Origin of the sequence: Photobacterium jeanii (assembly GCF_001650345.1) — a bacterium.
GTDB lineage: Bacteria > Pseudomonadota > Gammaproteobacteria > Enterobacterales > Vibrionaceae > Photobacterium > Photobacterium jeanii.
The window spans coordinates 1,268,773-1,326,443 of the sequence record NZ_LVHF01000012.1 but is presented as its reverse complement, the minus strand read 5'-3'; the positions used below and the strand labels follow the sequence as shown (position 1 = coordinate 1,326,443).

47 protein-coding genes (2 of these 47 only partly in view) are annotated in these 57,671 nt (G+C 46.0%); 18 read left to right on the top strand and 29 right to left on the bottom strand.

Going from position 1 to position 57,671, the window contains the following annotated elements; all coding sequences use genetic code 11:
- On the top strand, positions 1-1,444 hold the 3' portion of the coding sequence (locus tag A3K86_RS07285) for an ABC transporter permease (protein WP_068329891.1). It extends 1,019 nt beyond the left edge of the window; only the last 1,444 of its 2,463 coding nucleotides appear in the window; its start codon lies beyond the left edge, outside the window; its stop codon occupies positions 1,442-1,444.
- A 170-nt stretch (positions 1,445-1,614) separates the two neighbouring features.
- Here the strand turns inward: A3K86_RS07285 and A3K86_RS07280 are convergent, their stop codons facing one another.
- Positions 1,615-2,514 (bottom strand): TIGR01777 family oxidoreductase, encoded by a 900-nt coding sequence (locus tag A3K86_RS07280; protein ID WP_068329888.1) that lies wholly within the window; start codon positions 2,512-2,514, stop codon positions 1,615-1,617.
- Between the two features lie 349 nt (positions 2,515-2,863).
- On the opposite strand from A3K86_RS07280, the gene A3K86_RS07275 reads away from it, so the two are divergent.
- The 6 genes from A3K86_RS07275 to A3K86_RS07250 all read left to right on the top strand — a co-directional run bounded on the left by A3K86_RS07275 (position 2,864) and on the right by A3K86_RS07250 (position 6,754).
- Positions 2,864-3,598 carry a DUF1538 domain-containing protein gene (locus tag A3K86_RS07275; RefSeq protein ID WP_068329884.1) on the top strand — a complete coding sequence of 245 codons (735 nt, stop codon included), beginning with the start codon at positions 2,864-2,866 and terminating at the stop codon, positions 3,596-3,598.
- A gap of 13 nt (positions 3,599-3,611) precedes the next feature.
- On the top strand, positions 3,612-4,418 hold the full coding sequence (locus tag A3K86_RS07270; RefSeq protein WP_068329881.1) for a DUF1538 domain-containing protein: 807 nt from the start codon (positions 3,612-3,614) through the stop codon (positions 4,416-4,418).
- Entirely contained in the window at positions 4,408-4,758 is a 351-nt protein-coding gene (locus A3K86_RS07265) for a P-II family nitrogen regulator (protein WP_068329878.1), read from the top strand. Before A3K86_RS07270 ends, A3K86_RS07265 begins: the two co-directional genes overlap by 11 nt.
- Entirely contained in the window at positions 4,755-5,159 is a 405-nt protein-coding gene (locus tag A3K86_RS07260) for a CBS domain-containing protein (protein ID WP_068329875.1), read from the top strand. The genes A3K86_RS07265 and A3K86_RS07260 overlap by 4 nt, the downstream gene beginning before the upstream one ends.
- 70 nt (positions 5,160-5,229) lie before the next feature.
- Positions 5,230-5,796: a phosphodiesterase gene (yfcE, locus tag A3K86_RS07255; RefSeq protein ID WP_068329872.1), complete on the top strand. Its 567-nt coding sequence runs from the start codon at positions 5,230-5,232 to the stop codon at positions 5,794-5,796.
- Positions 5,797-6,031: 235 nt separating this feature from the next.
- The gene (locus A3K86_RS07250) at positions 6,032-6,754 is read left to right on the top strand and encodes an SIMPL domain-containing protein (protein ID WP_068329869.1); all 723 of its coding nucleotides are present in this window, start codon (positions 6,032-6,034) and stop codon (positions 6,752-6,754) included.
- Positions 6,755-6,810: 56 nt separating this feature from the next.
- Here A3K86_RS07250 and A3K86_RS07245 read toward each other — a convergent pair whose 3' ends face one another.
- The 4 genes from A3K86_RS07245 to A3K86_RS07230 all read right to left on the bottom strand — a co-directional run bounded on the left by A3K86_RS07245 (position 6,811) and on the right by A3K86_RS07230 (position 11,553).
- Positions 6,811-7,089 (bottom strand): Rdx family protein, encoded by a 279-nt coding sequence (locus A3K86_RS07245; protein WP_068329866.1) that lies wholly within the window; start codon positions 7,087-7,089, stop codon positions 6,811-6,813.
- Positions 7,090-7,103: 14 nt separating this feature from the next.
- Positions 7,104-7,865 carry a sulfite exporter TauE/SafE family protein gene (locus A3K86_RS07240; protein WP_068329863.1) on the bottom strand — a complete coding sequence of 254 codons (762 nt, stop codon included), beginning with the start codon at positions 7,863-7,865 and terminating at the stop codon, positions 7,104-7,106.
- Between the two features lie 153 nt (positions 7,866-8,018).
- Entirely contained in the window at positions 8,019-10,172 is a 2,154-nt protein-coding gene (gene pta / locus A3K86_RS07235) for a phosphate acetyltransferase (RefSeq protein WP_107270169.1), read from the bottom strand.
- 184 nt (positions 10,173-10,356) lie between these two features.
- A complete protein-coding gene (locus A3K86_RS07230; protein ID WP_068329856.1) occupies positions 10,357-11,553 on the bottom strand; it encodes an acetate kinase in 1,197 nt (398 codons plus the stop codon).
- Positions 11,554-11,888: 335 nt separating this feature from the next.
- Here A3K86_RS07230 and yfbV point away from each other — a divergent pair, with 335 nt between their 5' ends.
- Complete coding sequence (yfbV, locus tag A3K86_RS07225) at positions 11,889-12,338, top strand: terminus macrodomain insulation protein YfbV (RefSeq protein WP_068329851.1); 450 nt, start codon at positions 11,889-11,891, stop codon at positions 12,336-12,338.
- Between the two features lie 128 nt (positions 12,339-12,466).
- On the opposite strand, the gene A3K86_RS07220 is transcribed toward yfbV, so the two are convergent.
- The 6 genes from A3K86_RS07220 to rlmA form a co-directional block, all read right to left on the bottom strand.
- A complete protein-coding gene (locus A3K86_RS07220; RefSeq protein WP_068329848.1) occupies positions 12,467-12,775 on the bottom strand; it encodes a DUF6172 family protein in 309 nt (102 codons plus the stop codon).
- Positions 12,776-12,932: 157 nt separating this feature from the next.
- Complete coding sequence (locus A3K86_RS07215; RefSeq protein WP_068329843.1) at positions 12,933-13,727, bottom strand: ABC transporter ATP-binding protein; 795 nt, start codon at positions 13,725-13,727, stop codon at positions 12,933-12,935.
- 12 nt (positions 13,728-13,739) lie between these two features.
- A complete protein-coding gene (locus tag A3K86_RS07210; RefSeq protein ID WP_068329841.1) occupies positions 13,740-14,720 on the bottom strand; it encodes an ABC transporter permease in 981 nt (326 codons plus the stop codon).
- A 108-nt stretch (positions 14,721-14,828) separates the two neighbouring features.
- The gene (locus A3K86_RS07205; protein ID WP_068329839.1) at positions 14,829-15,797 is read right to left on the bottom strand and encodes an ABC transporter substrate-binding protein; all 969 of its coding nucleotides are present in this window, start codon (positions 15,795-15,797) and stop codon (positions 14,829-14,831) included.
- A 572-nt stretch (positions 15,798-16,369) separates the two neighbouring features.
- Positions 16,370-17,323, bottom strand: a complete 954-nt coding sequence (locus tag A3K86_RS07200) for a ChaN family lipoprotein (RefSeq protein WP_068329837.1) — start codon at positions 17,321-17,323, stop codon at positions 16,370-16,372.
- A gap of 118 nt (positions 17,324-17,441) precedes the next feature.
- Positions 17,442-18,260 carry a 23S rRNA (guanine(745)-N(1))-methyltransferase gene (gene rlmA, locus A3K86_RS07195; protein ID WP_068329829.1) on the bottom strand — a complete coding sequence of 273 codons (819 nt, stop codon included), beginning with the start codon at positions 18,258-18,260 and terminating at the stop codon, positions 17,442-17,444.
- 428 nt (positions 18,261-18,688) lie between these two features.
- On the opposite strand from rlmA, the gene A3K86_RS07190 reads away from it, so the two are divergent.
- A complete protein-coding gene (locus A3K86_RS07190) occupies positions 18,689-19,756 on the top strand; it encodes a porin (RefSeq protein ID WP_068329826.1) in 1,068 nt (355 codons plus the stop codon).
- A 125-nt stretch (positions 19,757-19,881) separates the two neighbouring features.
- Positions 19,882-20,532 (top strand): DUF2057 domain-containing protein, encoded by a 651-nt coding sequence (locus A3K86_RS07185; RefSeq protein WP_068329824.1) that lies wholly within the window; start codon positions 19,882-19,884, stop codon positions 20,530-20,532.
- Between the two features lie 73 nt (positions 20,533-20,605).
- Here the strand turns inward: A3K86_RS07185 and A3K86_RS07180 are convergent, their stop codons facing one another.
- The 4 genes from A3K86_RS07180 to A3K86_RS07165 all read right to left on the bottom strand — a co-directional run bounded on the left by A3K86_RS07180 (position 20,606) and on the right by A3K86_RS07165 (position 26,266).
- Complete coding sequence (locus A3K86_RS07180; RefSeq protein WP_068329821.1) at positions 20,606-21,883, bottom strand: sigma-54-dependent transcriptional regulator; 1,278 nt, start codon at positions 21,881-21,883, stop codon at positions 20,606-20,608.
- Positions 21,867-24,233 (bottom strand): ATP-binding protein, encoded by a 2,367-nt coding sequence (locus A3K86_RS07175; protein ID WP_068329818.1) that lies wholly within the window; start codon positions 24,231-24,233, stop codon positions 21,867-21,869. The genes A3K86_RS07180 and A3K86_RS07175 overlap by 17 nt, the downstream gene beginning before the upstream one ends.
- Positions 24,226-25,482 (bottom strand): ABC transporter substrate-binding protein, encoded by a 1,257-nt coding sequence (locus tag A3K86_RS07170; protein WP_068329815.1) that lies wholly within the window; start codon positions 25,480-25,482, stop codon positions 24,226-24,228. Before A3K86_RS07170 ends, A3K86_RS07175 begins: the two co-directional genes overlap by 8 nt.
- A gap of 283 nt (positions 25,483-25,765) precedes the next feature.
- Positions 25,766-26,266 carry a YfbU family protein gene (locus A3K86_RS07165; protein WP_068329812.1) on the bottom strand — a complete coding sequence of 167 codons (501 nt, stop codon included), beginning with the start codon at positions 26,264-26,266 and terminating at the stop codon, positions 25,766-25,768.
- Positions 26,267-26,477: 211 nt separating this feature from the next.
- Here A3K86_RS07165 and A3K86_RS07160 point away from each other — a divergent pair, with 211 nt between their 5' ends.
- Entirely contained in the window at positions 26,478-27,131 is a 654-nt protein-coding gene (locus tag A3K86_RS07160; protein WP_068329809.1) for a hypothetical protein, read from the top strand.
- Positions 27,132-27,461: 330 nt separating this feature from the next.
- A complete protein-coding gene (locus A3K86_RS07155) occupies positions 27,462-28,715 on the top strand; it encodes a NupC/NupG family nucleoside CNT transporter (protein ID WP_068329806.1) in 1,254 nt (417 codons plus the stop codon).
- 115 nt (positions 28,716-28,830) lie between these two features.
- Here A3K86_RS07155 and A3K86_RS07150 read toward each other — a convergent pair whose 3' ends face one another.
- Positions 28,831-30,585 (bottom strand): formate--tetrahydrofolate ligase, encoded by a 1,755-nt coding sequence (locus A3K86_RS07150; protein ID WP_068329803.1) that lies wholly within the window; start codon positions 30,583-30,585, stop codon positions 28,831-28,833.
- 414 nt (positions 30,586-30,999) lie between these two features.
- Here A3K86_RS07150 and A3K86_RS07145 point away from each other — a divergent pair, with 414 nt between their 5' ends.
- On the top strand, positions 31,000-32,151 hold the full coding sequence (locus A3K86_RS07145) for an iron-containing alcohol dehydrogenase (RefSeq protein WP_068329800.1): 1,152 nt from the start codon (positions 31,000-31,002) through the stop codon (positions 32,149-32,151).
- 102 nt (positions 32,152-32,253) lie between these two features.
- Here the strand turns inward: A3K86_RS07145 and A3K86_RS07140 are convergent, their stop codons facing one another.
- From A3K86_RS07140 to ycaO, 8 genes are all read right to left on the bottom strand, one after another.
- Entirely contained in the window at positions 32,254-33,498 is a 1,245-nt protein-coding gene (locus A3K86_RS07140) for a leucine-rich repeat-containing protein kinase family protein (RefSeq protein ID WP_068329796.1), read from the bottom strand.
- Positions 33,499-33,585: 87 nt separating this feature from the next.
- The gene (pflA, locus tag A3K86_RS07135; RefSeq protein ID WP_068329793.1) at positions 33,586-34,326 is read right to left on the bottom strand and encodes a pyruvate formate lyase 1-activating protein; all 741 of its coding nucleotides are present in this window, start codon (positions 34,324-34,326) and stop codon (positions 33,586-33,588) included.
- Between the two features lie 134 nt (positions 34,327-34,460).
- A complete protein-coding gene (locus A3K86_RS07130) occupies positions 34,461-35,660 on the bottom strand; it encodes an EAL domain-containing response regulator (RefSeq protein WP_068329790.1) in 1,200 nt (399 codons plus the stop codon).
- Entirely contained in the window at positions 35,641-39,963 is a 4,323-nt protein-coding gene (locus A3K86_RS07125; RefSeq protein ID WP_068329787.1) for a transporter substrate-binding domain-containing protein, read from the bottom strand. Before A3K86_RS07125 ends, A3K86_RS07130 begins: the two co-directional genes overlap by 20 nt.
- On the bottom strand, positions 39,960-41,576 hold the full coding sequence (locus A3K86_RS07120; protein ID WP_068329784.1) for a response regulator: 1,617 nt from the start codon (positions 41,574-41,576) through the stop codon (positions 39,960-39,962). Before A3K86_RS07120 ends, A3K86_RS07125 begins: the two co-directional genes overlap by 4 nt.
- 421 nt (positions 41,577-41,997) lie before the next feature.
- Positions 41,998-44,274: a formate C-acetyltransferase gene (gene pflB / locus A3K86_RS07115; RefSeq protein WP_068329781.1), complete on the bottom strand. Its 2,277-nt coding sequence runs from the start codon at positions 44,272-44,274 to the stop codon at positions 41,998-42,000.
- A gap of 60 nt (positions 44,275-44,334) precedes the next feature.
- Positions 44,335-45,195 (bottom strand): formate transporter FocA, encoded by an 861-nt coding sequence (gene focA / locus A3K86_RS07110; RefSeq protein ID WP_068329777.1) that lies wholly within the window; start codon positions 45,193-45,195, stop codon positions 44,335-44,337.
- 479 nt (positions 45,196-45,674) lie between these two features.
- On the bottom strand, positions 45,675-47,432 hold the full coding sequence (gene ycaO, locus A3K86_RS07105) for a 30S ribosomal protein S12 methylthiotransferase accessory factor YcaO (RefSeq protein WP_068329775.1): 1,758 nt from the start codon (positions 47,430-47,432) through the stop codon (positions 45,675-45,677).
- Between the two features lie 371 nt (positions 47,433-47,803).
- Here ycaO and A3K86_RS07100 point away from each other — a divergent pair, with 371 nt between their 5' ends.
- The gene (locus tag A3K86_RS07100) at positions 47,804-49,159 is read left to right on the top strand and encodes a M20 family metallopeptidase (RefSeq protein ID WP_068329772.1); all 1,356 of its coding nucleotides are present in this window, start codon (positions 47,804-47,806) and stop codon (positions 49,157-49,159) included.
- Positions 49,156-50,646 (top strand): YfcC family protein, encoded by a 1,491-nt coding sequence (locus tag A3K86_RS07095; protein WP_068329769.1) that lies wholly within the window; start codon positions 49,156-49,158, stop codon positions 50,644-50,646. The genes A3K86_RS07100 and A3K86_RS07095 overlap by 4 nt, the downstream gene beginning before the upstream one ends.
- An 85-nt stretch (positions 50,647-50,731) precedes the next feature.
- Here A3K86_RS07095 and A3K86_RS07090 read toward each other — a convergent pair whose 3' ends face one another.
- Together A3K86_RS07090 and A3K86_RS07085 are read right to left on the bottom strand one after the other, a co-directional pair.
- On the bottom strand, positions 50,732-52,675 hold the full coding sequence (locus A3K86_RS07090) for a methyl-accepting chemotaxis protein (protein WP_068329766.1): 1,944 nt from the start codon (positions 52,673-52,675) through the stop codon (positions 50,732-50,734).
- A gap of 434 nt (positions 52,676-53,109) precedes the next feature.
- Positions 53,110-54,030, bottom strand: coding sequence for a permease (locus A3K86_RS07085; RefSeq protein WP_068329763.1), 921 nt, complete (start codon positions 54,028-54,030; stop codon positions 53,110-53,112).
- Positions 54,031-54,191: 161 nt separating this feature from the next.
- Here A3K86_RS07085 and A3K86_RS07080 point away from each other — a divergent pair, with 161 nt between their 5' ends.
- Positions 54,192-54,482 (top strand): ArsR/SmtB family transcription factor, encoded by a 291-nt coding sequence (locus A3K86_RS07080; protein WP_068329760.1) that lies wholly within the window; start codon positions 54,192-54,194, stop codon positions 54,480-54,482.
- A gap of 9 nt (positions 54,483-54,491) precedes the next feature.
- Here A3K86_RS07080 and A3K86_RS07075 read toward each other — a convergent pair whose 3' ends face one another.
- The 3 genes from A3K86_RS07075 to flgA form a co-directional block, all read right to left on the bottom strand.
- Positions 54,492-54,920: a flagella synthesis protein FlgN gene (locus A3K86_RS07075; RefSeq protein WP_068329757.1), complete on the bottom strand. Its 429-nt coding sequence runs from the start codon at positions 54,918-54,920 to the stop codon at positions 54,492-54,494.
- Between the two features lie 38 nt (positions 54,921-54,958).
- A complete protein-coding gene (flgM, locus tag A3K86_RS07070; RefSeq protein ID WP_068329754.1) occupies positions 54,959-55,279 on the bottom strand; it encodes a flagellar biosynthesis anti-sigma factor FlgM in 321 nt (106 codons plus the stop codon).
- 79 nt (positions 55,280-55,358) lie between these two features.
- Positions 55,359-56,066 carry a flagellar basal body P-ring formation chaperone FlgA gene (flgA, locus tag A3K86_RS07065; protein ID WP_068329751.1) on the bottom strand — a complete coding sequence of 236 codons (708 nt, stop codon included), beginning with the start codon at positions 56,064-56,066 and terminating at the stop codon, positions 55,359-55,361.
- Positions 56,067-56,196: 130 nt separating this feature from the next.
- On the opposite strand from flgA, the gene A3K86_RS07060 reads away from it, so the two are divergent.
- Entirely contained in the window at positions 56,197-57,117 is a 921-nt protein-coding gene (locus A3K86_RS07060) for a chemotaxis protein CheV (RefSeq protein WP_068329748.1), read from the top strand.
- 93 nt (positions 57,118-57,210) lie between these two features.
- Positions 57,211-57,671, top strand: partial view of a protein-glutamate O-methyltransferase gene (locus tag A3K86_RS07055; protein ID WP_068329744.1) — the 5' portion only. It continues 367 nt past the right edge of the window; the window shows 461 of its 828 coding nt (coding positions 1-461); its start codon is at positions 57,211-57,213; its stop codon lies beyond the right edge, outside the window.

Below are 57,671 nucleotides of genomic sequence, written 5' to 3'. Positions count from 1 at the left end.
TATGTTACCGGCTCAGCTACCTTCTATTGGTGTTACGCCTTATATCACCAGCTTACTGGTCGCGTTGTTAGTGGCGATCCCCGGTGTTGGTATTTCCTTGGTACGTTTGGTGAATACGTCAGCAGTGGCAGTGATGCAATCTCAAGCTGATCATCAAGTTAGCTCATGGCGCTTTGCCTTATTGCTATTACCTGTTTCAGCTTTATTGCTGTGGGTCGGTGGTAATAGCTTAATGTGGATCACCTTAGCTGGGCTTATCACTTTACTGGCAGTATTAGCTGCACTTGGTGTTTTGCTGGTGAGTTTATTGCGCCGTAAATCTTGGGGAGCAGCATTACAACTTGCTCTGAGCCGTATTGGTCGCAGCCCGTTAGTCACGGGGGCACAATTAGCGGCACTCACTGCTTCATTAATGTTGCTTGCCATTATCTGGCTGTTGCGAACTGATTTACTGCAAGATTGGCAGCAAACTTTGCCATCGGATGCGCCGAATGTATTTGCGCTTAATATCAGCGATGCTGAGCGCGATGCTTATACCCAAGCATTAGATGCTAAAGACATTGATCACTCATCGTTGTATCCCGTTATCCGTGGTCGTTTGGTGGCCTCGAATGGCACGTCATATTTAGAGCAAGCCCAAGAGCAAGGCAGTGAACCAGATGAAGCCTTACGTCGTGAGCTGAACTTTACTTGGCGTGAACAATTACCCCTGCACAACACCTTGTCACAAGGAGAGTGGGGTGGCGTGGGCTCGGTATCGGTCGAGCAAGGGATTGCGAAACGATTAGGGATCGCTATGGGCGATATGCTGACCTTTAACGTGAACAGTTTGCCGTTTGAAGCCAAAGTCACCAGCATTCGTGAAGTGGAATGGCGTAATATGCGGCCAAATTTTTACTTCATATTCTCACCCGATGTGATGGTCGATTTACCCGCAACCTATTTGGTGAGTTTCCGAATAGGGGCAGAGCAAAGTGAATTGCTGAATGGACTGGGGCGGGATTACCCGACCGTAAGCTTGTTAGATCTCCGTACTATGGCTTCGCGTATTCAAGTCTTGTTGCAGCAAATATCTCTGTCGTTATCAGTTCTGGCGGCACTTGGTGTAGTGAGTGGACTCTTGCTGGTATTCACCTTACTCAGACTTGGCTTATCGCAGCGCCAACAAGAAATCACCTTGTATCGAACGCTGGGGGCGAGTCGTCAACGGATCAGCGCTACAGTGTGGTGGGAATACGGATTGATGGCAATGATTGCGGGTGTGATGGCAACCTTTGGCGCAGAAGGTGTGGTGGCATTGCTGGTGAGCTTTGGGTTTGAACTGACGCCACAATGGCATCCTTTGCTGTGGCTAGGTCTACCTGCGGTTGCCATGTTACTGGTTTTGGCGTTGGTACAAACCATGATGCCGAAGCTACTTAAGCCACTACAAAATATGGCCTGATTGACCGCCAGCAGTTGGTTACGGTTTCGTTTCACAGATAAAAATCATCCTCGTCAATCGCTATGATTTAGTGTGTTGATGAGGGTGATTTTTTAGTTAGTGCACTAGTACTTTTGGCACTTGGCAGTGAGTGCGATGAGGTCAGTTGTAACAAGCTTAAATAAAAGAGACTAAAGATTATGTAGGGTTTCTTTTAAGGCGTGCTCCAGTTCGGGAAAGCAGAAATTAAACCCTTCGGCTTCAAGTTTGTTGGGTAAGGCGCGTTGGCTATCTAATAGCAAGCACGATGACTCACCCAATGCAATCTTTATCGCCCATTCAGGGGTGCTAAGAAGGTGGGGGCGACGAAGTACTTTCGCCAGTGTTTGGCTGAATTCTTTATTGGTTACTGGGGTCGGTGCCGTGAAGTTGAACGCGCCTTGTGCAGAAGGGTGCTTGATTAAAAATAAGATCCCTTTGACCATGTCTTGCAGGTGGATCCACGGAAAATACTGTTGCCCTTTACCAATTGGCCCGCCTAGCCCGAGCTGATAAGCCGGCAACATTTTTGCCAGTGCACCGCCATGTTTCGCAAGCACGATCCCTGTACGTAATAAGCAAACGCGGGTGTGATCAGATTGGGCTTTTAACGCAATATCTTCCCACTTTTTACAAACATGGTGAGCAAAATCGCTGGAGCTTACGGCTAACGATTCATCGAACGCATCTTGTTGTTGATCGCCATAAATTCCGACGGCCGAACCACTGATAAAAGTGTGCGGAGGATTGCTACCAGCGTTAATTTTATTCACCAATTCTTGGGTGATTTGCCAACGGCTATCGCAGATGATCTTCTTTTGCTTGGTACTCCAACGCTTATTGACAATGGGTTCGCCCGCGAGGTTGATCACTACATCAAAATGGTCAAGGTTATCTAAATCGCTTAGCTGATTAATCACTTTGATGTGATGACCGAGGGTGCGGTAGGCGCGAGTGGTATCTCGGCTCAAGACAGTAACTTGATCGTGGTTGAAATGGGGTAGGAGCGCTTTACCGATAAATCCTGTTCCACCTGTCACTAATATGTTCATTCGGTAACTCCTTATACGCCTGTCACGAAAATTATACCGACTACCTCATGATATCGATCACTGACCGATAGAATGAAACACGGTGAATACAAAATACCAGCATAGCCTTAAGTTGCTATAAGTATAACGGAATTTGTAGTGATGAGCGTTTTCAAGGTGAACGTTTTGAGGAGGGGGAGAGAGTGAAGCATTAGCTCTTACAGCGTCGCGGAAAAAGAGGCTGCTCGCAAGGGCTAATCCTATTGCGGTGCTATATCTGTGCCCTACTTCTCGCTGTGAGGGACAGGATTTGTTACCGCTTATACGCAGGACTATCACTAGAGTAAGAAGTACCTAGTTGAGAGTGTTGATGAAAGGATTCACCGCATTTTTACAAGCCATGTTGGCTAGCTTGCGCGATTTATTACCCATTATTGTGGTGATCGGTTTTTTTCAGCTGGTAGTACTGCAACAGCCTTTGCCACAACTCGGAAGTATCGGCTTTGGTTTGTTGCTGGTGGTGTTAGGGCTAACCTTGTTTGTCATTGGTTTAGACATGGGGTTGTTTCCCATAGGAGAGTCGATGGCGCAGGCATTTGCCCGAAAAGGGAGTGTCGCTTGGCTGCTTACTTTTGCTTTTTGTTTAGGGTTTGGCACCACAATCGCAGAGCCGGCTTTAACCGCAGTGGCTGCGGAAGCAGCAGAAGTGGCGGCAGAGGGAGGCATGATAGTCGCCAATCAAGATGCGATGGCGGATTATGCCCAAGGGCTACGGATCACGGTTGCACTTTCAGTGGGCGTTGCGATTGTACTTGGGGTGTTACGGATCATTAAAGGCTGGCCGATTCACCGCATGATCATTGGTGGCTACTCCTTAGTGATGTTAATGACATGGTTTGCACCGCCAAGCATTATCGGGATCGCGTACGACTCAGGCGGCGTGACAACTTCAACCATTACTGTCCCGTTGGTGACAGCACTAGGGGTGGGGCTAGCGTCTTCGATTAAAGGGCGAAACCCGATGGTAGATGGCTTTGGTTTGATCGCTTTTGCCTCTCTCACCCCGATGATTTTTGTGATGGGATATGGCTTATGGATAGCCTAAGAAGAGTGTTGATATGAGTATCATCGCCTCGACCGCCCAGCATTTCCTTTCTACCTTTGTAGGCACTATTCGTGATGTGCTGCCTATTGTCATTATCATGTTTGGCTTTCAGCTTGCGGTATTGCGTCGTCCGGTGGCGAATTGGCGCAAAGTGTTAGCTGGGTTCGTGTTAGTCATTTTCGGGTTGTCTTTTTTCTTGATGGGTTTAGAGCTGGCGTTATTTCCTCTTGGCGAATCTATGGCGATGCAGCTCACAGCCCCGAGCTTTTTATTTGATAGTGATGAAACCGTCCCATTACATATTGATTGGACTGAGTACTATTGGGTGTACTTGTTCGCTGCGGCAATTGGTTTTAGTACCACGATTGCAGAACCGTCTTTGATTGCGGTGGCGATCAAAGCCAGCCAAGTGTCGGGCGGTACCATTAAGGTTAATGGCTTACGGATTGCGGTTGCGCTTGGGGTCGCGATGGGGATTGCATTAGGTAGCTATCGGATTGTCGCGGGAGACCCGCTCCATTATTACATCTTGGTCGGCTATGTGGTGGTGGTGGTTCAAACCTATTTTGCGCCCAAGATGATAGTGCCGTTAGCGTATGACTCTGGGGGCGTGACTACCTCTACCGTCACTGTGCCCATTGTGACGGCGTTAGGTTTGGGGTTAGCGTCGACCGTACCGGGACGAAACCCAATGCTAGATGGATTTGGTTTGATCGCATTTGCCAGCTTGTTTCCTATGATAACGGTAATGGGATATGCCCAGTTATCGGTGTGGAAAGGTCAGCAGGCTTCTAAAGGAGACTCACAAGATGCGCTTTAAATTGATTGTCGCGTTTGTTGAAGACAGTAAAACCGATGCCGTATTGGATGCCGCAAGGGATGCCGGTGCTACAGGGGCAACGGTGATCAATAACGCCCGCGGTGAAGGTATCAGCAAAAAGAAAACGTTTTTTGGCTTGTCACTCGAAGTGCAGCGCGATGTGATTTTATTTTTGGTGGAAGAACATTTAGCGCGTCAGATCTTAGAAACCATCGAGCAAGCTGGCGAGTTTGATTCGGCTTCAGGGCAGGGGATTGCGGTGCAAATTGATGTCGAAGATGCGGTTGGAGTCGCCCATCAGGTAGAGCAGTTGACCAAAGTGGTAGAGGATAAGCTATGAGTGACAAAACCATTGTTCGGGTTCGCGATGTGATGATGAATACCTTTGCCATCGTTGAAGGGATCACCACAGTGGCGGAAGCGATTGGGATTGCGAAACAAAAACAGGTCAAAGCCCTGATAGTGAACAAGCGTAATGCCGATGATGAATACGGTATTGTGTTAATGAACGATATTGCGAAAAACGTATTAGCAAAAGATCGTTCACCACAGCGTACCAATGTGTATGAAATCATGACCAAGCCCGCGCTGTCTGTTAATGCAGATATGGATGTGCGCTATTGCGCCCGTTTGTTTGAACGGTTTGGGATCAGCCGAGCACCAGTGATCCAAGACGGTAAAGTGTTGGGGATGGTGAGTTATAACAACATTGTTCTCAATGGCATGCTGCGCGAAGATTAGCAATCTGGTGGTGATGGGCGTAACATGCATCGCATCTCAGATGACTTTCAGACGGCTATAAGTTACCCCCATGAAATTATTCTTCGCTTCTGATTTACATGGTTGCGCAGCAAGCACCCGCACCATGTTAGCGGCTTTCGAACAAAGCGGTGCTGATCACCTGATCTTACTTGGTGATGTTTTAAACCACGGTCCGCGTAATGCCTTGCCTGAAGGGTATGCGCCAATTGAGGTGGCTGATCAACTGAACGCTTACGCTGACTCGATTGTCGCGGTGCGCGGTAATTGCGACAGCGATGTTGACCAGATGCTGCTGGACTTCCCTATGATGGCAGATTACAACTGGATTTTATTGCCAGATGGTCGCCGTTTGTTCTTAACGCATGGTCACCTTTACCATGCTGACAAACACCCACGTCTGCGTAAAGGGGATGTGATTGTTTCAGGCCATACTCACTTGCCAGTGGCCCAAGCGCATGGTGATTACTTCGCGTTTAATCCAGGTTCAACCACGATCCCTCGCGGTGATCATCAAGCTAGTTACGGCATGTTAGAAGACAACACGCTGAAAGTGATCACCTTTGACGGTGATGTGATCTGTTCGGTTAATCTGGCAGATGCACCAATCGCTGCATAATTATTGCGATAGAACGCGTGAAATAGATCGCCATGTTTGCAATGACTGGAATTGAAAACGCACTTCGGTGCGTTTTTTTATGTCGTCATAAAGTGGTTCTGGTAACTGTGGTGGTTTTCATCTTCGTTTTTGGATGAAGCTAACAAGCTTTGACATAACCCTCACATAGATCACTAGAAGAATACGCACAAAGGTGCAATGCTTTCCTCAGTGATAATGATGGTAGGTATTTAAAATGAATAAAAATTTGCTAGGGATTGCGTTAGGCGGTCTGTTGATTGCTTCTGGACTTGGTGCGAGCGGCTACTTTATTGGTCAGACAATGTACAACGCCAAAGTTGCGATGAATACAGCGGAAGTAAAAGGGTTAGCGGAAAAGCGCGTAGAAGCCGATACCGCAAACTGGAGCCTAAATTTTACTAACCAGACGAAAAGTAAAGATGAGATCCCGGCGCTGTATAAGCAAGCAGAACAGCAACAACAAGAGATTGTTGATATCTTAAAGGCGAACGGCTTTAGCGATGATGAAATCGACATTGGTCTGATTGATTACAGTGCTTATGAGTACCGTGATGAAAATCAGGTAGTGGTTGAGCAAGAGCATACTTTGACAGGGCGTATTGGTCTTGAAACTCACAAAGTACATGATATTAAATCTGTGCGCGCCGAAGTAAATAAGCTGGTGGCGAAGGGCTACAACATTTCCAATCATTCACCGACTTACCGCTTTACTAAACTTAATGCGATCAAGCCTGAAATGCTGAAAACAGCGACTAAAAATGCGCGCCTTGCCGCGAATGAGTTTGCTGAAAACGCAGGGGTTAAAGTTGGTAGTATTCGCTCGGCACGTCAGGGTAACTTCTCAATCACCGATTCGGGCGAAGAGTACGGTGATCTTTACAAAATCGAGAAAGATGTTCGTGTGGTGACGAGCATCGAATTTTACTTAACTGAATAGGCTAGCTAAGTTTTTGAGCGGTGAGCTATATCACCGCTTAAAACCATTTAGTCGGGTTATTTGCGGTCTGAGTGACCGAGATCCCGCTCGGGGTCGATAACATCGCGTACCCGTTGCTTTAATACTTTTGCTTCAGGAAAGCCACCGTTGGCCTTTCGTTCCCACAGTCGTTCACCGTTACAGAAAATTTCAAATCGTCCGCCTGTGTCAGGGTGAAGACTGACAGTGTCGATTTCCTCGCTAAAGGTATGCAGTAGCTCTTGCGATAGCCAAGTTGAGCGCAACATCCAGTTGCATTGACGGCAGTAGTAAATATCAATCTTTGCTTTTTCCATCCGGTGATAATCTCTTAAAGTCCCAGTAATAACTTAAGTCCAATGATAAAGGTTAGTGTTTCAAAGCAGCGTTTGATCAGGCGATTACTTTTTTGATGAGCAAGGTGAGCGCCCCAATAGCCACCTAGCAGTGAACCAGCAAGTAGCACTGGCAGCCACGGCCAGTATATTTCTGCCTCTGCAAGATACATTGTCCCCGCACCTATGCCATTCCAAAAAAGCCCGACACTCACCAATGTGAGCGCGACCGCTTGTTTGTAATCAAAACCAAACCAACGCACGAGAAATAGGGTGACGAACAATCCTGTTCCAGCGGTTAATGAGCCGTTGAGAATACCAATTGCCGCTAACCCAATACCGCCAATAACCAATCCTTTCGTATCGCGGTGGCGGAGTTGTTCTTGCTGACCAAGCTGTTGTTGGAATAAAGAGTAAATGCCAAGCCCTAAAATCAATAGTCCTAATAAGGCTTCCGCGATTCGACCGGGGACAAACAAGATGAGATTGGCACCGATAATGACCCCGATAGCGCCAGTAAAAATAATGTAGCTTGTGAGTTGCCAGTCGAGTTGACCGCTGCGGCAATGTTTAAAGGCGGCACCTAAGCCCAAGGCAACACTGGCAACTTTGTGGGTGGCAAGGGCAACAGCGAAGGGGAGTCCAAGAAAAATGAGCAGAGGGAACTGAATCAAGCCAGCTCCACCGCCAGACAGTGAGGCGAGAGTATTAGAGAGCAGTGAGCCAATAAAAAGCCCCAAGGTGTTGATGACGTCCATGAAGTAATCGCTTATCCGTAAGCTAAGTGCATCAAGTCAGCATACGGATTGTTGACTCAAAATGGAATGAGGGAAAATAAGGAATAACAAGCATAAAAAAACGCCCCCATCGAGATGGAGGCGCTTCAATCAACGTTTAGTCGTTAATAACGATTAAGCGTTAGATTCTTCAGCTTGTTTCGCCTGAATCGCAGTTAGTGCAACTGTGTATACGATATCGTCTACTAGTGCGCCACGAGAAAGGTCGTTTACAGGCTTACGCATACCTTGCAGCATTGGACCGATAGATACTAGGTCTGCTGAACGTTGTACCGCTTTGTAAGTCGTGTTACCAGTGTTTAGGTCTGGGAATACGAATACAGTCGCTTTACCCGCTACAGGCGAGTTAGGCGCTTTAGAAGCAGCAACGTTTTCCATGATAGCTGCGTCGTACTGTAGAGGACCGTCGATTACTAGATCAGGACGTTTCTCTTGAGCGATGCGAGTTGCTTCACGTACTTTATCTACGTCAGCACCTTTACCAGACTCACCAGTCGAGTAAGAGATCATTGCAACGCGAGGTTCGATACCGAATGCTTTTGCAGAGTCTGCAGATTGGATAGCGATTTCAGCAAGTTGCTCAGCGTTTGGATCTGGGTTGATTGCACAGTCACCGTAAACCAGTACTTGATCAGGCAGAAGCATGAAGAATACTGAAGATACGATAGATGCATCAGGTGCAGTCTTGATGATTTGGAACGGAGGAACGATAGTGTTCGCTGTAGTGTGAACAGCACCAGAAACTAGGCCGTCAACTTCATCGTTTTCTAGCATCATTGTGCCTAGGAAAACAGAATCTTGAAGTTTTTCACGAGCAACAACGTCAGTCATGCCTTTCGCGCCACGTAGCTCAACTAGACGCTCTACGTAGTTTTCACGAACTTCATCAGAGTTGATGATAGTTACGCCAGAACCTAGAACCACGCCTTGTTGCTCAGCAACACGCTTGATTTCTTCTGGGTTACCAAGAAGCACACATTCCGCGATACCGCGCTCAGCACAGATAGCCGCAGCTTTAACTGTACGTGGCTCGTCACCTTCAGGAAGAACGATACGCTTAGCCGCTTTACGTGCTAGTTCAGTTAGCTCGTAACGGAACGCTGGTGGGCTTAGACGACGTTCTTTAGTTGAACCTTCAGTTAGAGATTCAATCCATTGACCATCGATGTGGCTCGCCATGTATTCGTTAACGAATTCAACGCGTTCTTTATCGTCAGCTGGAACTTCTAGGCTGAAGCTTTGTAGGTTCAGAGAAGTCTGCCAAGTGTTACCTTGTGCAGCGATAACTGGAAGACCAGTTTCGAATGCACGCTCACATAGATCAGTTACTGCTTTTGGTAGCTCGTAGCCGCCAGTAAGAAGTAGTGCACCGATCTCAACACCGTTCATTGCAGCAAGACATGCAGCAACGATTACGTCAGGACGGTCTGCAGAAGTTACTAGCAGAGAACCTGGACGGAAGTGTTCAACCATGTGAGGGATAGAGCGTGCACAGAAAGTGATGCTCTTGATACGACGAGTTGCGATTTCACCTTCGTTGATGATTTCAGCGTTTAGGTGCTTCGCCATGTCAGTTGCACGTGTTGCGATTAGCTCTGGGCTCCAAGGTGCACAACCAAGTACACGGATTGGGCTAGAGTTGAACACTTGCATTACTTCAACGTTAGTCGGAACAGTACCTTCAGCTTCGTCGAAGATTTCAGATAGGTCAGGACGAGTACGGCCTTCTGCATCTACTGGAGCGTTAAGTTTGTTAACGATAACGCCAGAGATTTGCTCGTTCTTAATGCCGCCGAAGTTAGAACATGCAACTTCGATACGTTCTTTAAGTTGTGCTGGGTTGTCAGTACCTGGTGCAACAACGAATACGATTTCAGCATCAAGCGTTTTCGCGATTTCGTAGTTGATTTGGTTCGCAAATGGGTGCTTGCGAGTTGGTACTAGACCTTCGATAAGTGCTACTTCAGCATCTTTAGTTGCTTCTTTGAAACGCGCAACGATATCTTCAAGAAGTACATCGTTTTGATCGTTACGAATTAGCTCTTCCGCTTTAGCCATGCTTACTGGATCTGCAACGTTCATGTCGCTGTTAGCGCGAATGATAGTTGTCGTTAGATCAGGTTGATCGCCACCGTGACGTGGTTGAGCGATAGGCTTAAAGAAAGAAACGCGAACGCCTTTGCGTTCCATTGCGCGTACAACACCAAGGCTTACGCTTGTTAGGCCAACACCAGCACCAACTGGGATTAGCATAATAGTACGGGACACTATAAATTCCTCAGACTATTGAACAAGACAGCACTGTTCCATAACTCTTCCTAAGAAGATTGAAAAAACTATGGAGCAGCACCACAGAAATTTGAAGCTTCACAACTCATCAAAGCCATGAAAAAACGGCCGGCCTAGGCCAGCCGTTTGTGGCTGTTATATAAACAACCCGGTAACCTCAGAATTAGATAGCAGCTAGACGAGCTGTATCTTCTGCGATTACTAGTTCTTCGTTAGTAGAAACAACCATTGCAGGAACACGGCTGTTTTCAGAAGTGATAACACCTTCGCCGCCGAAACGTGCTTTAAGGTTAGCTTCGCCATCAACTTCAACACCTAGGATAGCTAGACGGTTAAGAACCATTTCACGGATAGGTGCAGAGTTTTCACCGATACCACCAGTGAAAGTGATTGCGTCTAGACGACCTTCTAGAGATGCAGTGTAACCAGCAACGTACTTAGCTAGACGGTGACAGAACACGTCCATTGCACGAGTTGCTTCTTCTTTCTCGCCGTAGTTGTCTTCAACGAAACGACAGTCAGAAGTCACTTCAGTTAGACCTTGTAGGCCAGACTCTTTAGTTAGCATAGTGTTGATTTTCTCAACAGAGTAACCAAGAGTGTCGTGTAGGTGGAAGATGATCGCAGGATCGATATCACCACAACGCGTACCCATTACAAGACCTTCAAGAGGAGTAAGACCCATAGAAGTGTCTACAGATTTACCGTTCTTGATTGCACAAACTGAAGCACCATTACCTAGGTGACAGTTGATGATGTTTAGTTCTTCTTCTTTCTTACCTAGCAGCTTCGCAGTTTCGCGAGTGATGAATAGGTGAGAAGTACCGTGCATGCCGTAACGACGGATAGCGTGGTCTTTGTATAGGTTGTAAGGAAGCGCGTATAGGTACGCTTCTTCAGGCATAGTTTGGTGGAAAGCAGTATCGAATACAGCAACGTTTTTAAGTGCTGGGAATGCTTTTTGAGCTGCTTTAATACCGATGATGTGAGCAGGGTTGTGAAGAGGTGCTAGAGTTGCACAGTCTTCGATACCTTTGATTACTTCTTCAGTGATTAGTGCTGATTGAGTGAATTGCTCACCACCGTGAACTACACGGTGACCGATAGCTGCTAGGCTTTCTGCAAGCTCAGGCTTAGAAGCGATGATAGACTCTACCATGAATGCTAGAGCTTCTTCGTGTGCAGCACCTTCACCTAGTTGTGCTTCGTGCTTACCATCAAGTTTCCACTTGATACGTGCTTCTGGAAGGTGCAGACATTCTGCAAGACCTGTTAGGTGTTCATCACCTGTTACAGGATCAACGATTGCGAACTTTAGAGAAGAGCTACCGCAGTTAAGTACTAGAACCAGCTTAGACATGAGAGTGACTACCTATAATCTGTCTGAAAGTTGATATTCATTCGAATAAAAAAGTACCCATAGAATAGACGACTTTTGATCAAGTAGATCTAATCTGGGTCAAATTCGTATCTTTCCGTCGAATCGAGAATTGAGGAACCCGCAATTCTGGGTCATCCATGAGGTCATCTCTTAGTTGCCATAATGAAGATTACAAGCAACAATTAATTGAGACGTGCGTAGGATAGCGATTGTTACGCAATATAACAAAAAGATTTTTAGAAAAGTTTAATTTGAATCAAGTTTATTGTCACAGAATTTGAATTATTGTACTAATTTTTGAATGTTGGTGTTTTATGAATCAAAAATCGATCTGGTCGCTGTTTCGTCATGGGCAGGATTACATGGCTATATGGCCGATGCGAAAAGAGCTGGCGCCGATGTTCCCAGAACAACGCTACATTAAGGCGACCCAGTTCGCGATTCGAGTGATGCCTGCGGTCGCTGTACTGAGTGTACTTAGCCAAATGGCGTTTAATAATTACGATGCATTGCCACAAGCTATGGTGGTAGCGCTATTTGCGATCAGCATGCCGCTGCAAGGGTTATTGTGGTTAGGTCGTCGCAGCCGTACAGATTTACCACCGTCATTGGCGAGTTGGTATCGTGAGATCCATGAAAAAGTGATCAGCGAAGGTGGGGCATTACAACCAGTAAAAGCCAAGCCGCGTTACTTAGAACTGGCACAAGTGCTTAATCGTGCATTTAAACAGTTAGATCAAACATCACTTGAACGTTGGTTTTGAGCGCCGGCACTTGATGGTGTGTGTATGTTGAACTGATTCTGCCAGATAGCAGATAGCAGATAGCAAAAAAGCCCAATTAGTGGGCTTTTTTTGTATTTGGGTTTTATCAAACTTTTTTAAAAAGTTGATTAAAACTCGTCGTCTTCCAGCGGTTGACGCTTAACGCGTGTTGCTGGTTTAGCCAAAATTTCGATGTAGCAAGAAGTGAGTTCTAGCTTCTCTGCTTCATCTAGGCATTTGTTGATTTCTTTAACGTGGATCACTTTTGCTTCTTGCTCTGTGTGACCGTATTTACAATCAAAGTCCCAGTAATCCGCACCTTGAGGTAGCGCTTTACGGTTTTCACGCTTTAGGTATTTTTTAATTTCGTATTTTACCGCCTCAACAACACGTGGTACGGCTTTCTTTGGGTGAGTTAAAGCAAATGTTTTTTTCATTGGTTTCCTAGATATTTAGAGGCACTGCAAAGCAGGCGTTGATCACATTTTACTTCAAATCCGCTTGCGAGGCGATGGGAAAAACCTCCCCCACTCAACGTGTTTATCGAATGAGTGGGGGAAAGTTGTTTGAAAATGCAGTGATATTTCGATGAGGTTAATTGAGTAGTAGGCTGTCGTCAGCTAATTCTTCGCCACGCACTTTACTAAACATCTCAAGTAGTTCTTTGACTTGCATACCTTCTCGCTCTTGCCCTGCAACGTCTAAAACGACTTGTCCTTGGTGAAGCATGACGGTGCGGTCACCGTAAGCTAAAGCATCTTTCATCGAATGAGTGACCATGAGTACCGTGAGATCGAATTCGGTCACGACTTTATTGGTGAGCTCAAGAACGAAGGCCGCCATGCGAGGGTCGAGGGCGGCGGTGTGTTCATCCAGCAGCAGTAATTTACTGTCTGCTAAAGTTGCCATCACCAAGCTGACAGCTTGACGTTGACCGCCAGACAGTAGGCCAATGTGATCGCCCAAACGATCTTCTAACCCTAGCCCTAAAATGCTGATCCGCTCTTGGAACAACTTTTTCCGTTGACCTGAAAGTGCATGTTTCCAGCTGCGTTTGCTTCCGCGCTTGTAGGCTAATGCCATGTTTTCTTCGATGGTGAGAGAGCCGCAAGTGCCAGCTAAGGGATCTTGGAATACTCGCGCGGCATAACGTGCGCGCTCATGGACGGCGTGATGAGTGACATCAATATCATCGATCAGCACTTGACCGTCACTCATTGGTGTTTCCCCACTGATCGCGCCGAGTAAGGTTGATTTACCTGCGCCGTTAGAACCAATCACGGTAACAAATTGCTTTTCAGGTACCGCTAGCGATACGCCTCGAAGGGCGGGGTTTTCTAGAATGGTTCCTTCATTGAAGGTAACGCGAATGTCGTTTAGTTCAATCATGTTGACCTCCGATCAGGCTAAGTTCTTGTGGGTGGACGGCGTTTTCGCACTTTTGTTACTTGGGTCGTTTTGCTGTTTGTTTTTTAACTTGCCTTTGGGCTTCTTTTTTTGAAAAGAGGCTTTCATTTTGGGGGCGATCAGCGCGATAGCGACTAATACGGCCGTGATAAGGTTCAAGTCAGAGGCTTGTAAGCCAAACATGCCGCTACTCAGTGCAAAGGCGACCGCTAAGCGATAGAGAACCGAGCCGAGAATGACGGCAACCACTGCGACCCAAATTTTTCGCCCTGGGATCAGGGTTTGTCCTAAAATCACAGCGGCTAAGCCGACAACGATAGTACCAACCCCTGATGTGACATCGGCAAAGCTATTGGTTTGGGCAAAAAGCGCGCCAGAGAATCCAACAAAACCGTTCGAGAGTGCCAATCCAAAGTAGGTGTAAAGCGCAGTATTACCGCCTTGGGCGCTAACCATACGGCTATTTACCCCTGTTGCACGAAGCCCGAGCCCAAAATCACTCGCAAGTAGGCGCACCACAAACCAAGCACTGAATATCACCAGCAGGGCTACCATTAATAGTCGGATGACCCCTGAATCAAAGCCGTAATCCATGGCGGCAAATTCTAGCGGGGTAAAAATGGTATCTTCACCGAGCAGGGCAAGGTTGGGGCGTCCCATAATACGAATGTTAATCGAGAAAGCAGCGATCATGGTGAGGATACTGGCAAGCAGGTGTAAGATCCCACAACGAATGGCGAGAAAACCTGTCATTAAACCACACAATCCGCCTGCGAAAATGGCCAGTGCTGTTGCTAACCAAGGGTTAACCCCTGCCACAATTGCGGTGGCTGCAACGGCTGCGCCCATGGGAAAACTGCCATCTACCGTAAGATCGGGGAAATCTAACACCCGGAAGGTAAGGTAGACGCCCAAAGCGACCAAACCGTATACCAAGCCAATTTCCAATGTGCCAATAAATGCGAAAAAAGACATCAACTGCTCCTTGTCTTTCTTTGCGGGTGAGACTGCCTGTGACTTAGATTTTACAATGTGTTGTATCAGTCATGGCGCTCACCCGCATTGAGGTCCGTTCCTAAATGCTTACTCTTTGATTGAGGTTGCTCGGTTGAGGGCAGAGGTAGGGAAGGTTAGCCCTAACTTTTTTGCCGCCGCTTTGTTCAATGCTAAATCCGAGCCTTTGGCTACTTTTACTGGCAGTGAAGCAACGCTTTGTCCTTTGAGTAGGGCTTCGACGTAATCAGCGGTTTGCACGCCAACTTGGTAGTAGTCAAAGCCTAAAGCAGCCAGAACGCCGTTTTCAATATAGGTGGTTGAAGCGCCGACAATCGGTTTATTGGCTTGGTTCGCTGCATTAACGAGGCCATCGATGGCACTCGCCACAGTGTTATCGGTTGGGGCATAAATGACATCGGCTTTAGCTGCGACAATTTGAGCTGCGGATTGGACATCAGCACTCTTTAGCGCGGTCCCTTCTACCACCGTAAAGCCTTTCGCTTCCGCTGCCGCTTTTAGAAGCTCAACCAGCGCGACTGCATTGGCTTCACCAGGGTTAAAGACCACACCGATACTTTTCATATCAGGAACCAGCTCTTGCATGAGATCAACATGCTGCGCCACGGGGGAGAGATCTGACAGCCCAGTTACGTTACGGGCTGGCTTATCCATATTTTTAACCAGCTTAGCACCGAGCGGATCGGTGACGGCTGTAAACACCACAGGAATAGAGCGGGTAGAGGCTGCCAGTGCTTGGGCTGTTGGCGTTGCAATGCCCACGAGGACATCAGGCTTTTCCCCGACGAGCTGTTTCGCTATTTGTACCGCAATAGCTGGGTTGCCCTGTGCTGTTTGGTAAGTGAATTCAAGGTTCTCGCCTTCGATATAACCTTTTTGTTTTAGACCATCGAGTAAGCCTTGGCGCGCGGCATCTAAAGCGGGGTGTTCAACAATTTGTGATACGGCGACGCGCGCTGTCTCGGCGAGGGCGAGTGATGAGGTTGCCATCAGAGAGGCGGCGATACAGGCGGCGGTAAAGAGTTTTGTTGTTTTCATTGAGTGCTCCTTGCGGTGTCCATGTCCTTATTGATGCGCAGAGTGACGTAGGATCCCCTAGTCATTTTGGGCTTCTTGGTACAATGTTTTAGCGCAACTGAGCCAGAAAAAACATCTAAATTTTAACAGTAGTGCAACATGGCTTGCAATTAATATGCTGCTGAGGAGGGCAAGTTTAGTTGAAGGTTTTATTATGAAAGTTTTGAATGTGTTTATTGACCGAATTGTGAGCGAGGTCTGATATATCATTCTTAATTAGAATAACGACGTTGGTGGTAATGATATTCCCGAATTTGTTCAGGGAAATGACAGCAAAGAAAACCATAATGGCGCGTATGGACGCATAAACTTTCTAGGATGGAGAGTGTTATCGTGCTCCTGAGATACAGGCTGTATCTCTCCCAGAGCCCCAGTATTTCTTTCTCGAAAGAAGTAAAAAGCTTGGCCGCCGATGGGGCTCAATTCAATATTCAGTTACTCTTCTACCGTTCCAACTACCAACCAGAATAAGCGTAGCTATCGCATTCTGAGCGCCACTTATCCTGATTGGCTGATACCGATGCTACCTAGAGCTACTCATAGCATTGCAATGTTTTATTACGTCCGTGAATTTTTCCCATTGCTGCCATCATGGCTTCTTTGCTGTGGTATTGCTTTGGTAGCGCCATCATTTCGACTTGGTAGTCAGGTGCATTACCGTCGAGTGGTGAATCAGCATTAATAGGTGTCACCATGACGACCTTCAGTTTCGGATTGCGTGAGGCAATGCGTGAAGCGGTGCCTAAGCCTTCTGCAACGTGGAACAACCCGGCAGTATGCAAAATCTGAGTGTTTGGATGGTTAGCAAGGTAGTTCACCATACTTTCTGCCATCGTATCATCCCATGCGGTTTGCGCGGCAAACTGACGTAAGGTTTTGGCTTCGTTACCGTGGTGCATTGAGCGAATGAATTTTTCTTGATACGCGTCTTTGCTCAGCGTTAATGAGTCTGCAACCCACGCGCGCTCATTGGCTGGAAGCTTCGCTAAATAGTCGCCACCAAATTTACCAATACAGCGCACGATAGGCTTTGGCGCATTGGCTGCAATCACATCCAGCTTATTGGCTTTGGCAAACTCAACCAGTGGGCGGTAGTCAGAAGTGTAGTTAGGCCAAGCATTGCCTTGCTTTTTCAGCTCAGCTTCTCCTAACTTCCCTTGTAAATAATCATCAACCACAGTTTGTTTGTCACGAGTAAACTGTTCCATTGAAAGCGCAATGTTTGAGTTGTTGCTATACATGGCTGCGAGTAGCTGTGCTTGCAATAAGTGGGCAGCTGGATGACCGTGCCATTCGCCGACTAATACAATATCCGCATCTTTTACTGCGTCAGCCAGTTGTGTAACAGAAAGCACCTCACCTTGAGGGGAGCGAATAGTGTAATCGTAAAACGTTGGTGCACTAGAGAGAGAGCTGGCAACAGGAGCGGATTGGCTAGTACAGCCCATCAGTAAGCTAAGGCAGCCAAGTGAAAGCCACTTTTTCATGAAAATTCCCAAACCTCAACACGATAATATGTTGTTTAACTGTAGAAGAAAGGCGGGATAATAGAGTAGTTGAAATTGATTCTCAATGGTTATTGAGAATCAATTTCACTTGCGGTGGTTATTTTGTTTTACGGTATACGCGAATCGCGAAGTCGGCTTCACATTCAAAGTCATTCGCTTGTGCCAATTGTTGCCACACTGCTTCTGAAGTGCGCCATGCAAACGGCGTCATTTGCATCAAGGCTGTTGCTTCCTCACCATTTAATTTCATGCTGTAAAGTAAATGCTGATCTTTAACCAACTCGAAGCCTTCAATATGCTCTGGAGCAATGTCATGAAGGCGAACCTCATCATAAATTAGCTCGCGTAATTGATATAAATGTCGCGCAGCAGGGGTAACCGTCACTAAGATGCCATTTTCCTTGATAACACGTTGAAGCTCATTGGGTTTACAAGGGGCGTAAATGCGAACAATTGCATCAAGGGATTGTTCTGCAAACGGAAGACGGTGGCTTGAAGCAACGCTAAATTGACAGTCTTTGGCACGCTTAGCAGCATAACGGACTGCCACTTTTGATATATCTAAGCCATGTACCTGAAATTCAGGGTGCTGGTCGTTCAGCTCAGTAAAAGCGGAGGTGTAGTAGCCTTCACCACAACCGATATCTAAAAGATCTGTTGCACTTGAAACCATATGCTCACGAAGTGCAGAAACCACATTTTGACGTAAGGTTTCGTAATGATCGCTATTTAAGAAGAAACGACGGGCTTGCATCATTTCTTTGTTATCACCGGGATTTTTAGAACTTTTGTGGTGAGCTGGCATTAGGTTGACGTAGCCTTCTTTGGCGAGATCAAACTGATGATTATTCTCGCAGTGCCAAGAATGAGTGGTAGTGTTCAGGCTTTGATGGCAAAGAGGGCATTGATAAGGCATGGGATTGACCAAGATAAAAATGAGACCTCTATTGTAATCCTCTCTCTATATCCCTTCAACTGGCTGCGCAAAGCACAAAAATGCGTAACAAGCTGCATATCTGGAATCAGAAATACGATCATAATCACAAACAATAATAATTATTTCAAAATACAAAACAACGCTGTTTTTATTCAGGAGTGATTCAGCTTAAATGTCTATCGTAATTGGCAAATGCGAGTGGTTATTGTACTGATAAAGACATAAATACCCTGCTTTTTTTGCTCCAAAAATGTGTAAATACCCGTGCTTTTATAGGGAATTTGGCAGCGTTTAGGGTTCTGCTGCCATTCAAGGAAGAAAAGCAAAATTATCTGATTTGTTCGATGGAACACTGGATATGAACATGTCAGATAGGGATAACCAATAAAAAGATTAGGACTCAGAAAATGAAAAAAACACTTCTAGCAGCACTACTTCCTGCAATGCTTGTTGCAGGTACTGCTCAAGCAGCAACCGTTTACCAAGCTGAAGATGGCTCACAGGTAGATGTGTTCGGTCGTCTTGGTTTTAGCATGACTAACCGTACTGGTGGTGATAACGCAGACGGTAACGCACGTGGTCGCTTCGATAACCGTCTTGGTTTCGGTGGCGCACAAACTATTAATGATCAAATGTCTGTAATCGGTTGGGCTGAGTACCAAATCGGTGCAGCTGAAGGCGCAAACGCAGGTAACGACAGCTTCACCGCTCGTTACGTGTGGGCTGGTGTTGACATGGGTAACATCGGTAAAGTGACTTTCGGTCGTGTTGCTTCAGGTCTAATCATGGCAACTGACATTGCCGATGTATTCGCAGCGTCTGACGTTAACCTAGCAAGCCAAGCTAGTGTAATTAACAGCAACGCAACTCAAGTTTTCCGTCAAGATGACACCCTACAGTACCAAGGTACTTTCGGTGACCTAGACGTGTCTGCAGCATACATCATTGGTAACGATCGTCTGAAAAACGGCTACAACGTAGCGGCTCGTTACACTTTCGATATGGGTAACGCGGGTAAACTAGCACCAGTTGTGGGTTACCAACGTAACACTGCTGAAGACAATGTAAAAGATGCGGCTCAGCAAAACCTAGATAAGAACGATTTCTGGACTATCGGTACGCGTTACTACTTTAATGACCTAATGCTAGGCGCGGTTTACTCTGAAGACAAACTGTCTTACAAAGGCAATAGCGACGCAACTAAAGATAAAGGTTACGAGCTAACAGCGGTTTACGATTTCCAAAACGATTGGGTTGTTCGCGGTGGTTACCGTGACTATAAAGCGAAAACTGGTTCAACAACAGATCGCACAATGAAAGACTGGACTGCTGAAGTTCAGTACAAACTGACTGATCGTTCTTCTATCTTCACTAGCTACGTGAAACGTGATGGTGAAGATAAGTCTAAAGCAAGCAATGCTAAGTACGATCTAAACCAAGATTACTACCACTTAGGTCTACGCTACGAGTTCTAATTGAACCCGTAATCAGAAATACTGCATGAATCCTTTATAAGACAAGCCAGCGTGAAAGCGCTGGCTTTCCTCTATAAGTGATGTTTGCTGTGGAATACGACATAAAAATATTTAAGGGATAAGGAATGAAAAAGACGCTGCTTGCATCAGTATTACCTGTTTTGTTGGTTGCTCAGTCTGCTTGGGCTGATGTGAAGATTAAAGTACCAAGCAATTTTGAAATTTTGGCAACGCAGCAAGTCAAACTTAAAAAAGCGCAAAAAGAAGTAGTACTACCAGAGGGTGAGCAGCATTTGTTGGTGCGTTTTGATAGTCCTACTAACCCACATTCGACAGCTCAATCATTGGGGTACGTTAGTTCGCAGCCTATTTTAGTGAGTTTTTATGCTATTGATGGTGATGTGATCACCTTAAAACCACCGCGTGTTGATACTCAGCGTGAAGTAAAAGCGTTTGCTCAAAAGCCTACTTTTACTTTGATTGATGCGAAAGGGAATCCAGTGGAGCATGAGTCTGAACTCGTTCCTTTTGAAGGCTCACCAATTACAGCTAACTATCATACCTTGTTGGCGGCTCAAATCGGTTCTTCTGTGGCTGCCCCTGAGCTATCTGCAACAGCAGCTGGAGATAATGGCAAAGCTGTTATTTCATCAGCAAGTGCGATTAACGTCAGTAAACTAACGCCAGCTCAAGCCGATGCATTGTTACGTGAGTTGTATCGAGGTGCTGACGAACAACGTCGTAAAGAGTTTATGCGATGGGCACTTGGCCTGTAAGCGCAGTATAAAATAACAAAGCCCAGTTCCAATGAACTGGGCTTTGTACTTTATAAGCAAACAAAATAACAACTTAGTTTGTTGGTCTTACTTTGTATTCTGCTTTATCAAGGTTGTGCTTTTTCATTCGAAGATACAGCTTTTTGCGTGGGATCTGCAGGTAGCTGGAAACTTCATTTATTCGCCCGGCAAACAAGTACAAGGCATCTTCAATCACTTGCTTTTCGTAGTTATCCACCAAGTCATCTAACGGGCTACTCATTTGTTCAAGCGGTTTCGTGCGCTCTTGACCTGCAAGTTTCACAATCCCAATCGCGTACAGCTCGGCAACATTTTTAATCTCAAGCACGTTACCCGTCCACTCGTGGCGATTTAAGGTGTTGATATATGCTTTATCAACAGCTGGCACCGGCTTTTTCAAAGTTAAGCAGCTCTGTTTTAAGAAGTGCTTAAACAGTGGGGCGATATCACAGGTGCGTTGCTGTACCGTTGGGAGTGAAATACGTACCTGACTGAGGAAGTAAAACAGCTCAGGTAAGAAGGCTTCGGTTTCAACTTGTTGCTCCGAGCCACCATCGGTTACTGCCAGTACACGAACTTCTTTTTTACCCTGACGCTCTTGCTCCAGTAGGAATCGACATAACCACTTTTGCGTTTCTTTTGGCATGTCTTGCGGGTTGTGTAAACACAGTGACCCGCTACGAGCTGAGATCATACTGCGTTGCAGATCCGGCGTCGTACTCACATCGCTACCGCGTAAAGTGGCGTAAGGGCCTTGACGAATTTGGCTACTGTCGTGAAGAAGGCGCGCTACGGTACTGCGACCCGTTCCCGGACAACCTTCGATCAGTACGTCTTTTAATGTTGGTGCGGTTTCCGCAACTTGATCTCGGATCTTACAGATCAATGGGCTATCACCCAGCAAGACGTTACTCGCCCCTTTTAATAGCGTAAGGCGTTGAGCAATCACTTGCTGGCGTTGAGGCAGGAATCTCTCTAGCAGCTCCAATAATTGTTCTGGTTGAAGTGGCTTTTGCAGAAAGTCCACTGCACCTTTTTTAACTGCATCGACAGCCATTGGAATATCACCATGACCTGTGATCATGATGACAGGTAATTCATGGTCAAGCTGTTTGATCTGATCAAGCAGTTCGATACCGCTTAATCCCGGCATATAGATATCGGTGACCACGACACCCGCCCAGTCTTTATGCAGCATATCCACTGCTTTGGTTGGATCTGTAACTGCAAGGGCGCTATAACCGGCTATCTCTAATAAGTCTTGGTATGCCTCAACGACATCTTGGTCATCATCAATGACCAGCACTTGAGTATCATTGGTTATTTTCATGTTTTGGTAACTCCAGTATCACCATTGCACCCTGATCTAAATTGGATGCAAGAGAAATGCTTCCCCCAAATCGGGTCAGAATTGAGCGACAAATGCTTAAGCCTAAGCCAAGTCCCACATCTTTTGTTGTTGTAAATGGCGTAAACAGTTTTTTCATCATGACAGCGTCAAAGCCACCGCCGGTGTCACTAACCGCGATCATGATGGTGTGTGGGTTCGGTGGTAGTGAATGTACTTTGATATGACGCGGCTCATTGCTAGCGACGGCATCACAACTATTCACGAGTAAATTCACTAGAACTTGCTCAAACTGCACATCGTCAGCAAGGATCAGCAAGTTAGGATCGATAGCATTTTCAATTTGGGTTTGTTGAACCCGAGCTCGACCTTCGACAATCTGCATCGCTTGTTCGACAGAGTCTCGGACTGCGATTGGGCTTAATGGGTTATCAGCCGATTGCTTCTTCGAGAAGTTACGAAGGCTGGCGATAATACGCCCCATACGCGAGGTTAGCCCTTCTATTTTTTCTAAATTGGTCGGTAATTTATTGAGCTTATTTTTCTTCACTGCCATTTTAGTCGCAAAAACATGAGTCGATATTGCTGACAGTGGCTGATTTAACTCATGTGCGAGTGATGTCATAGTTTGACCGACCACTGCCATTTTGGCTGCTTGGATCAATTCATCTTGTGTCGCACGTAAATCTTGCTCGATCCGTTTACGATCTTCGATCTCTTCACGTAATTGGCGGTTACGGTTGGTCAGGGATTCGGTCTTTTCATATACGATACTTTCTAACCAACGGGCGGCTTTTTCTTGCTCGGTAATATCAGTCATAGTGATGATGACTTTATCGGTATTACCTTGTTGGAATAGGCGGAAATCAAGGCGGAGATACAAGTGTTCTTGGTTATGGAAATGCTTGAGCGTCAGGTTACATGCGCCATTTTCTAGCAGCGGGCTATTGTCATGAAAGAGTGACTCAAGGCGTGAATCTATGGTGCTATTAAACAATTGCCAGATAACAATAGGTTCACTGTCGGTCGGTTTGTGCTGGAATAAATGAAGCGCACTGGAGTTCACAGACTCCACTTGCCCTGTCAGATCGCACGTGATGATACTGGCTTGAGTATTGTTGATTAAGTTAAGGGCGTTGGTTCGCTCCATCTCTTTCATTTGATGGCAGAATTGGCGCAGGTTTTGGCCTATTAAACCAATCTCATCTTTGCCGGAAACTTGGATCTCAGCATCAAGGTTACCCTTAGTGACTTCATGTAGATCGCGGCTCAAGGTATTGAGGCGTTTCACAATTCCGCGACCGACTAAGTAAATCGACAAAATAATGGTCAGCACAATCGCCAAACAGACTGCACCCAGTAAGAATAAGTTACTGATGATAATCGCTTTACGAGTTTGCTCGTTAAGATTGATCAGGTTGTCATCGGCTGCCGTTACCATTTTTTGGATCAAAGCTTCTTGCTTGGCAAGTCGTTGCTGAATTTCGGCCTCGTGCTGGATGATCACCCGGTAAATTTCAGCGTTTTGCTTTAGCTGCTGCTCTAACGGGCCACTTGGGGCAACCACCTTGATCAAATCGCTGAGCCGTTCGCGATAGGTCGAGGTGGAAGGGTAGTGGCTGAGTTGTTCACTCATGGTTTGTACTTCGGCAATTTTGTAGCCGATAAAGTAAAACGCATTGCTGAGATCGCGGTTGTGATGCTGCAGAATAATTTCTTGTGCGAGCTGGTGGAGTTCGTTTTCTTTAACCGTAATTGATTGGATCAGTGAGAACTCGGTCATGACATCAATGATGGCATTGGTGTCGATGATATTAGGTAGCATTCGGGTAAGTTGCCACTCGACCTCTTGCTGCAACAATGGTAGCTCGTTGATGAGATCTTGGTGTACCCAGTGAATGTTATTTTCAATTTGTGACAAGGTGTCGAGCTGCTGGTTTCGCTTCTCAAGCTCGTTAGTGTAGTTCTGCAAGGTTTCAGCAAGCCCTTGCTGGGTATTGAGGATCGCGGCGTACTCTTCCATGCTGACCGTGTCTTTGATTGCCAGATTGATCAGCAGAAGCTTGGCGGTGATTTTTTGTTGCAGTTCATGGTGGATCACCGGATCCGTATTCATGCTGATTTGGTTCAGCGCTGCTTGTAAGCCTGCAGTATTACGCTCTAATTGGTAACTTGAGCGCAGCGTTGGCATATTGATAGTGACGATTTCTTCGATGTGATCGTCAAGGGTTTCCCAGTTGTATACCGCCACACCACTCACACCAACGGTCAGTAGTGCCATAAAGCCAATGGCAAAAATAAGGCGGTTGCCGATGGTATTCACGTTAACCATACGTCTTGGCCTCATAGTCCATCACGATCTGTTCGGTTATTTTGATCGCTTCAGTTAGCTGGTTATGCATTCTCACGCACCAAGGATTACCGTCGTTATAACTTTGGACATCTATATTGGGTCTGGCTTTGACATTGGCTGAAATTGTCATCGCTTGCTGCTCGGTCAGCGGTGGTGTGGTTGCCAGCTTGATGGCTTTATCGATATTTTGTCGTTGCTCTGGCGTCAGGAACGGATAGTTACTGACATCATGGATCAGTTTCCACGCTTTATTGTGGAGTGCGAGTGTGTGGCTCACGCTATGGGTGTAGAGCTTTTTGATCACTGCACTGCGTTTATTGAGTAAGGCAAAATCCAGCTGTTGTCCGAGGGCACGTTGATCTCTTGCTTGGCGCAAGACATAACTGTAGTGCGAGTTGATATTGTGTAGCATCTGCGTCATCACAGACTCGAGAAAGCTGATAAATTTTGCACTATTAGCAGCGTTATGGCGGTTCTCAATACTCGCCATAAAAGCCGGGATCACTGGGCTGTTTGGTTGGTAGCTAAACCCAATGAATGGGAATGGCTGCTGCGAACGATATGCCATGATATCGGCGACAGGGGCGATGCCTGCTCGCCCGCGTGAAATATCATCGGTCGCACTTAACATCGAGACTGACGCTAAGTTGCCACTGAGTTGATACAACAAATGCCAACCATCATCCCATCCGTATTGTTGCAGTATGCTCTCTATCATGTAATGGCTAAACACAGACCGTGAAGGGGCTGCCATCACGATATGACGGAAATATTGAGGGTGCGTCAGGCTTTGCCAGCTACTTGGTCGATCGAGATTATGCTTTTCTAAATAACGTTGGTTCCACATAAAGCCGTAGCTGGAATAGCCTAACAGCGCTAATTGTTTGTCAAACTGCTTTAAGATGACTTTTGCTTGTTGAGAGGCGTACTCTTTATTGATTGTCGGCAACTGCTTTAGCTGTTTTTTTTGTTGGAGCGAGCTAAAAAGAGAAAGCGATGACGAAATAACCACGTCGATATCGTGGTTTGGGTCATTGAGCAGACGCTGTGCGGCATCTTCATGGCGATGCAAGACCCGTAGTGCGACATTAGGGTATTGTGCTTGGTATTTTTCGACCAGTTTTTCGAGGGCGCTGGGCTCAAAGGTCGTTAAAACAATAACAGGCGTGTTATAGGCCAACACAGCGGTTGGTAGGCACAATAATAAGAAAATGAGTATGCGGCACATGTAATGAGATTTCTTTATAACTTATATCTGCAACAGACTCAGGTTCTGGATGGTAGATAGTAGATAAGTGGAACAGAGCTAACTAATGTAGCGACTAATTGCGTGGGATTATACTAAAAAAGCAAACTGTTTTTGCATTCTTGAGCTTGAAAGCGATTTTGTAATAAAACCGAATAAGTTTGAGTTAGTTGTGACTCAGGGCGGGAAAATTGCTGGGTGAAGATCACAAAAAAACTGGAGCGAACTCCAGTTTTTATGCAATTAAGCTCAATCACCTAGGATATTAAGCGCTCAGAATTTGTTGTAGTTCTGTTGCACATAGGTGGTATTGACGTGGACAGTTACGCCATGTTTGTAGCATGCGTTGATACTTTTCAAGCATAGGCACTTGGCTGTTGAAGTGATGCTCTGTTTTATCAAATTGAGGGTATAGAGCTTCTTCTTCCGTCAGGAAACGCACGTAGTGAACTAGGTGAGGTTCGGTTGCTGCGTCAAAACCTAGGAACTTCAAACGGCGAGTATCAACTTGTGATTGATCCGCTTCGCTTAGCATTTTGTGTGATTCTTGCATCGCGTGGTGCATTTCCATGAAATCAATAACTTGACGGCAATCTTCTTCCGACATGTTACCGAAATCTTTATCTAGCTCACGCATTTGCAGGCCGTAACCGCGTTCTACGATAGTTTGTAGGCGACGGTATTTCGCTGCATTCTCAGGAGTTAGCTGAGACATTAGGTAATACTGGTTAGATAGAATTAGACGTTGTGCGTTTGTCATTTCCATGTTGATAGGCCTTCAATACTTTTATCTTCTGAGGCTGAGATTAGCAGTTTGGATGTAAAAAAACATGATCTGACCCCATGTAGCACGTGTTTTTTTGTTAAAAAATATAGGATGGTGAAAGCTTATGCATTTTTGTGTCATTAACAGAAAGTAACCATATAGTTAATGTGGGCTTGATGGCATGAATCACGATAAATATGAAGGGTTATGAATGGAAACAGTGCAGTGGCTAGCATGGATAGGGTGGGGCATTGTGCTCTGTATTAGCTTTCCTATTGGTGCTGTTGAGCAATTTCGTAACAATAAAAGTTATCAACATAGAATTTTCGCGACTATGTTGATCCTTTTTTTATTGTGGCGGCTTCGCGCTGGGATCAGTGATGATCTGACGTTTCATTTTCTCGGCATGACAGCGCTGACTTTGATCTACGGTTGGCGTATGGCTTGTGTGATTGGCACTATTCCGGCATTCGGTATGGTGGTGCTTGGATTAGTACCATGGTCGAATGCTGGGTTATATTTGCTCACCACAGTGACTCTCCCCGCGCTAATCAGTTATAGCGTATTTCTCCTTTCTTATTATTGTTTAACCCGCCATTTGTTTGTCTATATTTTTGTGGCTGCTTTTTTAAACGGGGCTGTGGCGATAGCCGCCAATTTGCTGATTACTGCATGCGGTGTCTGGTTCGTTGGTAGCCATAGCTGGCACTATATTAGCGACAATTATCTGCAGCTATTACCGCTCGTTTTATTTCCTGAAGCCTTACTCAATGGGATGACTATCACTCTGTTAGTGGTGTATCGCCCGCAATGGGTTTGTACCTTTGCCGATCGAGATTATTTTGATCCTACCCACAAATTCTAATGATGCAAGATTAGTCATTTATTGTGAAAATTGATGCTTTCCACTGCAACCGTAATGACGGGCATTGCACTCTTAAATCGATCCCCTTACTCTTCCGCGCCGGCGATTTTCGCCGTTAACTCAAAAATTGCATTTAATCCCCGATAGCTGAGTGGACATGAGTTGGCTCAAACATAGCAATCGATTGCTAGGAAGGCATGGATCAAGGAGAGCAAAAGGAAATCGAGCGCATTTGGTATTGGTACATTTATTTCTGCCTGTTAGGGATAAATGACACCAGTGAAATAAAACGAGCAGCATTACGCTGCTTGGTGAAATTGAGACAAAACAATGCAATTGATTTCTGGTTTGGTCGGTATTCTGGCTTTAATCCTTATCGCATATCTTTTATCGGAGAAGCGATCACACATTAACTGGCGCACTGTACTTGGCGCGTTGGCCATTCAAATGAGCTTTGCCGCGATTGTGCTTTACAGTGACGGTGGTCGCTCAGCACTAGGGGAGTTTTCTGGTGCGGTGCAAAATATCATTAACTTCAGTAACGACGGGATCCGCTTCCTATTTGGTGGCTTAGTATCGGACAAGATGTTCGAGCTATTTGCTGGTGGCGGTTTCATCATGGCATTTCGTGTGTTGCCTGTGGTGGTGTTCTTCTCTGCGTTTGTGGCGATCCTTTACTATCTTGGCATTATGCAGATTTTGGTAGGCACGCTGGGTCGAGTGTTAGCGAAAGCGTTAGGTACTAGCCGTGCAGAATCTATTTCAGCGACAGCCAACATATTCTTGGGAATTTCAGAAGCACCACTGACGGTGCGTCCATACATTGCACGTATGACACGCTCTGAGCTTTTTGCTGTGATGGTCGGCGGCATGGCATCGGTGGCTGGCTCGGTATTGGTAGGTTACTCGCAGATGGGGATCCCATTGGAGTACTTATTGGCGGCATCATTTATGGCGGCACCTGCTGGTTTGATGATGGCGAAATTGCTGATCCCAGAAACTGAAACGGTCTGCGATTCAGCGCAATCTGAAACTGAGCAAGAGAAAAAGCCGGCTAATATCATTGATGCCGCAGCGCAAGGTGCACTTCAAGGGATGCAGTTGGCGTTGAATATTGGTGCGATGCTATTAGCTTTCATCAGCTTGATTGCGATGCTGAATGCGCTGATTGGCTGGGGCGGTACTTGGTTTGGCTTTGAAGGGTTATCGCTAGATTTGCTGTTTGGCTACTTGTTCCTCCCGTTTGCCTACATCGCAGGTTTGTGGGATTTCGATGCTGCTCAGCAGATGGCGACCTTGTTTGGTACTAAAACAACCATCAACGAGTTCGTGGCTTTCTCTCAGCTAGCACCAATGATTGAAAGTGGCGTGCTGGATAAGCGCACTGAAGCCATTATTGCTTTTGCACTGTGTGGCTTTGCAAACTTTGGCTCGATTGCGGTATTGCTAGGCTGTATGGGATTGATGGCGAAAACCCGTTACGATGAAATTGCCAAGCTGGGAATGAAATCGCTTGTAGCTGCAACGTTGGCAAACTTACTCAATGCCACAGTTGCCGGATTATTTATTTCACTAGCGATGTAATATCAAGCGCTAAGTGAATAGCTAAAACAAAGCCACGCAATTGCGTGGCTTTGTTGTTTCATGCTTCGGGCGTTTGATATTTCAGACACTAAAGTTTACATGTTAATTGCTGCGATTAGCTAAGACCAATAATGTTGCCGTCAGCATCAATATCTAGCCCCATGAAGGCCGGCTTTTCTGGTAAGCCAGGCATGGTCATGACGTTGCCGCACAAGGCGTAAACAAAGCCAGCACCAGCACACAACTTCAATTCGCGGATTGGCACGATAAAGTCACTTGGTGCACCCTTAAGGCTAGGGTCATGGCTGATAGAAAGCGGTGTTTTTGCCATACATACTGCTAGGTTGTCATGCCCTTGCGCTTTTAGCTCGGCAAGTTGCTGTTTCGCTAGCTCAGAGAGCTCCACGCCACGACAGCCGTAACCCACTTCAGCCACTGTCATTAGCTTTTCTTCCAGCGGCTGAGATAAGTCGTACAACGGCTTAAAGTTGGCTGGTGTTTGACAGGCTTTCACTACAGCATTAGCGAGCTCAACAGCACCTTCACCGCCTTTACCGAAGGCTTCGCTCAACGCAACATCGACATAGGTCGCGAATTGTTCATTGCTGATCATGGTTTTCAGCTGCTCAAGCTCTGCATCGCTATCTTGTGGGAAGCGGTTGATAGCAACCACGACAGGTACACCGTATTTAGCTGCATTGTTGATGTGCCATTTTAGGTTATCAAAACCCGCTATCAGCGCTTTTTCATCTGGCTCAAAAATAGCTTCTGGTAGTGCTTGCCCTGGACGTAGGTCGTATAGACCAGAGTTCGCTTTTACGCCTCGTAGGGTAGCAACTACGACAGCACAATCGGCACCGCGACCAGCTTGTTGGGCCTTGATGTTACAAGCTTTTTCAAAGCCCATATCAGAGCCGAAACCACCTTCAGTGACGGTATAATCACTCAGCTTAAGCGCAATACGATCGGCAATAATCGAAGAGTTACCGTGGGCGATATTAGCAAATGGGCCTGCGTGGATCAGAGTTGGCACACCTTCTAAGGTTTGCATTAGGGTTGGCTCAATCGCTTCAACCATGGTGACTGCCATCGCACCAGCCACTTGCAGATCTTCTGCGGTAACAGGCTGACCATTGTGGTTGTATGCCACCACGATGCGACCAATACGTTGACGCATATCGGCTAAATCGGTAGAAAGGGCAAGGATCGCCATTAGCTCAGAAGCGGCTGAGATATCGAAACCGTCTTCACGCTCGATACCATTAATGGTTTTACCTTCTTCGTTTTTACCCACGGTGATCATGCGAAGGGCACGATCGTTGTGGTCCATCACGCGTTTCCAAACGATGCGTTCACGGTCAATGCGCAGCGCTGGTAATCCGGTTTTTTCTGCAAAGGCATCGTAGCCGTGGCGCTCTTCATGATAGATACGTGCATCGATAGCAGCCGATGCCAAGTTATGAGCCGCTGTGACGGCGTGAATATCGCCAGTCAGGTGCAAGTTCAACTTCTCCATTGGTGCTACTTGTGAGTAGCCGCCACCTGCTGCACCGCCTTTCACGCCAAAAACCGGTCCCATCGATGGTTGACGAATACACGCCATCACGTTTTCACCGATCTTAGCTAGACCTTGTGCCAAACCAATAGAGGTGACCGTTTTCCCTTCGCCCAGAGGGGTTGGAGTAATCGCGGTTACAAGGATTTGCTTGCCGTCTGGGGTGTCGGCTAGACGGTTAAGGATTGATGGTTTTACTTTAGCTTTAAGCGTGCCTTGCGGCGTTAAATCTTGAGGCTCAATACCCGCGTTTAGCGCAATTTGATCAATAGGAGTGAGTGCGGCTTCGCGGCAAATCTGAATGTCGCTTTTCATGTTGGCTCATACCCTTCTAAACAATGGAGAAGCACTGCTTTGAACTGCTTTTGCAGGTCACGCAATCGTTTGCGGTGGTTTTATACCACAATTTTATCACGGTTATACAGTTTTATTCCGATATATGTGTTGTTGAGTTGTTAGGGTTTATAACATTGTGAATATGGCAAATCCGAGAGGTGGCTAGAAGTCTTTAAATAATTGACGTTGTCACGTGTTTCAATTTTGTTAATTGTGTTGTCGCTAACAAAATTATTCTTATCTTTAATGGGTAGGTCAGCTAATAACTGGGTAGTTAATATGCAGTTAGCGGAGACTTATGTGGTATTTATGAAGCTTGGCACGTCCTAGTGTGATTAAGCGGCGTATATTATGCTATTTACAGCAAAATATAACAACGAAAGGACGTGAGTAATGCTTCACTTCAACTTCCACAACTCCACCAAAATTTTCTTTGGTGAAGGTCAGATTGCAGCAATCGCGAACAATATTCCTCAAGATGCCAAAGTGTTAGTGACATACGGTGGTGGCTCAATCAAACAGAATGGCGTTTATGACCAAGTTTGTGCCGCGTTAGCTAATCATAGCTGGACTGAGTTTGCAGGTATTGAGCCTAACCCGCAGTATGACACCTTGATGAAGGCGGTTGAGCAGGTAAAAGCACAAGGCATTACTTACATTCTTGCTGTTGGTGGTGGCTCGGTAGTGGATGGCACCAAGTTTATTGCGGCGGCGGCTCATTATGAAGGCGGCGATCCTTGGGATATTTTAGCGGCAAGAGGCAAAGTGAAATCTGCGGTGCCGATGTCGTGTGTGTTAACGCTGCCTGCAACGGGGTCGGAAAGTAACATTGGTGCTGTGATCAGTCGTGGTACGACGAAGCTTGATTTTCTTTCGCCGCATGTACGCCCGCTATTTGCAGTACTGGATCCTAAAGTGACGCTGACCCTATCTGAGCGCCAAGTGGCTAACGGGGTCGTTGATGCCTTTGTGCACGTGATGGAGCAGTATTTAACTTACCCTGTGAACGCAAAGGTGCAAGATCGTTTCTCTGAAGGTTTACTGCTGAACCTGATTGAAGAAGGACCAAAAGCACTAGCGACACCAGGTGATCTTGAGGTGCGCGCCAATATTATGTGGAGTGCCACTATGGCGCTTAATGGCCTGATTGGGGTCGGTGTCCCTCAAGATTGGACGACTCACATGATAGGTCATGAACTGACGGGGCATTACGGCATCGATCACGCACGTACTTTGTCGATTGTGTTGCCAGCGGTGATGAAGGTGCAGCGTGAGCAAAAACGTGCCAAGTTATTACAATATGCTGCTCGTGTTTGGGATCTGCATGAAGGTGATGAGGATGCGATGATTGATCTAGCCATTGCGAAGACCGAAGCCTTCTTTAGTCAAATGGGCGTGCCGGTTCGCTTAAGCGAGGTGGATCTCGATCAAGCAGCCGCTGAGGTGATTGTTGATTCATTGGTTGCCCATGGTATGACAACGCTAGGCGAGCAGAGGGATATTACTCCTGAAGTGAGCCGTCAAATCTTACAAACAGCGCTATAATCGTCATAAAGTGTTTGCTTTAGATATTAGGTTGGAGCACAACGCGTAAATAGCGAAGCTCCAAGACTAAAAGAGGCTCACTTGAGCCTCTTTTGTTTTCATTTAAGCTGCTAGTGCCAGTTGTTGCAGTTTTAAAAAGCGGGCAGTGTTCTGGTCTTGCGTCTCACAGATGCTCAGCAGATCATCGATGAAATGGTCCAACGCGCGTTGCTCAATCTGTTTGATTTTTTGCTGTTGGCGCTCGGTTAGCATGTGATACATAGTGGCCGCGCCGAAATCACCGAAGATGATATTGGCATCATCATCAATCAGCGTATTGTGCGCATATAAATCACCATGGCATACCTGATTATCGTGCAGGTGATTAAACACATCTTGCATTTGAGCAACAATCTTCTCGATTGCATGAATGCTTAAGCTAGACCCTTCGCTGAACGTATCACGGGTGCACGTCTGTAGGCTTGGTGGCAAACCTAGGTTGCGGTAATGGGCTGGGATCAGATTCATGATCAACGCTAAGTGATCTTTTTCATTTACCTGTGCCAGTGACTGCACCAAGTTTGGGTGGTTCCCCACTTTTAAGCAGGCTTGTAATTCATCTTCTGGGTAACCATCGCTGGTCACTTCGCCTTTGAAGACTTTAACTGCAATATCGGCTGGTAAGCCTGCCTGAGGTTTTAACCATTTGGCTTTGGATATCACCCCAGAAGCACCTTGTCCAAGCACCTGCTCTAACTTGTAGCTATCAGAAGTAATTTGCGGCACGGTCTGATTTTGGATGTCAGAGCGACTAAATGGGTTACCACCAAAGGCAAACCAAGCAAGTTTAGGCAATGAAAGTAGTTGTTCTGGGCAGTGCTTGATTTCGTTGGCAGAGATACGCAGTAATTCAAGCTGATGAAGCTGGGACATACTCTCAGGCAGGTGAGTCAGTTTGTTACCCGCTAGCGCCAATTTTCGCATCCGAGTGCAGTCGCCCAGCGACTCTGGCAGCTGAGTGATTTGGTTATCGGTCAGGATCAACCAGCGTAGTTTTTTCGGTAGTGAGTTTGCTGGCACGGTGTGGATTTGATTGGTTTTAAAGCCAATCATTTCTAATTGTTCCATCTCACCGAGTACTTCAGGCAGGGTAGTGAACTGGTTATTAGAAGCGAAGAGGATTTTAAGCTTTTTCAGCTGGGTAAGTGCTTGAGGTAATTCTGATAACTGGTTATTGGAAAGGTCGAGGACTTCTAAACTGTCAGCTAGGGTCAGAATTTCCAAAGGGAACTCTGTGAGGTTCTCTTTTAATGACAGGCGGGTGATCCCAGTGAGTTCACCAGATTTTAGCTGAGAAAGAGTGTGCAAAATAAAGCCTTTGGGGTTGTCGCTAAAATAATGAAAAAGGAGAGCGTGAGGCTCTCCTTTGAATTTGAATGGCAGGCGCGTAGCAGATTAGTAAATTGCTTTGTGGCCGTAGCTGGTTAGGATCTCTTTGATCTTTTCCATCGTTTCTTTTGGCGGTGGACTTACGCCTGTAAGTGGGTAGTCAAAGCCCATTGCTTCCCATTTGTGCTCACCAAGTTGGTGGTAGGGTAGCAGCTCAATTTTCTCGATGTTATCCATGTCTTTGATGAACTCGCCCAAAAGGTGAGCAGAGCGTTCGTCATCGGTAAAACCTGGAACAACTACGTAGCGGATCCACGTTTTTTGACCGCGTTGGTGTAGGTAGCGAGCAAAATCCAGTACGCGCTTATTAGGTACGCCAACCAAGTTTTGGTGGATAGAGTCATCAAGCTGTTTAAGATCTAGCATCACCAGATCAGCAACATCTAACACTTCATCAATCACATCGGTGTGCTTACGGATGTAACCGTTAGTATCAAGACAAGTATGCAAACCTTCTGCTTTTGCTGCACGGAAGAAGTCACGTACGAACTCAGGTTGCATCATCGCTTCACCGCCAGATGCGGTAACACCACCACCAGAAGCCTTCATAAAGTGACGGTAAGAGGTGGCATCTTTCATGATTTCTTCGACGGTGACTTCTTTACCATCGTGCAAATCCCAAGTATCACGGTTGTGGCAATACTGACAGCGCATCAAGCAGCCTTGCATGAATACGATGAAACGAATACCTGGGCCGTCAACGGTTCCACAGGTCTCGAATGAGTGGATTCGACCTTTTACTGACATTGCTTTATTTCTCCGCAGTGGTGCGTGTTTTACCTGTCATTTTATTACAAAAAGGCAGGTGAACGCAGCAAAATTATCGCGAAAAATGTAAGGTCTTTGGCTTTTTAATCAGCAGTTTGTTGCTCTACTATCCGTTAGACTTGTAATTGAGTTACTTTTTGCTGCCATTCCTTATGCCATTGGTTGAGCTTGGTGGCTGGCATGGGTGGAGCAATAAAATAGCCCTGAGCGCGATGACAATTTAAGGTTTGTAAGGTATGCCATTGATGATGGGTTTCGATGCCTTCGGCAATCGCGGTTAGCTCAAGACGACGGCAAAGAAACAGACAAGACTCCACAATCGCGAAGGCGGTATTGCTGGTTTCAATGGCGCGAACAAAGCCCATATCAATTTTTAGCGACTCAAACGGTAGGGTTTCCAACTGTTTAAGAGATGAAAAGCCAGTTCCGAAATCATCAATCGAAAGGGTAAAGCCATGCAGGCCTAGTCGGGAGGCGGCTTCGAGTGCCCGCCCTGTATCTTTCACCATGTCAGACTCAGTAAGCTCGAAATACACTTGCTCGGGTAAACCTGTGTAGGTTTGCGCCAGCTGTAATACTTGGTCGACAAATGTTGGCGAGCTTAAGGTGCCTGAGGTGATATTAATCGCTATGCGAGTGTCGTCAAAGCAAGGTTGGTGTTTGAGGATATAGCCCAAGATGTAGAGGGTTAATTCGGTATCTAGGTTTTGCTCACACAGCTGTGGCATAAAGGTTGAAGGTGATAGTAGCCCAGCCTCGGGGTGGTTGAGGCGAATAAGGGCTTCACTGCCAATCCATTGCCCGGTTTTTAAATCCACTATCGGTTGAAAGAAAGGTTGCAACCATTGTTGCTGAAAGGCCTGATCTAACATCGAGCGGCACACCAAGTCTCTTGGTAAAGATTTGGCGGGGATAGAGCTGGGGTGCGCACGAAGCTCACGCGCGTTTTGCAGTAATTCCGCCAGTGTTGATAACTGAACCGGCTTGCTGAGTGCACCAAGTAAGTTGAGCTTGTAGGTGGTACACATTTTACTGACCGAGCGTAAAACATCGTAGCTGGTGGCACTGGTGATGATCACACCCCCAGTGAATTTTTTTTCGGCCATTGCCCGCAAGAAGCTGATCCCATCCATTTCTGGCATGTTGAGATCGCACAGCAGCAGATCGGCATGATAGTGGGTTAAAATATCGAGCGCATTTTTTCCCGAGTAGGCGGTTTGGATTTCATCCTCAATGCCCGTCAAGAGATGGTTAAGCTGAGTAACCATCACTTGACGTTGAAAGGCATGATCTTCAATGAGTAATACTTTCATTTAGGCTTATGACTTGTTTTCCAAGTTTCGTTATATGTTGTTCTATTACCAGCAGTTGGTTTGTAATGGTGTTGCTGGCTGATGGTGTAATGGCTGCGGCGCTTTGTAGCGCGAATTGCTCCATATGTTCGCACGCTGTCGCGAGGGCTTGAAACTCAACCATGCGTGCCGCTCCCTTCATTCGGTGGCTAAGCAAGCGAATGGCTTCATGGTTATGGCTGCTTACCGCTTGACGTAATTCATCGACGTCGTTTAAGCATGCCTCGTGGTACTGCATCACAATTTGTTGACACATGGCGGGATCGCCGAAAATACCACTTAGCGCTACCATATCAATGACATTGTCATTCATATTGGCAGTGGTGTTCGCTGGAGCTGGGGTAGTGCTAGTTTCATTGCTAAGTGGCACCGCAGAAGTAACGACGCTTTCTTTAACTGTTTCATCAGTAAGATCATCTTCGCCAACAAAATCACCTAAGTCCCAATCGTTTAAATCGGCGTCTAATTCGGTGCCTAATTCAGTGTCTAGGTCTGTTGGTTCAGCTTCAAGCAGGCTCATATCATCTGCCATTAGCATGTCGAGTGGCGAGAGTATTTCTGAGTCTAAAGCTGAGTTTTCATCGCTTGCTTCATTACTGATATGAGGTGCGAGCCAGCGATTGAGCACATCATCAAGCTGTTGAAGATTGATAGGCTTGAACAAGCACTGATCGAAGCCATTTTGCTTGCAGTTGTTTTTCTCGCTGGCGGCTGCGTTAGCTGTTAGCGCGATGATCGGCAGTCGCTCACCTGTGGTGGTGGTAAAACCGTGTTGCTTAACGGCACTTGCTAACCCATAACCATCAAGCTCTGGCATGTGGCAGTCTGTAAGCAGCAGATCGTAGTCGCGCTGTTGAAGCGCATTCAGAGCTTGTTGACCGTTATCCATGATCTCTGCTTGATAGCCTAACTGTTTGAGCTGCTGAGCAATGATCTGCTGGTTTATCGGGTGATCTTCCGCGACCAAAATCTTGTACGGTTTCATCGCACATGGCTTGATTGCGTTAGCGTTTATTGAAGATGCTTCCTCTAGAGCCAAGTGGGTATGCGTATCGAGATTATCGAGATTGCTCTTAACGTTAACATCCGATGTTACTAAAGAGCTTGGTGCTACTTCTGGTTTCGGTGTTGTCAGTACGCGCTGAAGATGCGTTGGCATCAGAGGGCTAACCGATAATACCCAGCCCGCCGCTGTTGGCTCAGGAGAGAGCAAGGTCGCCTGACGTAATAGCACCCAATTAAGATCGGCCGCGTGCGTGGTGATCCACGTTGGACTTAATTCTAAGGCACGATAATCGTATTCAGAGATAAAGACGGTTTCTGGCTTGGATTGCTGTAACTGAGTGAGCAGCTGTGCGCTATCGAAAACACTTAGCGCTTTTACCTCATTTGCCCACTTAGCTAAATAACCGTGTAGGATCGGGTAGCTCTGCTGTGGCAAGTTGATCAGGGCACAACGCTCAATGAGTGCATGTGGTTTGGCTGGAGTGAGTACCGGACAATCTAGCTCAAAGATAAACTGGCTCCCCTTGCCCAATTCACTTTCAACATGAATTTCACCACCCATCAGCTGTACCAGTTGGCGACAAATAGACAGTCCTAATCCTGTGCCGCTAAAGCGACGCTCGCTGCTAAGATCGGCTTGCTCAAAAGGTTGGAATAGCTTGCTGGTGTCTGCTTGGCTAATACCTATACCCGTATCTTCGACGGTGAAGCGAATCGTTTGTTGTGGATCGAACGCGTCTTCTGACGGTTGGCGCATAACCTCAACTTGTAGCCCAATATGACCTGATTCGGTGAATTTGGTGGCGTTGTTGAGTAGGTTATTGAGCACTTGGCGTAGGCGTAATGGGTCGACTTGCACTTCTTGAGCAAGTTGAGGATCAACCCATAACTGGAAGCCAATGCCTTTTTGTTCGGCATGCACCAAATGTGGCTGAACCAACTGGTGGATAAAGTCATTCATCTCACAAGCGGCAGGGCTGAGGGTGAGTTTGCCAGCTTCAACTTTCGAGAAGTCCAATACGTCATTCACGATGTTGAGTAGGTTATTGCCTGACTGCGTTAGGCTATTGTGAATGCTTTTCGCTTCTTGATGCTGAATGTGTGGCTGTAACAGTTCGAGTAGGCTGAGTACCCCGCTGATCGGGGTACGAATTTCATGGCTCATCATTGCCAAGAAACGTGATTTAGCCACGGTTGCGGCTTCTGCTTGCTGACGCGCTTTTTCAAGCTCTTGCTGTTGTTGTTTCATGTGGGTGATGTCGAGCATCACGGTATTCCACTGCCAGCCTGTCTCGCGAGGTAAAATATGGCAACGTAACTCGACCCAGCGGTGAAGGCTGCCATGACTTTCTAGTTGCAGTTCTGTTTTCCAATAGCCTTTGTGGCAGGCTTGTTTCATGGCTTCAAGGATAGCGGCGTTGTCACGGCGCTGTTTAAGAAGGTGGAAAATCAGCCCCGGACTGGCGAACAATTTCGCTGCTGAAATACCCACAAGCTCATAGATTTTTTCACTGACAAACAGCAATTCAATATCGCTAGGATCGTCACTACGTTGGTAGTGTTGCAGTAAAACCCCATCAAAGTTGTTGGTGAGGTAAGTGAGCTTTTGTTCCGCTTGTTTACGGTTTTTGATCTCGTTGCTGAGTTTGCGGTTGGAATACATCACAAACGCAAAAATAGCGCTACATACCGCAGTGATTAAGGTGCCCCACAACAACAATTTTTTGTAAGGGATACCTTCATGCACGGTAACAGTTTGCCACTGGTTTTCAATCTCACTGAATTTGTGCGGTGGAATAGCGTTAATGGCTTTATTGAGCAGTTCGCGCAAGACTGGATTATTATTATCGACTGCCATACCAACAGGGTGGTTATGGTTATCCAGCTCACTTTCAATGATGTTTAAGCGACCAAGAAAATCGTTTTGAAGCAGTGATGACGCGCTCGATAGCGAGATGATCGCCACATCAACATCGCCTGTAACCGTTGCGCGTAACAGCTCTTCGTTACTTTCAAAAAAGAATAAAGGGTTGTCTTTGAAGAGTTCACGACTTAGAGCATGGCCGTAACGGTTTTCGAGTACCCCAATTCGGCTCTCGGCGGTGAAATCAGCTTGGTTGGCATTGTCGATCATCACCCAGCTTTCATCAGTGTAAGGCTGGGTGCACAAGAAGTAGCTCTGGCGCTCTTCGGTACAGGTTACAGCGGCAATCGCATCGAATTCACCACTGGAGAGCCCGGGTAAAATTTTATTCAACGCCGTCATGGGTACCGGAGTGATGGAAACTTGTAACAACTTGCCCACTTCCGCCAGAATATCTGCACTGATCCCTTCCATTTTGCCGTTGGCAGCGCGGAATTGATAAGGGAAATCATCTGGGTGATAAGCCACTTTCAGTGTGTCGTGGTGCTCTAACCATTCACGCTCTTCTTCAGATAAGTTCAGCTTACTGTCGATAGTGAGATAGCGTTGCTGTGAGGTTGTTAGCCAAGTATCTAGAATATTGTTGAGCAGATGTTTATTGAGCGATTCCAAGCCACGATTAAGTTCGTTGATCAATGGCACTTGTTCGCGATGACTCGCAAGGTATAAACGCTCATAAGGCAGGTCAGGCAACTCTTTAAGTTGCAGCGCAGATTGATCTTCTTGATGCGACATCATGTTTTTGATGGTGATGGCGTTGCCAATGTAAGCGGCAGCATCATCACTGATGACAGCATTGAATGCATCGTGGCTTGAAGGGTAGGTCTGTAACTTTAGTGGCACCGTTGTGAGTTGTGCCAATTGTTCTTGGATCGCAAAGCCTTGCTCGATGGCAATTTGGCTTTTACCCATATCTTGAACGCTATTGATGGCTGGATTTTTGGTTAACACCGCCATAGGCACAACCAATAAAGGTTGGCTAAAGTGCATCACCTTTTTACGCTCAAAGGTGGATGATACCCCGACTAAAACATCAATTTCTCGGTTATGAAAACCACGCAGTACGTCATCAAAGGTAGGGTAAATGATGGTTTGTGTGGTGTAGCCACTGGCTTTGGCGATCTCGTACATTAGGGTAGGGAGTAACCCTGAAATATGGCCCCGCTCTGAAACATAAGTAAAGGGAGCCCAATCAAAGCCTGGATAACCGATGCGAAGTACTTTTTTAGGTACAGCAGTGCCTGCTTGAGTGTTAATCGCACTCGTGGTTTTGGTGGTGTTTGCCATTGCAAGCGGTGCCAAGCACAACAATAGGCATAAGAAACGTTTTATCATGCTGGCTGAGATCCTGTTGCCTTCGTTGTCATGTTTTGCACTGGGGTATGGAAAGCTTCATCCGATTGACGCAATGTTTGGTACCACTGAGGTGGCTCAGGTTGCGCTTCAAATGTCCAACGGGCTTCCATCAAGAATTCACGTTGTTGGTGGCTGATCGGCAATAAGTTTTGGCGAAATAGCTCAATAAGCTGCTTAGCAATTCTGCTATCGAAGCGATAGCGCGGCCACAATTCCAATAAAGTTTGTCCGTTATCTTTTTTCGCTGGGCTATCCAGTAGTTGTGCTACGTCTTGATAGTCGTTGGCTAATTGCTGGTGGAGCGAAATGTGACGTGCAAGCCAGTGTTGCTTGAGTAAACGGTGAGTCGCATTCGTTTCGTTAGCAATCAGCTGCTGTAAGCGTTGTAAGCAGGCTTGCTTTTGCATGGTCATACTCAGCTCGCTGTACACTTTGTGCAGCAAGACGTTGATTTCAAAACTTGTGGTCAGTAACTCTTTACCTAGTTGAAGCTCTGGCTGTTGTAAGTAACGGTAAGCGGTAAAGGCATCATCACTTTTGGTTGCTTGGAGTGCTTTTAATACCCAGATATAGCCACGCTCTTCTGGCGATAATGCTTTTTGTTGGGTTTGAGCAAGCCACTGTCTTTCCAATGTTTTCTTATGCTGGACACCTTGTTCTATCTGTCCCCAGAATAACAGTGCATGGTAGCGCGGCTGATCCCAAATCGAGTGCTGAATTTGCACACAAGCTTCGCGTAAACGCGTGAAGAAAGCCTCTGAGCGAGTGGTCATGATCAGCCAAAACAGGGTGAATTGACGCTCGAGATTGGTGTAGCTCAACTGCTGGGCTTGTTGCCAGTAATTAAGCGCCTCGGTCAGTTGACGGTTTTGTAGTGCCAGTTTGGCACTCAGCTCTAACACTTGTAGATGATTAGGATGTTGCTCTCGCAGTTGCTGCAATATTTGCTGAGCGGCTACTAACTCTTGCTGTTGGAGGTAAAGCTCAGCCAGCAATAACTGTGCAGGTAAATACGGGTGTTTAGTGACGAAATTGCCAAGTAGGGCAATAGCGGTACTGTGCTCGCCAGATAGCATCAACTGTTTACACAGTGCGGTGATGGCTTGACGAAACGATTTGGTACTTTTAGCTTGTTGCAGTGCGGCTTTAGCGCCTGCTACGCCGGCTTCTTTAAAGCTCGCTTGTACTAACTGATTAAGCTGACGCTGGGCAAAGTTTGCCTGTAAGCGCTGCTGTAACGCATCAGTGCGTAGAGGCTTGATTAAGTAATCATCGGGTTCATATTCCGCAAACCCCATAAAGACTGGCGTGGAATCTTCAGCGGTGATCACAAATACCATAGGTGAATGCGTCAGCAATTGCTGACGTGACAGGTGTTCAAGCAGTTGAAGGCCTGTACTGCCATGACCGAGGTTGAAATCAATAAATAGGATATCAAAGCTGGTGGTTTGGCACGCTTTGATAGCATCAATAGCATTGGTTGCGGTATGGATATTCGCCGCATTAAAACCGCAATTTTGAAGGATCAGTTTAGTGGTTTGCTGGATGATGGTGCAGTCGTCAACAACAAGTACCGTATTATCTTGCCGCATGAATCATATTATCCTACGAGCGTGAGTACGCTCCGCATAAAAATAGCGATATGACCCTGAAACGTATACCTATTCTGGTATATGCCGATAGCTCAATATTATGGTCGAGCGTTATTCATCCTTAAATGGCATTGGTGCAGGGGATGATTTTTGGCAGATGATAAGTGAGAGTTATGATTTTGGCAATAAACAAAATGCCATTCAGTATATCGTGTGGTTTATTGCCGGATTTCTACAGTGAAATCATCTATATTTAAATTATATGGTCTGTCGTTCTGTTTATTGGTGGGTAAAAATATCGCTTCATCACTTTGGTTTTATAAAGCAGCGAAACGCTAAGTGATTTTGTTGGAGAGAAATGGCAGATATAAAAAAGCCGACCCTAAGGTCGGCTTTTATCACAACTTAAGCTGGGTCTAAATTATAGAGACTCAGTGAAAGTACGTGCGATTACGTCTTTCTGTTGTTCAGCAGTTAGAGAGTTGAAACGCACAGCGTAACCCGATACACGGATAGTTAGCTGAGGGTATTTCTCTGGGTGCTTAACTGCGTCTTCTAGAGTTTCGCGGTTAAGAACGTTCACGTTTAGGTGTTGACCACCTTCGATGCCAGCTTCGTGGTGGAAGTAACCATCCATTAGGCCTGCAAGGTTAGAACGTTGAGTATCTTGCTCTTTACCTAGTGCGTTAGGCACGATAGAGAAGGTGTAAGAGATACCATCTTTCGCATCAGCAAACGGTAGTTTACCTACTGAAGTTAGAGATGCTACAGCACCTTTCTCGTCACGACCGTGCATTGGGTTTGCACCTGGTGCGAACGGAGCACCTGCTTGACGACCGTCAGGCGTGTTACCAGTCTTCTTACCGTATACCACGTTAGAAGTGATAGTTAGGATAGACTGAGTAGGGATCGCATTACGGTAAGTTTCAAGCTTACGGATCTTGTTCATGAAGGTTGTAACAAGTTCACAAGCGATGTCATCAACGCGAGCGTCGTTGTTACCAAATTTAGGGTAGTCGCCTTCGATTTCGAAGTCGATTGCGATACCGTCTTCATCACGTACTGGCTTAACTTTAGCGAACTTGATAGCAGCTAGTGAGTCAGCAGCAACAGATAGACCAGCAATACCACAAGCCATAGTACGACGTACGTCACGGTCGTGTAGAGCCATAAGTGCAGCTTCGTAGCTGTACTTGTCGTGTGAGTAGTGGATTGCGTTTAGTGCAGTCACGTATTGCTTAGCTAGCCAATCCATGAAGTTGTCTAGACCTGCGTATACTTTGTCGAAGTCTAGAACTTCGTCCATCATAGGCTCAGTCTTAGGACCAACTTGCATTTTCAGCTTCTCATCCACACCGCCGTTGATAACGTATAGAAGAGTTTTAGCTAGGTTTGCACGAGCACCGAAGAACTGCATGTGCTTACCGATAACCATTGGCGATACACAACAAGCGATAGCGTAGTCATCGTTGTTGAAGTCAGGACGCATTAGGTCGTCGTTTTCGTACTGGATAGAAGAAGTATCGATAGATACTTTCGCACAGAAACGCTTGAAGCCGTCAGGTAGTTGCTCAGACCATAGAACAGTGATGTTCGGCTCTGGAGAAGGACCCATAGTGTATAGCGTGTTTAGGAAACGGAAGTTAGTACGTGTAACTAGCGTACGACCGTCAACACCCATACCACCCATAGATTCTGTTGCCCAGATTGGGTCGCCAGAGAACAGCTCATCGTACTCAGGAGTACGTAGGAAACGAACCATACGTAGTTTCATTACGAAGTGGTCGATCATTTCCTGAGCTTGTTCTTCAGTGATGATGCCAGCAGCGATATCACGCTCAACGTAGATGTCTAGGAAAGTCGAAGTACGACCTAGAGACATTGCCGCGCCGTTTTGAGATTTAACAGCAGCTAGGTAACCGAAGTATACCCATTGGATAGCTTCTTGAGCTGTTTGTGCTGGCTCAGAAATGTCACAGCCGTATTTCGCTGCCATTTCTTTCATTTGACCTAGTGCACGGTACTGCTCTTGAATTTCTTCACGAAGCTGCATCGTCATTTGTAGGTCTTCACCCGCTTCCAGTTTCTCTTGTAGAGAATGGAATTGAGCTGCTTTGTCCTTCATTAGGAAGTCAATACCGTATAGTGCTACACGACGGTAGTCACCGATGATACGACCACGACCGTATGCATCTGGAAGACCAGTTAGAACACCAGACTTACGACATTTTAGGATATCAGGAGAGTAGATATCGAAAACGCCTTGGTTGTGCGTTTTACGGTAATCAGTGAAGATTTTAGATACTTGAGGATCTAGAGTGCGGCCGTAAGCTTTACAAGAACCTTCGATCATACGTACACCGCCGTTAGGCATGATTGCACGTTTTAGTGGCGCTTCAGTTTGAAGACCAACGATCTTCTCTAGATCTTTGTTGATGTAACCTGCGTCGTGCGCAGTAATGGTAGAGATAACAGAAGTATCGAAATCAACAGGCGCGTGCGTGCTGTTTTCTTGTTTGATACCTTCCATAACTTGATCCCAAAGCTTGTTAGTTGCTTCAGTACCTTCAGTTACAAGGAAAGACTCGTCACCTTCATATGGGGTGTAGTTTTTCTGGATGAAGTCACGAACGTTAACGTCGTTCTGCCATTCGCCCGCAGCGAAACCTTCCCAAGCTTTAGCAAATTGCTCTGCCATTGTATACCTACCTATATTCTATTCAGTAGAAAAAATAATCGTGTTATCGACGTCTAGGGCTTACTTACGTAGCTCAGGACGGCGATGGATAATCCAATAAGTCATGCCAACTAAGAAACCACCACCAATGATGTTACCAATGGTAACTGGGATCAGGTTGTTGAATACGAAATGACTTACCGTTAAATCTGCAAATTGCGATGGGTCAACACCCGCTGCTGTCCAGAACTCAGGACTAGCAAAAGAGTGGATCACGATGCCCATCGGAATCATAAACATGTTTGCGATGCTGTGCTCAAAACCACTTGCTACGAACATAGCAACAGGTAGCAACATAACCATCATTTTATCAGTTGCTGAACGACATGAGAATGTCATCCATGTTGCAAGACATACCATTAGGTTACATAGCATACCTAACACTACGGCCTGACCGAAAGTATGGTGCAGTTTATGTTGCGCAATTTTCATCGCATTGATGCCCCATTGGCCGTTTGCACCCATATGTTGTTGTGCAATCCAGATGCAGGCTACAAAAAAGATAGCACCGCAGAAGTTACCTAGGTAGACAACTCCCCAGTTTCTTAAAAGTTGAAGTGTTGTAATGCGGCCACTTGCGCGAGCCACGGTTGTTAGTACTGATGAGGTAAATAGTTCACCGCCACAGATAACAACAAGAATAAGACCAAGACTGAAAGCCATACCACCGACAAATTTTGCCATGCCCCAAGGCATGTCGCCGGCGCCAGTTGTAACCGTAGTATAGAAAACGAAGGCGATGGAAATAAAGACGCCAGCAGTAATAGCAAGGAAGAAGGATTGTAGAGGGTTCTTCGTTGCTTTGTAGACACCAACTTCTTCGGCTTTGTGCGCCATAGCTGGTGGCATGAGAGCGTCAAACGGGTTGTTTTCAGTCTTCACAGGAATGCTCTTATAAGGTTCAAATTTTTGCTGGTTGGATAATACCAAATGGGTGGAGGCAAAAAGTTGATGCAGATCATGGCGGTGAAATTATATAACAAATTTGGTCGGTTTGTTATATGTCATACAAACCTAAGTTGTTGTTTTTGTTTGATATAATTTTTTTGATAAACGCTAAAAAAATTTTAATGTAATTTTTTTTCAGGTCGTAAGGTGAATTTTACACTTTATACTTAACTGTTGTTTATCAATGGGATAGCTGTTTTTATCTGGCGATAAGGCTGGGTTGATTTTAGGACTTATTCTCATTTATTTTCAAAATATGTTAACCGACTGTTTCTAAAAGCCTAAATCCTTTATGAAAGTTTCAGTTTGCATGTAATTTTCACAAACAAAAAAGGCTGACAACCCATGAGTTATCAGCCTTTTATATTGTTTTTGCGCTATGGATTCAGCGTAGGCATTACATAAGCTAATGCTTATTTGGTATGTTCAGCCTTGGCACGCTGTAGCTTATGATACGAGTTCAATAGCTTTTGATGAGCAGGGAATTGCTCCATTGTTAGATCGCCCGCGTTAAGACCATAAAAGCGAACCGTACCTTCGATTGAGCCCCAAGCAGCGGCAACAGTTTCTTGACCAAACATACGTTCAAACACGGTTTTATATTGTGCTGGATCGCGCTCTTCATCAAGAGCGAGTTTCAGGCTCGCAACCAAGCAACGGAAGAACTGCGAACGAGTTGGTGAGTAGGTGGAAACGTTGTAATCAACACACCAACTTGCAAATTCCAGTGCAAGCTCTAAATCGCCACCCGCAAGGGCAAGTAGACATTTTAATTCACCAATACGTAGGGTTTGCCATGCATCGCCCGTTTGCGGCACTAAACCGATGATTTCGTATAGACGGTTGAAGTCGTCGAACCCTTCTTCTTCTAAGATTGAGTACATTTCAGCGTATTGCTCGGCATCCCAATCTACGCTTGGCAGTGCAAGCAAGGTTTCGCGCAACTCCAGTGCGACGTTATTGTTGGCTTCGATCAACTCTTCAACAGGGTAGATCTCAGACCAACCCGGTACGATGATGCGACAGCAATCTACACCGAGGTGATCGTAATCGGCGATGTATACATCAGTGCCTTCATCATGGAACATTTTCAGTAGGTGAGCGAACTCTTGCTCAGAGCTGCCTTCGAAGTTCCAATCAACGAAATCGTAATCGCTGTCGTCTTTAAAAATATCCCACGAGATCAAACCTGATGAATCAATAAAGTGGGTTTCAAGATTATGGTGATCCGCCACTTCTTCGTCATCGAATGATGGCTCAGGGAAAACATCCAAATCTTTTAGGCCGCGACCTTGTAGTAACTCGGTAACGGTACGCTCTAGCGCGACTTCAAAGCGAGGGTGAGCACCGAACGAAGCGAAACAGGTGTTATTGCTAGGGTTTAACAGAATGACACAGATCACTGGGTATTTACCGCCAAGTGAAGCGTCGTAGCAGTAAATCGGGAAGCCTTCAGCTTCTAGGGTATCAATCGACTCTTTGATACCAGGGAAACGAGCAATCACTTCAGCCGGGATCGCTGGCAAGCTAATGCGCTCAGCAATAATGCGGTTTTTGATAGTACGCTCAAAAACTTCAGACATACCTTGGGTGCGAGCTTCGGTACGGTTATTACCTGCTGACATACCGTTAGAAACGTACAGGTTACCAATGATGTTCATCGGGATGTAAACCGTTTCTTTATCGCTTTGACGCTCAAACGGTAAAGCACACACACCGCGTTCCATATTGCTTGATTGCAGATCCACCATATCGGTTGCAAGCAGCTCTAGGGTTGGATCGTAGAACTGAGCGAGACGCTCGTCCAGCAGACCTTCTGGCGGCAAGTTATCTTCGGTTGAAAACGGAAACCACTTTTCATTGGGGTAGTGGACAAACTCACTATTGGCAATGTGCTCACCAAGGTAGTAGTCAGCGTAAAAGTAGTTGGTTGACAGACGTTCAAAGTATTCACCCAGCGCAGAAGCAAGCGCCGCTTTCTTGGTTGCACCTTTACCATTGGTGAAGTTCATCGGTGCATCAACATCACGAATATGCACTGACCATACATTTGGTACTGGGTTTAACCATGACGCTTCTTCAATGTTGAAGCCAAGGTTTTTCAGTTGGGTTTGGAAGCGTTCGATGGACTCTTCCAACGCGGCGTCTTTACCTGGGATAAATGTTTTCATTATTTTGATTTCTTGTCGCTGTTGAGTGCGCGCGATTATACCGACTACATAGGAGAGTTAAAGCTATTAAGTGTTACTCAGTGTTTGGTGATGACGACCACATTTTTCCTTGTGTTTAGCAAGATTTTGAAAAGCAGCAAGAGGATTTTAATGAGGGAAATATAAACAGTTTGACGCTTATCTCATCCAAAATGTTGGCTGAGTGAAAGTTGTCACAGAATGCAAAAATGGCTTGTAGCAGAATGATTTGGCTATATTAAAGTCAGTTCGAGTCTTGTGCTGACATATAACTAATTGTCGAAGTAATATGCTGCTTACTGGGATGTATGCAGATAAGTGGACGATACCTCGACATAAAAACGAGGGATACGATGAAACAGAAACTTGCACAGTATATTGACGGTTTACGCGAAGATTATATTCAAGCGGTGCAACACTTGGTGGCGATGCCGAGTGTGTACCAAGACGATGATAGCAACACACCTTTTGGTCAACCGATCGATGACTGTTTAACTGCAACCTTGGCTTATTGTGAGACTTTGGGTTTTACCACCTATAAGGATCCGGAAGGCTACTACGGCTATGCCGATATTGGTCAAGGTGAGCAAATGATCGGGGTGTTAGGGCACCTTGATGTAGTGCCTGTTGGCGATGAGTCAGCATGGGATTCTCCACCATTTGCCGCTGAAATTCGTGATGGCTGTATTTATGGCCGCGGCACCCAAGATGACAAAGGGCCAACCATTGCTGCGATGTTTGCAGTAAAAGCCTTGATGGCCTGCGGTGTTGAGTTAAACAAGCGTGTTCGTTTTATCTTCGGTACAGACGAAGAAACTTTATGGCGTTGTATTGATCGCTACTGCCAAAAAGAAGAAATCCCACAGTGTGGCTTTACACCAGACTCAGCGTTCCCATTGATCCATGCTGAAAAAATGCTGATCCAATCTTACCTTAAAGGACCGGGTGATGTGGACGTCGCATTGGAATGCGGTGGTGCATTAAATGCAGTGCCTGAATTAGCACGCTACCAAGGCCCACTTCTCGATGAGCTTGTTGCGGCGTTGGATCAACTGGGCTTTGACTTTAGTTGTGAAGATGACGAGTTGACCGTGTTTGGTAAAGCGGCGCACTCAGCGTCATCTGATACCAAAGGGGTCAATGCGATTGCTCGTTTGTGTATGGCAATGGCGAAGGTCGGTGTTGAGCACCCAATGGTTCGCTTCATTGCTGAGCAAATTGGTCAGGATGCCAATGCCACCGAGATCTTTGGCTCGATTGAAGATGTCAGCGGTCGCCTAACTTTCAATATTGCCCAACTCACCATTGATGAAAACCACAGCCAATGTGGTATCGATATCCGTGTTCCTGTGACTTTCAGTAAAGAAGATTACGACACCGATATTAAAGCAGTGACTGAGCAGTACGATCTGCAATACGAAGAGTTTGATGTATTGCCGTCACTGTACTTGCCAGCAGATAGCCCAATCATTGAAAGCTTAATGTCAGCGTACCAAGAGATCAGCGGCGACACCGAGAGTAAGCCAATGACTTCAGGCGGTGCGACTTACGCACGCGCTATGCCTAACTGTGTTGCTTACGGGGCGATTTTCCCTGGACGCGACAAAGTAGAACACATGCCAAATGAATACCTCATCATAGATGACATGTTGAAAGCGATGAATGTCTACGCACATGCCATCTATAAGCTACAGGGAGTAGAGTTATGACAACGGCAACAGACAATAGCCAACAACCCGCTAAGGCTAAAAAATCGTTCAAGATGCCAACTGTGTATACCATCTTGTTCATTATTATCGCCTTGGTTGCCTTGCTGACATGGATCATGCCAGCAGGTAAATACGACTACATAGTGAGTGGCACTGACCAAGTGATCCCAGCCGCACAAGTGCTGGACTACGACGGCGGTGAGCGACTACTGCCAATTCCGGGTACTTACCAAGAGTTGGAATCGTCACCACAAGGCGTGATTGATGTCTTGATGGCACCAATCAAAGGCTTCCACCGTGCGGTAGACGTGGCGCTATTCGTATTGGTGATCGGTGGCTTCTTGGCTATCACCATGCGCACTGGTGCGATGGATGCTGGGGTAGCAGCGATTGTTCGTAAGTTTAGAGGTCGCGAACAAATGCTGATCCCTGTGCTGATTTCGCTGTTTGCGGTCGGTGGTTCGACTTACGGGATGGCGGAAGAGACCGTGGCATTCTGGGCGGTGATCTTGCCAGTAATGGCAGCGGCAGGTTATGACCGTATGGTTGCTGCCGGTATCATCTTGCTTGGCTCAGGTGTTGGGGTACTGGCATCAACCGTGAACCCATTCGCAACCGGTATTGCATCTGGCTTTGCTGGCTTACCTATCGGTGACGGTATCGGCTTACGTGTGGTGCAATTGGTTGTTTTGATTGCATTGGCGTCTTGGTTCGTGATGCGTTATGCCGCAAAAGTAAAAGCGGATAAATCGGCTTCTGTGCTTGCGGATATCGAATTCGATGACGAGTTCTCGCACATGAAAGAAGACACTGGTGAGTTTACGACGAAACAAAAACTCACTATGAGCGTGTTCTTCGGTGCCTTCTTGATCATGATCTACGGTGTTATTCCGTGGGAAGACATGGGCATTACCGCAATCCCAACGTTGTTCTGGTGGTTCGATGAGCTTTCAACTCTGTTCTTGACTGCGGCAATCGTGATTGCAGTGATCAACCGCATGTCAGAAGGCGACTTCATCCGTACCTTCATGGAAGGGGCGAAAGACCTGATTGGTGTTGCACTGGTTGTGGCTGTGGCGCGTGGTATCTACGTGGTGATGGATAACGGTATCATTATCGATACTATCTTGAACTGGGCTGAAGGTGTGGTAACAGGCTTGTCATCTGGCGTGTTTGTTATCGTGACTTACCTTGTACATATCGTGCTTAGCTTCTTTATCCCATCAACCTCTGGTTTGGCGACGGTATCTATGCCGCTAATGGCGCCATTGGCTGATTTCTCTGGTATTGGTCGTGACTTGATCATCACGGCTTACCAATCAGCAAGTGGTTGGATCAACATCTTCGCACCAACAGCAGGTCACTTGGTGGCTGGTTTGGCACTCGCGAAAATCCCTTACGAGCGTTTCCTCAAATGGGTAATGCCATTCGTAGTGATTGTGTTTGTGGCAACCATCGTTGTGCTATTTATGGGCGCAGCGTTCTAAGCTTCTCACTTGTGACTGACAAGTAATAAAAAAGCGGTGTACCTAGGTACACCGCTTTTGTTTTGCGATAGCAATGAAGAGAGGCTTATACCTCGAACTCGCTCAGGCGGTTCTTCTGGTTCTCTGCCAGTTGCGACAGGTGACCACTTGCCTCGGCTGTTTGGCTGATACCCGCCACGTTCTGGCTAATGATATCGTTGATGTTGTTGATGTTCTGCGTAATGTCAGTAATAGCGCGGCTTTGTTCTTCAACAGATGACGTTACATCACCGTTCACTTGGCTGATATCACGTAGTGCTTGAGTAATCGATTCAAGCTGAAGGCTGGTTTGCTCAGCGATTTCGTTGTTTTCGTTAACCTTATCCAAGCTGTCGTTTACAGCGGTTACTACCGTTGAAGACTTGCTTTGCAGCTGATCGATAATAGTTTGGATCTGCTGCGTTGACTCTTGGGTCTTAGCGGCAAGGACACGAACCTCATCGGCGACTACTGCAAAACCACGACCACTTTCGCCAGCACGTGCCGCTTCAATCGCTGCGTTCAGTGCCAGTAGGTTGGTTTGCTCTGAAATGCTGTCGATCACTGTGATCACTTCGCTGATTTTCAGGCTTTGCTCGTTCAAATCCATTACTTGCGCAGACGTATCGTTTAGCTGCTCGGTAAGCTCTTGAGATAGCTGACGAGATTGCTGTGCAATTGCGGCACCTTCAGCGCCCATATGAAGCGCTTGCTGGGCACTTTCATCGGCTGTTTTTGCGTAACCATCAACTTGTGACGCCGCCGCAGAAAGTTCAGTCACTGCTGTGGTGATTTGCTCTACTTGCTGTTGTTGCTCGCGGCCATTGACTTCACTCTGGGTCATAACCGCTGCCAGCTCGGTAGATGAGGTTGCCACTTCATCACCCATGCCACGAAGCGCGCGGATGGTTTGGCTTAGCTGAGCAATCGCATCATCAAGACTTTGACCAAGCTTACCTAGCTCATTTTTACCGCTGATATTAGAGCGTGATGTTAGGTTACCTTCTGCCAGTGATTTCACCGCAAGGTAAAGGTTTTGCATTAGGTTGCTGATTGCATTGGCAAGTAGCAGACTGATCGCCATCGACAGGATGATTGCGATAGTCGATGCAAAGATCTGGCTGGAGCCTACTGAGTCAAGTAGCTCGTGTGAGCGGTTGGCTAGCTCTTCTGTGTGGGCTACCGCATCTTTAGTTAGGCCCGTAATGATATCGGTGTTGGTATTACCCAAGGCAATCATAGTTGTTACCGCCTGTGCTTTTTGCGCATCAAGGGCGATAATTTGGCTAACTTGCTGTTCCCACTCATTCGCGTGGTTAACTAGCGTTTGGGCTTCTGACCATTGACGGAACGGTTTTAGCTCTTCGATCATCAAGCGTGTTTGCTCTAATGCTTTACGTGTGGCGTCACTATTTTGACCCTTTACACCTTCAGCAATATTAAACAACATTAAACCACCGATGTTTGAAATATCAGATAGTTTATTTGTCCATAGCTCTAAATCTTTGTCATTACGGCTATTTGCGATAACGCTGTCAGCTTCATTTATATCGTTAGTAATCCAACTTGTCGCGTCATAAATTGCGTTGATATTTTGACGATACTGACGAACTTTTTGTGACTCAATAGAATATTGATTAAAGTTACGAATAAATTTATCAAGTTCAGATTTAACGTCAGGCGTTAGCGCAATATTATCGGCTTTAATTAATGCACTGTAGCTTTGTTGAATTTTGATGTAGTTATCATCGTTAGTGGCAACCATTTTGTCTAGACGATCGTAGAAACCAAGGCCGTAGATCGCCGCCATGCGGCTAACATCTTGTAAATCTTGAAATTCTTTTAGTGTGGCATTAAAAGAAATATAGTTATTTACGGTATTGGTATTTTCTTCTACATCAGATAGTAAGCTTTGGCTAATTAAGATTGTTATAACAAAACATAAAATCGCAAAAGCCGATGATAGGGATAATAAAATCCGCAACGGTAGGTTTTTAATAGTATTAAGCATGATTAATTTATAGTTCTAATATTCGTGAAGGGATAACTTAAATTAATTGACCCTCTCAATTAATTACTGCCGATAATTATATCTATTAGAACTAATTTTTAGTAGCAGCTTTTATAGCGCAAAAAATAAATATTAATTTAAATAAGATCACGGCTTATACCAATAATTCATTGTTCTTAATATTTATTAATAATATTAATTATTCGATATGTCGCTATTTATGTTGTTCATATGAGTAAAGTTACCTATTGGGCTTAGTATCCAGTTTGTGCTCTAGTTAACAGTATTTTATCGGTAGCTTTGATATCGGGTCGGCATGTTTTGTATACGTGATTTGTCTGTAATGAGTGAAAGTTCCTCAAACTTCACTGACCGAACATAAGCAAAGGGTAGAGGATTGCTCTCTCTACCCTAATTAGCATCTCTTCCTCTGCTTAGGCTGGGAAAATCACTTGGTATAGCAGACCAGCACTTACTGCCATGCCTAAGATCACGACTAAGAAAGCGGCAATCATCTTGTTGTTGAAGATAGATTTCAACAGGATCACCTCGGTTAAGCTTGCTCCCGCGCTACCTATGATCAATGCCATGATCGCGCCTAACCCCATACCTTTAGCGGCGAGTGCTGCGCTTAGTGGGATCACAGCTTCAGCGCGAATATAAAGCGGAATACCAATCACAGCGGCAACAGGCACTGCAAATAAGTTATCACTGCTCGCAACGCTAGCGACCCATTCGGTAGGCATAAAGCCGTAAATCATCGAACCAATCGCAATACCACCAATTAAGTAAGGCAATACCTTCTTAAAGTCAGACCAAGTGCTGCGCCATACTCTACGCCATTTATTTTCAACAGGGCGACTACCGCAACTTGAGCCACAGCCACTTGGTTTAGGTGCCTCGTATGCCGATGGTTTGATATAACGTTCAAAGCCAAGTTTTTCAAGGCTATAGCCAGCGATGATCGAGACCCCAAGGGCGATGGTGAAGTAAAACACTGTCACTTTGATACCAAAGGTCACCACGAATAAGCCAATGATAATTGGGTTCAATAACGGGCTAGCAAACAAAAATACCATCATGGTGCCAAAGCCAGCTTTTGCTCGAAGCAGACCTTTCAAAAATGGGATAGTCGAGCATGAGCAAAACGGGGTGATGGCGCCAAGGAAGGCGGCAATGATGTAGCCTTTTCCTTTTTTCGCGCTCAGGATCTGCTGGATCTTTGCGGGTGAGATGTACTCTTGCAACATACCGACAAAGTAGCTGATCACTAAAAATAGTACGGTTAACTCGGCGGCAAGGAAGGCAAACATGCCTGCGGTTTCTTTTGCCATGCTGACAAATTCAGGGCTCATGGAGTTTCTCCAATTGATCTATATTTCTAGAATGTTCGAAATATAGATTCACAAGATTGTAGAGTCAAGATACCGAGAGAAAAATATTTCTGCTATTATCGAAATATTGAAGTGAAAGTGGGCACTAAAATGGTGTCATTCCTGCGTGATGAGGAAGAAAAATGGAAGCAATTGAAGAGTTTGCCAAAGCATTGAAAGAGCTGGGCCATCCGACGCGGCTACAAATTTTTAAACACTTAGTTAAGGCGGGTCATCAGGGCTTAGCAGTCGGGGATATTCAGCAAGAGCTGTCGATCCCAGGTTCGACGCTCTCGCACCATATTTCGAGCTTGGTGGCGGCAGGCTTGGTTAAACAGCACCGAGAGGGGCGCACATTATATTGCGTGCCGCAATTCGATGCGTTACAACAAGTGATTGATTTTCTGCAAGATGAGTGCTGTAGCCGTCAGTAAGTAGGTGGCTTAAGCTTTGAGGTTGGTACCGAGTGAGCGAATGCTTTGGGCTGCACCTTCGCTGTTGTAGGTCATTTGGTTTTTGCCACGGCTTTGTTGGAATAGGTTGTTGAGCTTATGAAAGCTTAGTTGTGCGCGCTGTAAAGCTTCACCGTTAATTTCATTAAGCTCTTTGCATTTTTCAGCAGTGGCTTTAATGCTATCGACGGCAGCGGTGAGCTCTGCTTCTTCGGTGAGACGTTGACGCTGAGCGTGACTGGCAATCAGGTGATCCTGTTGCTGAATGCTATTGATCAGGTTCAGCTTGTCTTTCGCCAACCTTTCTATTTCAGCGGACTGGCGTGACACAATCGCCCCTTTTTCTTGCTCTAATAGGCGGGCAAGGGATTGCAGGGTGGCCTGTTGAAGTTCCAGCAATTGCTCTATGGTGTGAGACATCAAAAACTACCAGTGTGACTATTCGGCGCTTAACTTCGTTAAATACCGCGTAGTTCTTCTTCAAATTTCATCATGTTTGATGCCAGTTTATCTGCATCCACTTTGTACGAGCCATCGGCAATGGCTTGTTTAATCTCTGCTACTTTCGCGTTATCAAAACTTGGCTCAGCAGCTAGCTGTTGGTGAAGTTGTCCCACTGCTTTTCCTTGTGAGCTAAGGGATACGGCATCATTTTGTACGCGCGGCCCTAACGTTTCAGTTGACGAAGACGCCTCTGAAGCCGTGTTGCCTGCTTTCGCTTGATTGCTGCGCGCTGCCGGGATGGGTTGTCCGGTACGGAGCTGATCGATACTAGCCATTAAATTAACCCTTTGAACAAAATACTCTGGTTATACAGTGGTGCTATCGGCGGACATAATTATAACTTTAGCACCAAAATTAAAAATTTACGGTCACTTCACCCACACCGGTGATAATACCATCAACCACGCGTTTGGATTTATTATTTTGGATACGAATCTGATCCCCTAAGCTGCCATCACTGAGTGCGGTACCGTTAGTGACAATATTTAGCCCACTATTACCTGCTCGGATGAGTACTGACTCATTACGGCAAACCAAGCAAATATCATTGCCCTCAATAGTATCACCCATATTTATTCCGCGTTTAACCTTAGAGCCGATCACCTGCGAAGGTTCTTCAAAACTAATGCTACGTTGGAAGCGATTTTCTACCAATTTTATGGTTAAATCCGCTGCGGCTATTACAGTACCTCGTGGCAGAGGCTTGGTTGCTACTACACGCGGTAACAGTAACTTGACGCGTACAGGGACATAAACTTGCCAATTTTCGGTCGGGCAATTGATCAGTACCGTGACATTTCCCGTCATGGATTGTTTACCGGGAATGGAAGTATTGAGCGGCATTGAACATTCGGTAAGACGAAGGCGAGAATCAAGCTGCGCCGGGGTCACTTGCAATTCCCCATTCTGCGGCGGCTCAACATTATCTAACACAAATTCTTTTGCCGTTTGTTGTACGGTATGTAGATAATTTGTACTTGTTCCATGTACAATAGCGCTAAAGATAATCGAGAATAGGCCGACTATTAGTACTAAGGGTGAAAAAGGGGCTCGATTAGTCACTGTTTTTACTCGTATTAACAATATTGCAGGGGCTGAAATCGCAAGTGATGAAGTCCATAATATGTGATTCGCGAATAGATTGCTTGCGATCACCCACTTAAATATAAAAATCTTAGATGGAGTCACCTGTATGACGGGAATACTTGATTCGGTGAATCAGCGCACCCAATTAGTTGGTCAAAACCGCCTGGAACTGCTTACGTTCCGTTTGAACCGACGTCAGCGCTACGGCATTAACGTTTTTAAGGTGAAAGAAGTTCTCCAGTGTCCAAAGCTGACAACGATGCCTAACCTTCACCCACTAGTGAAAGGTATTGCTCACATTCGTGGTCAGACTATCTCGGTGATCGACATGAGCCTGGCGACGGGCGGTCGTCCAATCGATGATTTGGATAACTGTTTTGTGATCATCTCTGAGTTTAACCGATCTATCCAAGGTTTCTTGGTATCGTCGGTTGAGCGCATCATCAACATGAACTGGGAGTCTATTCTTCCACCGCCAAAAGGTGCAGGTAAAGCAAACTACCTGACAGCGGTTACCGAGATTGATGATGAACTGGTTGAGATTCTGGACGTAGAAAAGATCCTTGATGAAATTTCACCAGTTGACACTGATATCACAGATACAGTGCTGGAAGAGTTGGTAGAAGACTTTGCAGCTGTTCGCCGTGTACTTGTGGCGGATGACTCAAGTGTGGCACGTAAGCAGGTACAACGCGCAATCGAAGCAATTGGTTGTGAGTGTGTGCTGGTGAAAGATGGCCGTGAAGCTATCGTTAAGCTGCGTGAGATGGCGAAGGAAGCAAGTATTTATGAACAACTTGCGCTGGTAATTTCAGATATCGAAATGCCAGAAATGGACGGATACACCCTGACGGCAGAAATCCGTAACGATCCAAACCTAAAAGATCTACACGTTATTCTGCACACGTCATTGAGTGGTGTATTTAACCAAGCAATGGTTGAGCGTGTGGGTGCAAACGCATTCATTCCTAAGTTCAACCCAGACGAATTAGGTGCAGCGGTTAAAGCCGCAATGCCACAACAATAATCCATTGATCGGTTACTTTCTTTGAGAAGCGGAAAGTAACCGAGAGGGTTAAAATGGAACCGCTGAAAAGCAACCGTGTATAAAGAGTAGTAGATGACAGCTATAACTATAAAAGACCAAGAATACAAAGACTTTTGTCGATTTTTAGAAGCTCAGTGTGGCATCGTCCTTGGTGATAGCAAGCAGTACTTAGTCCGTAGTCGACTAAGTCCACTAGTCAGCCGATTTTCGCTATCATCTCTGTCTGATTTGCTGCAGCAAGTGATTAGCGGTCGTAATCGCGAATTACGAGTAGCGGCGGTTGACGCAATGACAACCAACGAAACCTTATGGTTCCGCGATAGCTATCCGTTCACTGTCTTGGCTGATAAAATTTTACCTGAATTGGCGGCAAATAAGCGCCCGATCAAAATTTGGTCAGCGGCAAGTTCGTCAGGTCAGGAACCTTATTCGCTTGCAATGACAGTATTGGAAACTCAAAGCCGTCGTCCGGGTTTGCTTTCATCTGTTAACATCACCGCGACAGATATCTCGCAAACAATGCTAGATACTTG

Coding starts and splice junctions, on each gene's coding strand:
- A3K86_RS07280 (WP_068329888.1), bottom strand. CDS start 2,514: ATGAACATATTAGTGACAGGTGGAACAGGATTTATCGGTAAAGCGCTC.
- A3K86_RS07275 (WP_068329884.1), top strand. CDS start 2,864: ATGAAAGGATTCACCGCATTTTTACAAGCCATGTTGGCTAGCTTGCGC.
- A3K86_RS07270 (WP_068329881.1), top strand. CDS start 3,612: ATGAGTATCATCGCCTCGACCGCCCAGCATTTCCTTTCTACCTTTGTA.
- A3K86_RS07265 (WP_068329878.1), top strand. CDS start 4,408: ATGCGCTTTAAATTGATTGTCGCGTTTGTTGAAGACAGTAAAACCGAT.
- A3K86_RS07260 (WP_068329875.1), top strand. CDS start 4,755: ATGAGTGACAAAACCATTGTTCGGGTTCGCGATGTGATGATGAATACC.
- yfcE (WP_068329872.1), top strand. CDS start 5,230: ATGAAATTATTCTTCGCTTCTGATTTACATGGTTGCGCAGCAAGCACC.
- A3K86_RS07250 (WP_068329869.1), top strand. CDS start 6,032: ATGAATAAAAATTTGCTAGGGATTGCGTTAGGCGGTCTGTTGATTGCT.
- A3K86_RS07245 (WP_068329866.1), bottom strand. CDS start 7,089: ATGGAAAAAGCAAAGATTGATATTTACTACTGCCGTCAATGCAACTGG.
- A3K86_RS07240 (WP_068329863.1), bottom strand. CDS start 7,865: ATGGACGTCATCAACACCTTGGGGCTTTTTATTGGCTCACTGCTCTCT.
- A3K86_RS07230 (WP_068329856.1), bottom strand. CDS start 11,553: ATGTCTAAGCTGGTTCTAGTACTTAACTGCGGTAGCTCTTCTCTAAAG.
- yfbV (WP_068329851.1), top strand. CDS start 11,889: ATGAATCAAAAATCGATCTGGTCGCTGTTTCGTCATGGGCAGGATTAC.
- A3K86_RS07220 (WP_068329848.1), bottom strand. CDS start 12,775: ATGAAAAAAACATTTGCTTTAACTCACCCAAAGAAAGCCGTACCACGT.
- A3K86_RS07215 (WP_068329843.1), bottom strand. CDS start 13,727: ATGATTGAACTAAACGACATTCGCGTTACCTTCAATGAAGGAACCATT.
- A3K86_RS07210 (WP_068329841.1), bottom strand. CDS start 14,720: ATGTCTTTTTTCGCATTTATTGGCACATTGGAAATTGGCTTGGTATAC.
- A3K86_RS07205 (WP_068329839.1), bottom strand. CDS start 15,797: ATGAAAACAACAAAACTCTTTACCGCCGCCTGTATCGCCGCCTCTCTG.
- A3K86_RS07200 (WP_068329837.1), bottom strand. CDS start 17,323: ATGAAAAAGTGGCTTTCACTTGGCTGCCTTAGCTTACTGATGGGCTGT.
- rlmA (WP_068329829.1), bottom strand. CDS start 18,260: ATGCCTTATCAATGCCCTCTTTGCCATCAAAGCCTGAACACTACCACT.
- A3K86_RS07190 (WP_068329826.1), top strand. CDS start 18,689: ATGAAAAAAACACTTCTAGCAGCACTACTTCCTGCAATGCTTGTTGCA.
- A3K86_RS07185 (WP_068329824.1), top strand. CDS start 19,882: ATGAAAAAGACGCTGCTTGCATCAGTATTACCTGTTTTGTTGGTTGCT.
- A3K86_RS07180 (WP_068329821.1), bottom strand. CDS start 21,883: ATGAAAATAACCAATGATACTCAAGTGCTGGTCATTGATGATGACCAA.
- A3K86_RS07175 (WP_068329818.1), bottom strand. CDS start 24,233: ATGGTTAACGTGAATACCATCGGCAACCGCCTTATTTTTGCCATTGGC.
- A3K86_RS07170 (WP_068329815.1), bottom strand. CDS start 25,482: ATGTGCCGCATACTCATTTTCTTATTATTGTGCCTACCAACCGCTGTG.
- A3K86_RS07165 (WP_068329812.1), bottom strand. CDS start 26,266: ATGGAAATGACAAACGCACAACGTCTAATTCTATCTAACCAGTATTAC.
- A3K86_RS07160 (WP_068329809.1), top strand. CDS start 26,478: ATGGAAACAGTGCAGTGGCTAGCATGGATAGGGTGGGGCATTGTGCTC.
- A3K86_RS07155 (WP_068329806.1), top strand. CDS start 27,462: ATGCAATTGATTTCTGGTTTGGTCGGTATTCTGGCTTTAATCCTTATC.
- A3K86_RS07150 (WP_068329803.1), bottom strand. CDS start 30,585: ATGAAAAGCGACATTCAGATTTGCCGCGAAGCCGCACTCACTCCTATT.
- A3K86_RS07145 (WP_068329800.1), top strand. CDS start 31,000: ATGCTTCACTTCAACTTCCACAACTCCACCAAAATTTTCTTTGGTGAA.
- pflA (WP_068329793.1), bottom strand. CDS start 34,326: ATGTCAGTAAAAGGTCGAATCCACTCATTCGAGACCTGTGGAACCGTT.
- A3K86_RS07130 (WP_068329790.1), bottom strand. CDS start 35,660: ATGAAAGTATTACTCATTGAAGATCATGCCTTTCAACGTCAAGTGATG.
- A3K86_RS07125 (WP_068329787.1), bottom strand. CDS start 39,963: ATGATAAAACGTTTCTTATGCCTATTGTTGTGCTTGGCACCGCTTGCA.
- A3K86_RS07120 (WP_068329784.1), bottom strand. CDS start 41,576: ATGCGGCAAGATAATACGGTACTTGTTGTTGACGACTGCACCATCATC.
- pflB (WP_068329781.1), bottom strand. CDS start 44,274: ATGGCAGAGCAATTTGCTAAAGCTTGGGAAGGTTTCGCTGCGGGCGAA.
- ycaO (WP_068329775.1), bottom strand. CDS start 47,432: ATGAAAACATTTATCCCAGGTAAAGACGCCGCGTTGGAAGAGTCCATC.
- A3K86_RS07100 (WP_068329772.1), top strand. CDS start 47,804: ATGAAACAGAAACTTGCACAGTATATTGACGGTTTACGCGAAGATTAT.
- A3K86_RS07095 (WP_068329769.1), top strand. CDS start 49,156: ATGACAACGGCAACAGACAATAGCCAACAACCCGCTAAGGCTAAAAAA.
- A3K86_RS07090 (WP_068329766.1), bottom strand. CDS start 52,675: ATGCTTAATACTATTAAAAACCTACCGTTGCGGATTTTATTATCCCTA.
- A3K86_RS07085 (WP_068329763.1), bottom strand. CDS start 54,030: ATGAGCCCTGAATTTGTCAGCATGGCAAAAGAAACCGCAGGCATGTTT.
- A3K86_RS07080 (WP_068329760.1), top strand. CDS start 54,192: ATGGAAGCAATTGAAGAGTTTGCCAAAGCATTGAAAGAGCTGGGCCAT.
- A3K86_RS07075 (WP_068329757.1), bottom strand. CDS start 54,920: ATGTCTCACACCATAGAGCAATTGCTGGAACTTCAACAGGCCACCCTG.
- flgM (WP_068329754.1), bottom strand. CDS start 55,279: ATGGCTAGTATCGATCAGCTCCGTACCGGACAACCCATCCCGGCAGCG.
- A3K86_RS07060 (WP_068329748.1), top strand. CDS start 56,197: ATGACGGGAATACTTGATTCGGTGAATCAGCGCACCCAATTAGTTGGT.